The sequence below is a fragment of the Mesorhizobium sp. M0664 genome, assembly GCF_040320565.1.
Classification (GTDB): Bacteria; Pseudomonadota; Alphaproteobacteria; order Rhizobiales; family Rhizobiaceae; genus Mesorhizobium.
The window spans coordinates 55,899-111,374 of sequence record NZ_JAMYPW010000013.1 but is presented as its reverse complement, the minus strand read 5'-3'; the positions used below and the strand labels follow the sequence as shown (position 1 = coordinate 111,374).

Sequence of the window (55,476 nt, the reverse complement as noted above, 5' to 3'; positions counted from 1 at the left end):
AGGCCATGTCCCGCTTGCACATCTCAGACGATAGGCATTTCTGCGGAAAAGCTGCACACGAACTGCTGAATCGAGCCAATCTCCAGAGCTAGATCGCCGACTACGACATGCGGACCGCCATTGCATAAGGTCCGCCATGAAAATCGTCCTGATCAATCCGCCACATACAGCTATCGGCAGCCGCGTGCCGGACGACCATCTGCCGCCGCTCGGTTTGCTGGCACTGGGCGGTCCGCTGATCGACGCGGGACATCAAGTGCGGCTTGTGGACGCCGAATTCGGGCCGATGGCGCTTGCCACGCTGGTCCGGGACGCGTTGAGCGATCATCCCCACTGTATTCTGATCGGCCATTCCGGCTCGACGTCTGCGCATCCGACAGCCCTGCTGATCGCCGGCATGGTCAAGCACATCGATCCGGCGGCAATCCTGATTTATGGCGGCGTGTTTCCGACCTATCACTGGCGCGACATACTGGCTGAAACGAATGTCTTCGACTTCATCGTTCGTGGCGAGGGCGAGGCGACCATCGTCGCGCTGGTCGAAGCGCTTGAAAACCGCAAGCCGCTGTCGGATGTGGCGGGCATCGCCTTTCCTGACGATTTGCGCCAGCCCTTTGCCACCAAGCCGGCAAGAACGATCGCCAACCTGGACGACTACCGCATCGGCTGGGAACTGATCGACCTCAGTCGCTACAGCTATTGGGGAGGCAAGCGCGCGGTGGTCATGCAGTTCTCGCGAGGCTGTCCGCATCTGTGCAACTATTGCGGCCAGCGCGGCTTCTGGACGCGCTGGCGGCACCGCGACCCCGGGAAGTTCGCGCGGGAGATTGCCTGGCTATACCGCGAGCATGGCGTCGAGCTGATCAACCTTGCCGACGAGAACCCGACGTCGTCCAAAAAAGCCTGGCGCGCCTTTCTCGATGCGATGATCGCCGAGAATGTGCCGGTGCTGATCGTCGGCTCCACCCGCGCCGACGACATCGTCCGCGACGCCGACAGCCTGCATCTCTATCGCCGGGCCGGCGTCATCCGCTGGCTGCTTGGCATGGAAAACACCGACGAGCGGACGCTTGCATTGATCCGCAAGGGCGGCAGCACCTCGTCCGACCGCGAGGCGATACGGCTGCTGCGCCTCAACGGCATCTTGTCGATGGCGACCTGGGTGGCCGGTTTCGAGGACGAAAGTTTGCGCGACCTCTGGCGCGGCTTCCGCCAGCTGATCGCTTATGACCCCGACCAGATCCAGGCGCTCTATGTGACGCCGCATCGCTGGACGCCGTTCTTCAGGATTGCCAAGGACCGCAAGGTGATCCAGCTGGACGCCCGCCTGTGGGACTACAAGCATCAGGTCCTGCGGATGACCCGCCTCAAGCCGTGGATGCTGTTCTTCGCCGTCAAGCTGATCGAACTGGCGGTGCAGTCGCGGCCCAAGGCCTTGGCGCGCATCCTGTTCCACAAGGATCCGGAGCAACGGCATTCGATGCGCTGGTACACCAGAATGGGCCGCCGCGTCTGGTTTCGCGAAGTCTGGGGCTTTCTGGTCCGCGACCGCCGCCTCAAAAATGGCCCGACGCTCGCCGAATTCTGGGGCGCGCCGCAAGACGAGGAAGAGGAATCGATGGTTGTCGAACGCCTGCCGCGTAAGTCCGTGACCGCTATTTCGCCAAACGCATGAGCCCCTCAGACACCCGGCCTCACGGCACGATCAGCGTGCCGGCGCCGTGTTCGGTGAACAGCTCGAGCAGCACCGCATGCGGCGTCTTGCCGTTGAGGATGACGACGCCTGCGACGCCGCGCTCGATTGCCTCGATGCAGGTCTCGACTTTGGGGATCATGCCGCCCGAGACCGTGCCGTCCTTGATCAGGGCCTTGGCCTCGGCCACGGTCAGCTCGTCGATCAGCTTCTTGTCCTTGTCGAGCACGCCGGGCACGTCGGTAAGGAACAGCAGGCGCGTCGCCTGGCAGGCGCCGGCGATGGCGCCGGCAAAAGTGTCGGCGTTGATGTTGTAGGTATGGCCGTCGCGGCCGGGCGCCACCGGCGCCAGCACCGGGATCATTTCGGACCGCGCCAGGAGGTCGAGCAATGTGCGGTCGACCTCGACAGGCTCACCAACGAAGCCCAGGTCGAGCACCCGTTCGATGTTGGAATCCGGATCGATCATGGTCTTTCGTGCCTTTTCGGCAAACACCATGTTGCCGTCCTTGCCGCACAGGCCGATCGCCCACTCGCCCTCGGCATTGATCAGCGCGACGATCTCCTTGTTGATCGACCCGGCCAGCACCATCTCGACAATCTCGACGGTTTTCTGGTCGGTGACGCGCAAGCCGCCCTCGAATTTGGATTCGATGCCCATCTTGGCGAGCATGGCGCCGATCTGCGGCCCGCCGCCATGCACGACGATCGGGTTGACGCCGGATTGTTTCAAAAGTGCGATGTCGCGGGCGAAAGCCTTGCCGAGCGCGATGTCGCCCATCGCGTGGCCGCCATATTTCACCACGACCGTCTTGTTCTCGTAGCGCTGCATGTAGGGCAGCGCCCTTGAAAGCAGCGCGGCCTGCATTTCGGCGGTGGCGGCGACATCCGTCATCGGCGTGGATCCCAGCTTGGCATGAACGGCGGCGTCTTAGCGGGAATTAGACGACGGGGCAAACGGCTTTGCTGTCACGATCGATCAAATCACCGCCTATGCCGGCCGCTGCAGCGGCGCCCGTCGGCCCAGCCAGCCCGAGATCCTTTCCATCTGCGCGGCGAACGACAAAAGCGTTTCCTCGTCGCCGGGGCGGCCGGCGGCCTGGACGCCGAGCGGCAGGCCGGCATCGGTGACGTAAACCGGAAGCGTGATCGACGGTTGCCCGCTGACGTTCTGGATCGCCGGCCAGTGGGTGAACCACAGGCTCTTGTCCATCAGCTGGCCGAATAGCGGCTTGAACTTCAGCAGGCCGGCGAGGCGCAGTCTGTCCAGGACATTCTCGATGAATTCGTCGGCGCCTTTCGGGTCCATGGTGCCGCAGGCGAGCGGCGGGTGCGCGATGACAGGCATCAGCACTGCATCATAGTGCGCGGTTTCGGTGATAAGCCGGCGCGAGGTTGCGTGCAGCCGCTGCAGGCCGGCATAGATTTCGCCGGCCGAGAGGATTTCACCGAACCGGCTCATCACGCGCGTGGCGCGTTCGATGTCGCCTGAGATGGAGCGGCCGACGCGCAAGGCCTCGCCACGCATCGTGCCGGCCACCGCCGCGGCGACGGTTCTGGCGAAATCGGCGATGAAATCACGATCGATATAGGGCAGGTCGATCTCCTCGACGCCGTGCCCGCCTTCGCGCGCCAGCGCAATCGCCGCATCCAGAGCTTTCAACGTCTCTTCGGATATCGGCAAGCCGAGCGGCGATTTTCGATAGAAGGCGAGCTTGAGCTTGCCCGGATCGCGCCCGGCGGCCGCAGTGAAACTGCCGTTCGGCGAGGGTGCCGCGTAGGGCGACAGCGGGTCGGGCCCGTGGGTCAGGTCGAGCAGCAGGGCCGTATCGCGCACGGAGCGGGCCAACGCATGGTCGACGACGAAGCCGTACCAGCTTTCGGTGACGAGCGGCGTCAAGGGTACGCGGCCGCGCGAGGTTTTCAGCCCGACCAGCCCGGTGCAAGCGGCAGGCACCCTGATCGAGCCGCCGCCATCCGAGGCATGCGCCACCGGCACGACGCCGGCCGCGACCAGCGCAGCCGCACCGCCCGAGGAACCGCCGGTCGTATGCGCGGTGTTCCATGGATTGCGGGTGACGCCGTAAGCCACCGACTCGGTCACCAGCCTCAGCCCGTGTTCGGGTGCGGTGCTGGTGGCGATCGGGATCAGGCCGGCGGCCAGATAGCGTTCCGTCATCACCGAACTGAAATCGGGGGTGAAAGCTGGGATGCGGCTGCCGCCATGCGTCGGCACGCCTTTCATGGCGATGCCGAGGTCCTTCAGCGCAAAGGGCACTCCGGCAAGCGGCAGCTTGTGGTCGACGGTTTTCGCTCGCGCCCGCGCCGCCTCAAAAAGCGGTTCGGCGATGGCGTTGATCTCCGGCAGGGTGGCCTCGGCCCGGGCGATCGCCGCATCGACGAGATCTTGCGGTGTGATCTCTCCCTTGTGCACGAGTGCGGCCTGGCCGGTTGCGTCATGCTCCCACAGAACCCGCTCGATCGACATGGTCGCCCTCCCGCTCATTGCAAGCTAGCGGGCGGCGATTTCATTGGCAATCGACGCTGGCGCTGCCGGTGCGCAAGACCATTTCAGTCGTTGCAAATACATTACAATCGCCTAATTTGGCGGCGAATGACGCCGCAGGACATCAGCAACCTGATTGTCCGGACTTCGATGAAGGACCGGGCTGCGTTCGATCTGCTCTACCGGCAGACCAGCGCGAAACTTTTCGGCGTCTGCCTTCGTGTATTGAAGGATCGGGGAGATGCTGAAGAAGCGCTTCAAGAGGTCTTCGTCAAGATATGGACGAAGGCGGACCGTTTCGCCGTTTCGGATCTGAGCCCGATCTCCTGGCTGGTGGCCATTGCGCGCAATCATGCGATCGATCGGATCAGGGCGCGGCGAGAGCCTGCCGCCTATATCGATGCCGCGCTCGACGTGGCCGATCCGGCGCCGGGGCCGGAGACCATGGCCGTGGCGGGCGGTGAGTCCGAACGCATCTACCATTGTCTCGAGGAATTGGAGAAGGACCGGGCGGCGGCCGTTCGGGGCGCCTATCTGGATGGCAAAAGCTATGCCGAACTGGCGGAGCGCTATGGCGTACCGCTGAACACGATGCGGACCTGGCTGCGGCGCAGCCTGTTGAAACTGAGAGAATGCCTGGAGAGATGACGCTGGCTGACGACAATGGACCGGAACGTGGGGGCGACGACCTGTTCGCCGCCGAATACGTTCTTGGCGTTCTGGCCGCCGATGAACGCGAGATCGCGTCGCGCCGCATCGATGCGGACGCCGCCTTCGCGCGCCTTGTCGATGCCTGGGAGGCGCATCTTTCGCCGATGGCCGCCGCCTATCCGGAGACAGAGCCTCCGATCAGGGTCAAGGAAGCATTGGACCGCCGGCTTTTCGCTGCAGAGCCGCGCGCCGGCCTGTGGTCGAGCCTTGGCTTCTGGCGCGGTCTTGCCGCCGCCGCCATTGCGGCGCTGGCGATCTACATCGCCGTGCCTTACTTCCGCCCGTCCACCGAGCCGCCGCAGGCGCGGCTTGTCGCCTCGCTGGCGGCCGAAGGCAGCGACGTCAAATATCTCGTCGTCTACGATGCCGCCCGTCACGAGGTCGGTCTTTCCCACGTTTCCGGCGAGCGGGCCGCCGGCAAGGACTTCGAGCTGTGGATGATCGAAGGCAAGAAGGCGCCGGTGTCGATGGGCGTCATCCCGGCCGGTGCGACCGCGCATTTGGCCATCCCGCCCGCCGTCCAGGAGAAATTGGCGCAAGGCGCCGTGCTTGCGGTCAGCGTTGAGCCGGCCGGCGGTTCACCGACCGGCCAGCCGACTGGACCGGTGGTCGCAGCGGGCGATCTGAAGAGCATCTGACCGCTTCTCATCGCGGGAAGCAGACCTGAAATCTATCTCCCGCGATGTAGACGCCTGCAAAGCTTGTTGGCGGCTGTCGATCCGAGCCCGGCAAATTGCAGCGACAAATATTTTTTTGCGGAGAGGGCGAAACTCCAGCATTTCTATCGCGTATCTCCTTGCGTTCCAAAATGAGGGGAACGATAACCCGAGGAGATTGAAATCATGCGTAAATTCGCCACCCTTTTGCTTGCCGGCACGGTCGCCATTTCCGCGCTCGCCACCATTGCCTATGCTCAAAATCCGATGGTCGGCGGCGCCGCCATGTATGCCCAGAAAAACATCGTCGAAAATGCTATCAACTCGAAGGACCACACGACGCTGGTCGCTGCCGTCAAGGCAGGCGGCCTGGTCGATACACTGCAAAGCGCTGGCCCCTTCACTGTGTTCGCGCCGACCAACGAGGCCTTTGCGGCACTTCCAGCCGGCACGGTGGAGACGCTGCTCAGGCCTGAAAACAAGGACAAGCTTGTCAAGATCCTGACTTGCCATGTCATCGGCGCCAAAGCGATGGCCGCCGACGTCGCCAAGATGGTCAAGAACGACGGCGGCACCCACAAGGTCAAGACGGTCGGTGGTTGCGAACTGTCGCTCAAGGCCGACGGCGGCAAGGTCACCGTGACCGACGAGAACGGCAACGTCGCCAATGTGACGATCGCCGATGTCGAGCAGTCCAACGGCGTCATCCACGTCGTCGACAAGGTTCTCCTGCCGAAGATGTAACAAACGCACGCTGCCGGCGAAGATATCGCTAAGGGCCTCCCTGCGCACGCTCCGCGCCGTTCACGCAAGATGTGGATAGGCGCGGAGTCCCGCTTTGAGGACAGCGATCGTCACCGGCTTTTGATTTCCGTGTGGCGGTCGAATTTGGCACAAGCAATGACAGGAGGAATGGCCATGAACCGTCGCGAGCTTCTTTTGAGTGGTGCGGCAGCCATTGGCGTTGTCGCAGGCGCCACCGCGCTGCGCATGGGCGGAGCCCAGGATGCACGCGCGGCTGAGACTTTCGAGGTTACCAAGACCGAAGCCGAGTGGCGCGCCATCCTGTCCGACGCGGCCTTCAATGTGCTGCGCAAGGAGGGCACGGAATACCCGGGCACCAGTCCGCTGCTCAACGAGCACCGCAAAGGCATCTTCGCTTGCGCCGGCTGCGGCCTGCCGGTCTATTCGTCAGAGACCAAGTTCGATTCCGGCACAGGCTGGCCGAGCTTCTGGCAGGAAATCCCGAATTCCGTCGGCAAGACCGTGGACAGGTCTTTGGGCATGACCCGCACGGAGGTCCATTGTCGCCGCTGCGGCGGCCATCTCGGCCACGTATTCGACGACGGTCCGCCGCCGACCGGGTTGCGACACTGCATCAATGGCGTTGCCCTGACCTTCAAGCCGGCGACCGGGTGAGGACGGCTGCGACCCTGACTTTGTCGGAGCGCGAGAGGACTTCGTAATGGTTGATTTTGCGCATGACCCCGAAAATCGCTTTTCGGGGTCATGCGCGAGGGCGCCAGGCGGGGGATCCAGCGCGCCTCAATGGCCCCCGCCACCGCCGCCCTGAGCGGCTGGCTTGCGGATCACCAGGGTGAAGAGCCCAAGCGTCGCGAACAAAACCGTCAGCATGAAGAATACGTCCATGAACGACAGCAGCGACGCCTGCTGCTGGACCATGCCTGACAGTTTGGAGATGGCCGCCTTGGAGGCGTCTAGCCCGGCGGTCTGCTCGAAGTTGAGCGTCATGTTCTGCAGCTTCTGCTGCGCAGCGGCACTTCCCCATTGCACGTGCTCGGAAAGCCTGGCGTAGTGGAAGGCATTGCGGTCGATCAGCACGGTGTTGATGACTGCCAGGCCGACGGCGCCGCCGAGATTGCGGGTCAGGTTGAACAGGCCAGACGCATTCTTCAGCCGCTCCGGCGGCAAGGTTCCGAGCGCAATGTTGTTGATTGGCACCATGCAAAGCATCATCGAGCAGCCGCGCAGGATCTGCGGGATCAGCAGTTCATAGAAATCCCAGTCGGCGGTGAGATGCGTCATCCACCAGGTCCCCGTGGCGAAGCCGAAGAAGCCGATCATCATCATGATGCGCGGGTCCATCTTGTTCGACAGGATGCCGGAGATCGGCGCAGTGAAGAACATGGCTAGGCCGCTGACGAACAGCGCCTCGCCGATCATCATCGAATCGTAGCCGCGGATCCGCCCCAGAAACACCGGATAAAGATAGGTCAGACCGTAGAGGCCGATGCCGACGACGAAGGAGAACAACGAGCCGAAGGCAAAATTGATATTGCTGAAAGCCCTCAGGTCGACAATCGGCTCCTCGGCGGTGAACACGCGCCAGAAGAACAGCACCGCGCCGAAAGTCATGATGACGGCGCAGATGAACACCGCCTGATCCTGCAGCCAGTCGTTGTTGGGACCTTCCTCCAGCACATATTCCATGCAGCCCAGGAAGGCGGCCATGCCGGCAAGCCCCCACCAGTCGAACTTGCTGAACAGCTTGAGATTGGGTTTGTCGAAGTCGATCAGCGACCAGGCGGCCGTCGTCACCAGAATGCCGGGCACGACGTTGACCAGGAACAGCCAGTGCCAGGACATGGCATGGCTGATATAGCCGCCGACGGTCGGGCCGATGGTTGGCGCCAGCGTCGCCACCAGACCGATCATCGGCGAGACGATGGCGCGACGCGACGGCGGGAAGATGGTGAAGGCGGCTGCAAAGACGCTCGGGATCATGCCGCCGCCGATGAAGCCCTGCACGGCGCGGTAGACGATCATCTGGTCGATATTGGTTGCGGTCGCCGCCAGCGCGCTGGCCGCGGTGAAACCTGCCGCCGAGATTGTGAACAGTACCCGCGTCGACAGCATCCGGCTGAGGAAGCCCGACAGCGGGATCATCACCACCTCGGCAATCAGATACGCCGTCTGCACCCACGGAATCTCGTCCGAACTGGCGCTCAGGCCCGCCTGGATCTCGGCCAGCGAGGCCGAGACGATCTGGATGTCCAGGATGGCCATGAACATGCCGAACACCATTGCCAGGAAGGCGATGACGCGGCGCGTCGAGATGTGGTCGACCGGCACCGGCATGGCTGGCGCCGGCGCCGATCCTGCAGTTAGGGTTGCGGTCGCCATGACCCTTGCTCCCGGTTCCGCTTTACTTCGATGCCGAAGGCGCGGTGCGGCTGTCGACGGCGACGACGACGCTCAGGCCGGCGCGCAGCTTGCCCGTCTTCAGCACATCCGCGGGCACGTCTATGCGAACCGGAACGCGCTGCACCACCTTGGTGAAATTGCCTGTGGCGTTTTCCGGCGGCAGCAGCGAGAACACTGCTCCCGAAGCCGGGGCCAGCGACGACACGGTACCCTCGATGTCCTGACCGTCGATCGCGTCGACCGACACTCTGACCTTTTCACCAGGCACCAGCCGGGCAAGCTGGGTCTCCTTGAAGTTGGCGACGATGTAGAGCTTGTCCATTGGCACGATGACGGCGAGCTTCTGTCCGGGGCTGATCAGGTCGCCCTGCTCGACCGAGCGGTTGCCGACCACGCCGTCATAGGGTGCGCGCAGCACGGTGAAGGACAGATCCCGCACCGCCTTGTCGTGGGCAAGCTGCAGCGAGCCCAGCGTACTTGCCGATTCCGCCCGCTGCGCCTGGAGCACGCCGATATTCGCCTGAGCCGCCGCGATCTGCGCGTCGGCGCCGGCTAGTGCGGCATTGGCTTGCTCGACCGCCGTCTGGGCATCGTCCAACTGGGCCTGGGTACCGACGCGGGTCTTGAGCAACTGGGCGGCACGAACCTGAGCTCGCTTCGCATTATCGGCCGCGGCCTGGTCGGCGGTCTTCTGCGCCTGCGCCTGCTTGAGCGAGGCGCGCGCCGCCTCGGTCTGGGCATCGATGCGGTCGAGCGTCTTGCTCAACGTGGCGATCTGCGCCTCGGCCTGAGCAACGGCTATCTTGTAGTCACCGTCATCGACGATCAGCAACGGGTCGCCGGCCTTCACCTGCTGGTTCTCGGTCACTTTGACCTGATCGACATAACCCGAGATTTTTGGCGAGATGAACGCGGTGTCGGCCTGGACATAGGCATCGTCAGTCGTGATCATGAAGCGCCCGTCGGTCCAGTAATCATAGCCATACCAGGCGCCGGCGCCCAGCAGGGCCAGGCCGATGATGGGCAACAACATCGAGCGCGTCGAGCGCTTCTTCTTGGCGGGAGCCAGCGGGGTGACGTCGGCGGGCTTGAGAGGGGTTTCCGGCGCTTCGATCGCAGGCTGGACGACCTTGGCACTGGGGAAGGGGCGGACTTCGGCACTGGTGGGCGCGTTCGAGGACATGATATCTCTCTAAATTAACTGGCGCTGAATTTTGTCAGACTGAACCGTTCGGTTCGATCTCGACGTTGACTTAGCGCTTAAAGAGGACCATATCAAGAGCAATCGAACCGGATGGTTCGAATTATTTTACGAGGTGTGACATTATGGCCGAAGCCCCCAAGGCCGCTCCTTTGCCTGATTCAGGCCCATTGCCCGGCGCTGGCAAGGACCAGTGCGATCTGCTGGACAGCCTGCCGCGCGGCCGCCCGGCCGCGGGTCAAGACCCGGTCAAGCGCAGCCAGATCATCGACGGTGCGCGCCGTGTCTTCATCGAAAAGGGCTTCGAAGCCGCGTCGATGAACGACATTACGCGCGAGGCCGGCGTGTCCAAGGGCACCATCTATGTCTACTTCGCCAACAAGGAAGAGCTCTTCGAAGCGCTGATCGAGGAAGAGCGCGGCACGATTTTCAAGAACATGTATGAGGTGCTCGACCAGATCGGCGACCTTCGCCAGACGCTGGTGAAGTTCGGCATCGTGCTGTCCATGAAGATCACTTCCGCGAGGGTCATCCTGGCGCAGCGGACGGTGATCGGCGCGTCGGAACGCATCCCGGAGCTTGGTGCCCGGTTCTACGAACGCGGCCCGAAGCGTGGCCATGACAGGGTCGTCGTTTTCCTCAACATGGCTATCGAACGCGGCCTGCTGAAGATCGACGACGTCGAGCTTGCCGCCTATCAGTTCACCGAGCTGTGTCTGGCCGGTCTTTTCCGCCAGTGCATTTTCGCCTATCGCACCAAGGCGCCAAGTGTGGCCGAGATCGAACACATCGTCAGGTCGGGCGTCGATGTGTTCCTGAAGGCCTACAGCACCGAACAGCTTGCAGAGCAGGAACGGGCCTCCAGCCCCGCCTGACAGGCTGCCAGGGTCGGTGGCCTATCCGCCATTGGCGGCGAGCACGATCGCCGCACGCAATTCCTCGAGGCCCTCGCTCTTTTCCGACGACGTGGCGAGCACGAAGGGGAAGGCCGCCGGGCGTTTCTTGATCTTCTGGAGCGTTTCCTCGACCAGTCGCGGTACCCCCGCCGCCTTGATCTTGTCGGTCTTGGTCAGCACGATCTGATACGACACCGCCGCCTTGTCGAGCAGCGACAGCACCTCGTCGTCCTTGGCCTTGATGCCATGGCGGGCATCGATCAGCACGTAGACGCGCTTCAGCGTCACCCGGCCCTTCAGATAGTCGAACACGAGCTTCGTCCACTCGTCGACCTTTTCCTTCGGTGCCGTGGCGTAGCCATAGCCTGGCATGTCGACCAGCGCCATCGGCGGCAGATCGGCGCCTTCTCCCGAAAATCCGCCAGGCACGAAATAGTTGAGCTCTTGCGTCCTGCCCGGCGTGTTGGAGGTGCGCGCCAGCCCCTTCTGGTTGACCAGCGCGTTGATCAGCGACGATTTGCCGACATTGGAGCGGCCCGCAAAGGCGATCTCGGGCGGACCCTCCGGCGGCAGGAATTTCATTGCCGGCACGCCGCGGATGAATATCCAGGCTCGCGTGAACAATTCGATGCCGATCGTGGTCTTGTTCAACGCGTTCAAACCGCTGCCTCCAGAAGAAAAATGTTGCTGCCACGAATGGCATTGAGATTGCGGCTGATCTTTTCTACCGGCCAGTGCCACCACGCCAGCGCCAGCAGCCGCCGGATGGTCCTGTCATCGAAGCGCATCTTCACCACCTTCGACGGATTGCCGGCGACGATCGCATAGGCCGGCACATCGTGCGTCACCACCGACTTTGCCGCGACGATGGCACCGTCGCCGATCTTCACGCCGGGCAGCATAACCGCTTCCATGCCGATCCAGACGTCGTTGCCGACGATTGTGTCGCCACGCACCTCCTTCGACCATGTCGCCGGGTCGAAACCTTCCTCCCAGCCGTGACCAAAGATGTTGAACGGATAGGTCGAAAAGCCGGACATGGCGTGATTGGCGCCGTTCATGATGAAGCGCGCGCCTTCGGCAATGGCGCAGAACTTGCCGATGATCAGCCTGTCGCCGATGAACGGATAATGATGCAGCACGCATTTTTCGGCGAATTTGTCGGGTCCGTCAGGGTCGTCATAATAGGTGAAGTCGCCGATCTCGATATTCGGCGCCGTCACCAGCGGCTTCAGAAAGCCGACGCGCGTGTGCAACGGGATCGGATGCTTGATCGATGGATTGGGTCCGGTCATATCGAGCTCCGTCGAGCAACTGCCAGGCAGGTCAAAATAGCGCGATCCGTCCGGCAGTACCAATCGCTTAATCCAGACCGGCAGCCTGTGCAAAAAGCCCCGGACGAACCAGGGCTTTTTGGTCTCGCATCGTCGGAGCGCCGGCTATTCCGCCGGCGACGGTTTCTTGCGGAACAGCGCGACCAGATTGTCCCACAATTCGATCTTGGCGCCCTGCCGCTTCATGATCACGCCCTGCTGCAGGATCGACAGCGTGTTATTCCAGGCCCAGTAGATAACGAGGCCGGCCGGAAAACCCGCCATCATGAAGGTGAAGATCACGGGCATCCACGTGAAGATCGCCGCCTGCGTCGGGTCCGGCGGCGTCGGGTTCATGCGCATCTGCAGGAACATCGTCACGCCCATGATCAGCGGCCAGACGCCGATCATCAGCATGTGCGGCAAGGTAACGGGGATCAGCCCGAACAGGTTGAAAATCGATGTCGGGTCCGGCGCCGCCAGATCCTGGATCCAGCCGAAGAACGGCGCGTGCCGCATCTCGATGGTGATGTAGAGCACCTTGTAGAGCGAGAAGAACACCGGGATCTGCAATGCCACCGGCCAGCAGCCGGCGAGCGGATTGATCTTCTCGGTCTTGTAGAGCTCCATCATCGCCTGCTGCTGCTTCATCTTGTCGTCCGCGTATTTCTCGCGGATCTCGAGCATCTTGGGCTGCACCTTCTTCATGTTCGCCATCGACGCATAGGACTTGTTGGCGAGCGGGAAGAACAGCGCCTTGACGATGACGGTGGTGGCGAGGATCGCCAGACCGAAATTGCCGAAGAATTTGTAAAGCGTGTCGATCAGCCAGAACATCGGCTTGGTGATGAAATAGAACCAGCCCCAGTCGATCAGCAGATCGAACTGGCGGATATGACGGTCCTTTTCATAGGCGTTGATCGTCGAAACTTCCTTGGCGCCGGCGAATATCTCCGACTCCACGGTCGTCGATTGCCCGGGAGCGATTGTGACCGGATCGGACAGGAAATCGGACTGGTAGCTGTGCGGATGGGGCCCGCTTTTGAACTCGAAATAAGAGAATTTGGGCTGAAATTCGCGGCCGCTCGGCGGCACCAGGGTCACCGCCCAGTATTTATCGGTGATGCCGAGCCAGCCGTCGGTCGATTTGCCTGGCTTGAATTCTCTCTCCGATTCGACCTTGGAGTATTTGTACTCTTGCAGGCCTTCGCTGCCGGTAACACCGATCAGGCCTTCGTGCAGCACATAAGTGCTGGCGATAGCCGGCTTGTCGAAACGGGTGACGCGGCCATAGTTCGACAACGTCGCGGGTGCCGAGCCCCCATTCTGGACCGTGTCGGACACGGTGAACATATATTGGCTGTCGACAGAGAAGGTGCGCTTGAAGGTCAGGCCCTTGTCATTGGTGAAGGTCACCGTGACCGGCGTCGCTGGCGTCAGAGTCGCATTGCCGTCGGTCTGCCAGACCGTGTCAGGGCCGGGCAGCCTGCCCAGATCCGGCGTGCCGGAAAAGCCGATCTCGGCGAAATAGCCGTTCGGCAGGGACGCCGGGTTGAGCAACGCGATCTCGGGCGAAGTCTTGTCGACCGTCTCCGTGTAGTGCTTGAGCCGGAGGTCGTCGAGGCGCGCACCGATGAGGTTGATCGAGCCTTCGAGGCTCGGCGTGTCGATCTTGACGCGGCTGGTCGAGGCAATCGCCTGGTCGCGGCCGGCCGCGGTGACGGCTTCGCCGCCAGGCGCGTTCGGAATGGCGCCCGGCTGCACCGGTGTTTCGCTGGCGCCCGGGCTGGTGCCTTGGGCGGCCTTCTTCCGCTCCGCCACGCGCTGCTCTTCGATGCGGGCGGCTTCGCGCTGCATCTCGCTGCGCGGCATCACATAGAAATATTGCCAAAGCGCCAGGATCAGCACCGACAGTGCGATGGTGATGAAGAAGTTGCGGTTGTTTTCCATCGAAGCCCTTGGCCTATCGTGTTCCACGCAATCTGCGGGAGAGTTCGGCCTTCAACTGGCCGAACGGAGTGGTAAGCACGTCTTCGCGCCCGACGATGACATAATCATTGCCGGGCGCCATGTCATCGGCGGCATGCGTGCGCACGGCCTCTCTGAGCCGCCGCCGGATGCGGTTGCGAACGACGGCGTTGCCGACCTTCCTGGTGACGGTGTAGCCGACACGCGGCGCCTCGCTGTCGCCGCGGCCCAGGACCTCGACGAGGAAAAGCCGCCCGCGGCGCTTTTCGCCGCGGCGGACAGCCAGGAATTCCGCGCGCTTCAGAAGCCGCTTGGGATGGGCACCCGTTGGCTTGCCGGTTGCGGGCAACGATCTTGTCTCTCGCTTGGTGCTCAGGCGCTGAGACGCTTGCGGCCGCGGTTGCGGCGGGCTGCGACGACGCCGCGGCCACCTTTGGTGGCCATGCGGGCGCGGAAACCGTGCCTGCGTTTGCGGACGAGTTTGGACGGCTGGTAAGTACGCTTCATTTGTTTAAATACCGCGGGGTGCGGCCCTTCTTGATTCTGTCACTTTGTAACAGGAGCTTTGCCGGGCCGGTTTTGGCGCGATCGAAACCGCGCCGGGACGAATGGCCCGAGCGTGAGCGGGCTTATAGAAAGAAGGGTTTTGGAAGTCAATCCAGGGTGTCGGGCCGGCGTTGTCGGACCGGCAGGGAAGTCCTTGCGGCCCTTTGTCCGGCTTCGACCAAGGATGAATTTGGCAAAAAAGCCGCAATCGCCTAATCTTGCCCGATCAAGCGATCGTGAAGACGAGCAGTCCCTAAGACAAGCAGCCGTGATGACAGGCAGCCGTGACGACGAGCATGAGTGAAGTCCCAGCAACCGACGAAAGCATCGCCCAGGCGAAGGCCGCCACCCGCAGGGTGCCGCTGGCGCGCGGCCTGTCGACCAAGTTGCTGCTGCTCACCATCGTCTTCGTGCTGTTGGCCGAAATCCTCATCTTCGTGCCCTGGATCGCCAGCTACAGGCTGAGCTGGCTGAAGGAGAGGCTGAGCACCGCCGCCGCGGTGTCGATCGTCCTGGTACAGGGCGAACCTGCCTCGCTGTCGCGTGCCGCCCAGAACGACGTACTGATGGCGATCGGCGCCAAGGCGATCGCCGTGCGCGACGGCGGCGTCTCGCGGCTTCTGGTCGTGGCCGAAATGCCGCCGCAGGTCGACGAGCATATCGATATCGCCAATGTCGGCATGATCAAGGGCATGACCGGCGCGCTGGACACGCTGTTTTTCGGCGGCAAGCGGATGCTGCGCGTTTTCGGGCCGGTCGGCGACAGCGACAAAGAATTCGAGCTGATCATGCCCGACCACCGCCTGCGCAATGCCATGCTGATCTATTCGCGCAACGTCGCCTTCGTCTCGCTGCTGATCTCGCTGTTCACCGCCATGCTGGTCTACGCCGCGATAGACCTGATCATGATCGGCCCGATCAGGACAATGACACGCTCGATGCTGTCCTTTTCCGAGGCGCCCGACGATCCCGGCCGCATCATTCACCCCGCCGCCCGGGCCGACGAGATCGGCGTCGCCGAACGCGAGCTGTCGCAGATGCAGGAGCGGCTGCAGAAGATGCTGACCGAGCAGAAGCACCTGGCCGATCTCGGCCTGGCCGTGTCGAAGATCAACCACGACATGCGCAACATCCTCGCCTCGGCGCAACTGATGTCGGACCGCCTGCGCCAGGTCAAGGACCCGACCGTGCAGGCCTTCGCACCAAAACTGCTGCGCGCGCTCGACCGTGCGGTGTCCTACTCGGAGGGCGTGCTGGCCTATGGCCGCACCCAGGAGCCGCCGCCGTCGCGCCGCAGGCTGCGGCTGCGCCAGCTGGTCGAGGACGTCCAGGGCCTGCTCGACATCGAATGCGGCATCGAATTCGTCAACGCCGTCGATCCGGTGCTCGAGGTCGACGCCGATTCCGACCAGCTGTTCCGCGTGCTCACCAATCTTAGCCGCAACGCCGTGCAGGCGATGGCGGCGGACACCGAGAGCGCCGTGGTGCGCCGCCTGACCATATCGGCCGAGCGCATCGGCAGCGTCAGCCGCATCGTCGTCACCGACACCGGCCCCGGCCTGCCGCCAAAGGCGCGCGAAAACCTGTTCGCGGCATTTCGCGGCTCGGCCCGCAGCGGTGGCACCGGCCTTGGCCTGGCGATCGCCCATGAATTGATCCGCGCCCATGGCGGCACGGTGGAGCTGGTCGAATCGATCGGCGGCCGCACCACATTCGCGGTCACCATTCCCGACCAGCCGGTCCGGCTCGACCAGGCCCGCAACGGGCTGCGCCGCCCGGCGTAACGAACCGTTTCGTTACGGATCGTTTCAATCACAAAGGGTTGGTCCGAGACTACGAGCCATCGACTCGGCCGCCGTGCAACGGCTCGTTTCGTTACGGACCGTTCCGATTGGCAAATGACCGATCCAAGACGACGACATATCGGCTCGGCCGCTGCGTGAAGTGATCTTGCCTTCGCCGGCCGGCGCATGACGGCAAAACATGACGGGCAAAACTTTTGGCCAGGATCGGCTTGCTTTTCGTAAATTCAGTCGCTAGGGAACACGTCACATCGCGGCCGGTCGCCAGGATCGGATCGCGGGGCTATGCAAAGCATGGCCTGTTGCGCGCCCGTAGCTCAGCTGGATAGAGCACCAGACTACGAATCTGGGGGTCAGGAGTTCGAATCTCTTCGGGCGCGCCATTAAACTCAATGTACGGCCCGGGGACATAGGTAACAGAATCTGCCGCCACTGGCCGGAAGGTTGCCTTGAGTGAGCGCCGTCCTTGCAAAGAGCGGATGGTCCGCTGATGCTACTCAGTCGGCCTGCTTAATCTCCGGGCCCGGTTCAGTCGGCGGGCCTGGCGTGCAATCCTGGCCGGTGCATTCCTGCACCGGATCTTTCGCCGGCGGCAGACAATTTTGGCCTTCACAATGAACGGGCGGCTGCGCTGTTGCGGCTTTATTGTTCTGCGGCACAGGCCGATCCTCAGCGCGAACGGCCGGTATTCCAAGGTCGATCACGGCCGTGCACAAGAGCGCAATCCGAAGCAAGTTCATTTTCGCCTCCGCAACTGACAGGGAGACGCAAATTATATCTTCGAACTGCGGCCAACATCCTGTCACCCGCGAACGGCGTTAACAGTGCGTTTCATTGCCGGTCGGAAGGGCGTACCGATTGAGATCGAGCGTCATCCTCTTCCTGGCGAAATAGCGCCAGAAACGGAGCTTTCGGCCAGAGGTGACTGAAGCCAACCTTCCGATTTTTCTGTACACCTGTTCGAAGGGTTCGAGGTGCGTTAGGGCCTCGCATATTCGAGGTTTTCAGTTCTTTCACGGGGGAACGTACATGACGGCATTCAACAGCGTCCGTTTCCGGGTCAAGCCGGGTAGTGAAGACGAATTCGTCGAACTGTTCAGCAGCGCTCCGCGCAATTTCGAGGGATTGCGAAAAATGGCTCTCATCAAATCGGGAGATGGCGCCTTCTTCTCGATTGGAGAGTGGGACACGTTTCAGCATATGGTCGATGCCAGGCCCAAAATGCTGGGCAATCTTGATCGGTTCCGGCATACGTTGCAGCAGCTTGAGGGCGGATATACGGATGCTGTTTCCGGCGAGGCTGTCTTCGAAACGGACGGCAGGAGCAGCGGCAGGTCGGTATAGTTTCGCACTTCGAAAAGCTTATGCCGTGCGCCACTTCCCGGCTCTATCACCTAAACCGCACATTCCCCCTGGAAAGCTCTGCCACCGACCTGCATCCCATCAGCCGCATGTCGCGTTCGATCTCGGTTCGCATCAGGCCGAGTGCCCGTTCGACGCCGGCCTGTCCGGCGGCTGCCAGCGGGAAGAGATAGTAGCGCCCGACGCCGACGGCCTTGGCGCCCAACGACAGGGCTTTCAGCACATGCGTGCCGCGCTGGACGCCGCTGTCGATGATGACGTCTATCTTGTCGCCCACCGCGTCAACGATCTCCGACAGCTGGTCGAAGGGGCTGCGCGAGCCGTCCAGCTGCCTGCCGCCATGATTTGACAGAACGATACCGGTGCAGCCGATGTCGACGGCTTTTCTGGCATCGGCGACGCTCATGATCCCCTTCAGGCAGAACTGGCCGTTCCAGAAGCGGACCATGTCTTCGACGTCCTTCCAATCCAGCGATGGATCGAGGATCTCGGTGAAATAGCGGCTGATGGAAAGCGCTCCGCCACCGAGATCGATATGGCCGTCCAACTGCGGCAGGCTGAACTTTTCGTGTGTCAAATAGTCGATAGCCCATCTCGGCTTGATCGCGAACTGCATCATGCCGCCGGGCGTAAGCCGAAAGGGGATGGAAAAGCCGGTCCGCAGGTCACGCTCGCGGTTTCCGCCGGTGACGCTGTCGACCGTCAGCATCATCACCTCGACGCCGGACGCCTTGGCGCGCTCCATCATGGCGCGGTTCAGGCCGCGATCCCTATGGAAATAGAACTGATAGACCTGCGGCGTCCTGTGCTTGCGGACTTCCTCCAGGCTGACCGTGCCGAGCGACGAGACGCCGAACATCGTGCCGAACTTCTCCGCCGCCGCGGCGACGGCGCGCTCGCCGCTATGGTGAAACAGTCGCTGGAGAGCCGTCGGCGAACAATAGACCGGCATCGCCAGCTTCTGGCCCATGACGGTGACCGACATGTCGACCTGTCCGACGCCGGCAAGGACGTTGGGGACGAGATCGCAGTCCTCGAACGCCGCCGTGTTGCGCCGCAGCGTCGTCTCGTCGTCCGCGCCGCCATCGATATAATTGAAGATCGGACCTGGCAGGCGCTGTTTTGCCAGCCGGCGGAAGTCCTGAAAATTGTAGCAGCTTTGCAATCTCATGAAATCAATCGGGTATATGCCGGGCCCGATGTCAAGCCTGTGCCATTGTCGATCGCCGGCGCTCTCGCCTCAGCCCGCCAGAGCGCCAACCGACTCCCGCTCCACCAGCGGGCATTCGAGCTTGGTGATGGGATAGCGGCCACGACCGGGAGCAGCGGGGACTTCGAGCTGCTCGATCGCCCATTGTCCCATCGCCATATGCGGCAGGATCGACGTCGTCAGCGGCGGGAACAGATGCCGCGCGATCTCCTCGTCGTCATAACCGATCACCGAAATATCCCGGGGGATGTGCAGGCCGGCCTCCTTCAGCGCCTCGTAGCAGCCGATCGCGGTGCGGTCGTTCTGGCAGAAGATGGCGGTCGGCCGGTCCTTCAGCGCCAAGAGCTCGACGGTCGCGGCATAGCCGGCGCTCGCCGACCAGTCGCCTTCGACGACCAGCGCCGGGTCGAACGGAATGTCGGCCGTCGCCAGCGCCCGGCGGTAGCCCTTCAGCCTGTCCTGCGCCGCCTGCATCCAGGGCTCGCCGGTAATGGTGGCGATACGCCGGTGGCCATGGCCGATCAAGTGGCGGGTGGAGCTCTGGCCGCCGGCGATCTCGCTCGGCACCACGGCGGGGAAGGCATAGTCGGCGGTGTAGCAGTTGAGCAGGATGACCGGAATGTCGAGGCCGTAGAGATAGTCCGGCGCGACGATCTCGCGGGTGAAAATGGTCATGTAGATCAGCGCCGAAATGCCCCGCTTGGTCAGAGCCGCGATGGCACGGGGCTCCATCACCTCGTCGCCCATGGTCTGCGCCACCAAAAGCACATTGCCGGCGTTCCACGAGGCTTGCCGCGCCCCTTCAATGGCGACGACCGCCTCCGGGCTGGTCGCCAACTGGTCGACGACGAAGCCGATCACGCCATCCAGCCCGTCGAATGCGGCAACCGGGGCTCGCAAGGCAGAAAACACGGGCGGCGAATAGCCCAGCGTTCGCGCCGTCTCGATCACCCGCTCGCGGGTTTGCTGCGACAGCCTGATGCCCGGCGTGTTGTTGAGCACGAACGAAACCGTCGCCTGCGAACAGCCTGCCGCCCTTGCGATGTCGGTCATGGTAACGCGGCCCTTGGGGTTTTTCCCGGACAGCTTGCGCCGCCTGGTACCCTCAAGGACGGGATCACGCAGTGGTTCGTTCATGTCATTGGTCCCGCGAATCTCGCATTTATAGGGCGAAGCGATACTAATAGATATAATCGACTCTCTTAGGCGATTTAATCCCCGATCCAAAACGGTTGCGACTGGGGAGGCCTCACTTGTTTGTGGGCGAGAATCCCGACCAAACTAATACTCTTTACTAATATCTGGCATCCCTATAACGTCAATCCATCATGCCCGGACGACGTCGGACCGCGCATGTTCGGAACGCAAGTCAGCCTGGTATCGGACGGTTCCCGTCAGTCGAAGCTTGCCTGCCGCTCCGGGAAATGTCAGACAAATCGGACTATTTACGAACGGCGAATGAGTCTCTAAAGTCGACGATAGCGGCTGGAATGGCGTCGTTCTTCGCTGCCGGAAACCCTTGAGGAGGAGGGCGTCCAAGCCGCGCCGGCACGTTCATCATCAGCGAAAATTACTGAGTCAAATGGGAGGTTGAATATGAAATCTGCGATACGAAATGCGTCCGTCGCCGCTGCGGCCCTGCTGCTCGGCCTTTCCGCCAGCGCAATTGCGCGGGCCGACGACAAGCCGACTCTGGCCTTCGTCGTCAACGGCGCTTCCGATTTCTGGAAGGCGGCCGAAGCCGGCGTCAAGAAGGCTCAAGGCGAACTGCCCAAATACAATCTGGAGCTCAAATATCCGGAGCAGTCCTCGGTCGCCATCCAGCAGCGCCTGATGGACGATCTGGTGACGGCCGGCGTGAAGGCGATCATGGTCTCGGCCGTTGATCCCAAGACGTCGACCGACGGGCTGAACAAGATCGCCTCGGAAACGGCGTTGTTCACCACCGACAGCGACGCACCGCAGACCAAGCGTGTCGCCTATATCGGCTCTTCCAATGTCGATGCCGGCAAGCAGGCGGCAGAGATCGCCAAGAAGGCAATGCCTGACGGCGGCAAGTGCCTCGGCTTCGTCGGCCTGCTCGGCGCCGACAATGCCAAGGAACGTATCCAGGGCATGAAGGACGGCCTCGCGGGCACCAAGATCGAATTGGTCGACGTGCGTGGCGACGACATCGATCAGGCTCGCGCCAAGAAGAACGTCGAGGACGCGCTGGTCGCCAGCCCCGACGTCACCTGCATGGTCGGCTTCTATTCCTACAACACGCCGCGCATCTATGAAGCGCTGCGCGATGCCGGCAAGCTCGGCCAGATCACCGTCGTCGGCTTCGACGACGATCCGATCACGCTGGGCGGCGTCAAGGAAGGCACCGTCGCCGCTACCGTCGTGCAGCAACCCTTCGAATGGGCCTATCAGGGCATGAAGCTGATGGCTGCCTATCTCGAGGGCGACAAGTCGGGCATTCCCGCCGATGGACTGATCATCATCCCGACCAAGATCATCGGCAAGGACGATGTCGACGCCTACGCCGCCAGCCTCAAGGCGATGTCTGGAAACTGAGCGAATTAGGTTGCGCCGGCTCAAGGTTCGCCTTGAGCCGGCGTTCTATTGACGGGCTTCGCGAGGCCCGTCAGTCTGAGACCAAACGGCTCACCGGCTGCTGTCAGCGTGATGAATTATTCCGACCCATCCATCGTTGCATCCACGGACGCTCCGTTCCTGAGCCTCGACGGTGTGCGCAAGACCTATCCCGGCGTTGTCGCGCTGGACGGGTTCTCGATCGAGGTCAGGCCCGGCGAGGTCATCGGCCTGGTCGGCGAAAACGGCGCCGGCAAATCGACGCTGATGAAGATCCTCGGCGGCGTGACCCGGCCGGACACCGGCACCATCACCGTCGATGGCGTCGCCCATGACGGGCTGACCGTCGAGGCAAGCATCGGCTCGGGCATCGCTTTCGTCCACCAGGAACTCAACCTGTTCGAAAACCTCGACGTGGCCGCCAATATCTTCTTTGGCCGCGAACCGCTGCGCGCCGGGCCGCTCAAGCTCGTCGACCGCGCCAGGCTGCGAGCGCAGGCGGCGCCGCTGCTCAAACGCGTGGGCGCCAATTTCTCGGCCGATACGCCGGTGTCGGCGCTGTCGCTGGCGCAGCAGCAAATGGTCGAGATCGCCAAGGCGCTGTCGATCGAGGCAAGGCTGGTTATCCTCGACGAACCGACCTCGAGCCTGCCGATCGCCGAAACCGACAAGCTGCTCGGTGTCATCAAGGCGCTGAAGGCAGACGGCATCAGCGTCATTTTCATCTCGCACCGCCTGCACGAGGTCGAGCGCGTCGCCGACCGCGTCGTCGTGCTCAGGGACGGCATGCTCGCCGGAACCTTGCCGAAGAGCGCCATCAATCACGACCAGATGGTCAAGCTGATGATCGGCCGCATGCTGAAGGAGCGCGAGAAGGCCGCGGAATCGGCGCGCCCACCGGGCTCTGTCGCGCTGTCGGTCAAGGCCATTCGCACCGCTGCCTATCCCGACCGGCCCGTCGACCTCGATGTCAGGCATGGCGAGATCCTCGGCCTCGCCGGTCTCGTCGGCTCCGGCCGGACGGAGCTGGCGCGCGTCCTGTTCGGCATCGACAGAAGCTTTGGCGGCTCGTTCCAGCTTGACGGAAAAGATCTGGTTCTTGGTTCGGCCGCGGACGCAGTGGCCAACGGTATTTTCCTCGTCCCCGAGGATCGCAAGCTGACCGGCATCCTGCTCGACCTGTCGATTGCCCAGAACATTTCGCTGCCCAATCTGCCGGCGCATTCGCGGCGCTCGCTGGTCTCGGCCGGCGCGGAATCCGCCACCGCCGAGAAGCAGAAGACCGATCTCGGCATCAGGGCGCCCTCCGTCCAGACGCGCACCGGTACGCTGTCGGGCGGCAACCAGCAAAAGGTCGTGCTGGCCAAATGGCTGGCGATGAAGCCGAAGGTGATGATTCTCGACGAACCGACCCGCGGTATCGACATCGGCGCCAAGGCCGAGATCTACGGGCTGATGCGGGCGCTGGCCGATGCCGGCGTCGCCGTGCTGATGATCTCCAGCGACATGGAGGAGGTGATCGGCGTTTCCGACCGCATTGCCGTCATGCATGAAGGCCAGATCTCGGGCATTCTCGACAAGGACCGGTTCAGCCAGGAGAACGTGCTGCTGCTGGCGGTCGGCAAGCAGCCGAAGTAGTTCGCAGGCACTGGGAGAAGACGATGAGCAAGAAAGATCTCGGCCTGCTGATCCTGATCCTGGTGGTCGGCGCGGTGGTGGCAATCATCAACCCACGCTTCCTGCTGCCGATCAATCTCGCCAACACCTCGAACCTGATCGGGTTGTTCGGCATCCTGTCGATTGGCCAAGCCTTCGTCATCATCACCGGTGGCATCGAATTGTCGGTCGGCTCGGTGGTTGCGCTGCTCGGCGTGCTGTTCATCGACTTCATCGCCACGCGCGGCATGGCCTGGCCGGTCGCCCTGCCGCTGATCCTGGTGCTCGGCGGCATCATCGGGCTGGCGCATGGCTGGCTGATCACCCGGCTCAAATTGCAGCCTTTCGTGGTGACTTTGTGCGGCCTGTTGATCTATCGCGGCGTGGCGCGCTTCTACACCGCTGACGGCACCGCCGGCTTTGCCTTCGGACAGAACTTCCCGGAACTCGAGTTCCTGACGGCGGGGCGGTCCTGGGGCGTGCCGAACAGCTTCATCGCGCTGATCGTCATCGCCGTCGTCATGTGGGTGGTGCTGCACCGGTCGGTGTTCGGGCGCTATCTCTATGCCATCGGCAAGAACGAGGAAGCGGCAAAATATTCCGGCATCCGCACCGGCCGCATCGTCATGGCCGCCTATGTCATCTGCGGCGTGCTGACGGCGCTGTCAGCTATCTATTTCGCCATGTACACACGCTCGATCTCGCCGGCGAGCCACGGCCAGTTCTACGAGCTCTATGCCATCGCGGCCGCGGTGCTCGGCGGCTTCTCGCTGCGTGGCGGCGAAGGCTCGCTGATCGGCGTCCTGCTCGGCACGGTGCTGCTGCAGGAGCTGCAGAACCTCGTCAACCTGCTCGGCATCCCGTCCTCGCTCAACTTCGCCGTCATGGGCGGGGTGATCCTCATCGGCGTGCTGGTCGACCAGCAATGGGGCGTGTTCAGCGCGCGGCGGCGGATGCTGGAAGCCACACGCAAGGGCGTGGCGGGTGCTGCCGCTGAGTGACGCAAAAATAGCTGGATGAAATTCGCCGACTGCCATGGCAGGTGGCGTGAAAGAGTCAGCCGGAACTTCGCGACAGCAGTTCAGGTCGGTCTCTATTTGGAACGAAACGCGTATCTGAGCGTTTGTTTAAGCTTTGCTACGCGGAGGCGTTCCATGCCCACGAATCCAGTTAGTACCGCCAAAGTAGGAACTCACCCCCTCCACCCGATGCTGATACCTTTTCCTGTCGCGTTTCTTGTCGGTGCGTTTGTCACCGACCTGGTTTTCTGGGGGACTGCCGATGCCTTCTGGGCACGGGCATCGATGTGGCTGATCGGGGCAGCCATCGTAATGGCCCTTCTCGCTGCGACAGCCGGTTTTATCGACTTCCTCAACGAGCCGCGCATTCGCGCCTTGTCCGACGCCTGGTACCACATGCTGGGCAACTTGACCGCGGTCGTTGTGGCACTGATCAATTTCTACCTGCGCTATGCGCAAGGCGCCGAAGCCGCGGTCCGCCCATGGGGTGCGCTCTTGTCGTTCATAGTGGTCTGCATACTGCTGTTCACCGGCTGGAAGGGCTGGGAGATGGTGTATCGGCACCACGTTGCAGTTCTGGATACACCAGCGGATGCGCCAGCGAAGCCGTCGACAACCACTGCCACGGACACTCGTCACGCTGGTCGGGACCGGCACGCCGCATGAGGCCATAATCCCGAGAAGTGGATACCGGTTTCTAAAAAAGATATCGGTTAGACAAGTAGCGCGCATTCCGAATGCATCGGGATGGGCGCGCCTTAGATAAGGCCCGACATGTCGGAGAAGGCCATGGCCTTGCGCAGCACTTCGGCGAAGCGCTCGCCGGCGGCTTCACGAAGACCGCTATTGTCGATCGAGGTGACACCCGGTCCGGACAGCGCCACATTGGCACTGCGCGCCAGCCGTGCCAGCACTTCCCCGCGCGACTCGCGACCGCGCAATGCCAGCCGCTCGGCCAGGATCTCCGGTGTAGCCGTGATCTCGACGATAGCCAGATTGGCGTAGCGCTCCCGCAGCGCCGGGATGATCGCGCGCGAGACGTTGGCGATCGCGACACGGCCGTTGGAGACTGACCAGTCGACTTCGGCCGGGATGCCGTAGCGCAGGCCATGCGCCTCCCAGGAAATGGCGAAGGCACCATCCGCTTCGGCCTCGACGAAGGCAGCATCGGCGAGCGTATCGTGATCCTCGGTGGCCGCATCGCTCGGCCGGGTGATCACCCGGCGCACGAACTCCAGCCGGCTCTCGTCGGCAAACACGGCGCGCGCATAGCCGATCACCGTGTCCTTGCCGGCACCGCTCGGCCCGACGACGGCGACGAAGACACCGTCGCGGATCGGAAATCCGATAGCGGACAATTCACGCTCGACCGATGCCGACACCATCATGCGACCCGGCGTCCCTGCCGCCAGACCGTGCGGACGACCGGGACATGGTCGTCGACGCGCACGCGAACCAGATCGGCGCGCCGGCCGGGCTCGATGACACCGCGATCGGTGAGGCCGACCGCCTCGGCCGGGTTCTTCGAGACCATCGCCACCGCCTGTGGCAAGGAAATGCCCTCGACCACGTCGCCAAGGAAGAAGGCTGACTGGATCAGACTGAAGGGAATGTAGTCCGACGACAGGATATCGAGCAGGCCATCGCCGGCCAGCGTGCGGGCCGAGACATTGCCCGAATGCGACGCGCCGCGCATGACGTTCGGCGCGCCCATCAATACGCCGAGCCCTGCCTTTTTCGAAGCCCGTGCTGCCTCCTCGGTGGTCGGGAACTCGGCGACGCGCACACCTTGCTCGATCGCTTCGTCGACATGGCCGACGGTCGCGTCGTCATGGCTGGCGAGCACGATGCTGCACTCATGACAAGCCGCGGCGATGAAGCTGCGGTTCGGGCTCGAATTCCTCGCCGATTCAGCCATCCGCTTTTCGCAGAATTTCTGGAAATCGCGATCGGTCAGCTTCAGCTTGCGCTGGTAGTAATAGGCGTAGGTTTCCAAATTGACGAACTGGCGCTGTCCGGGCGCATGGTCCATCAGCGACGCCAGCCTGACCCGCTCGTCGCCGTCGAAATTGGCGAAGGCCGTGAGGCAGTCCGGCGCCGAAACCTCGCAACGCAGATGGAGGAAATGGTCGGCCCTGAGCCGGTCCTGCTGCACGCTGTCCTCGATCGCGTCGGCCAGCTTGCGTATGTCGGCGGCCGTCAGGTCGGCATCCTCGTCCATGCCGACACGCAAGGCGTCGAGCACGGTGGTGATGCCGGCGGTCGCCACCTGGGCGTCATGCGCGAGCACGGCTGCGATCGGGTTCCAGCGCACTTTCGGCCGCGGCGCGTAATGGCCTTCGAGATGGTCGGTATGGAGCTCGACCAGGCCAGGGATGATGAAGTCGCCGCCCATGTCCTCGCCGCTGCGGCCAGCGCCGGGATCGATGGCGGCGATCACCCCGTCGCGCAGCACGATCGACCCTTCGACGATCTGGTCGGCCAGCACGATACGGGCATTGTCAAGAACGGTCTCGGCAGTCATTTCAGGCAGTCCTTGCAGCATTTTGCAGCCAATTGAAAATGAATTGGCGTCGCACTATCCGGTTAAAGCAAATAGCCATTTAGGCAGTTCTTCTGGCCGGGCGGCGCCCGAGCGCGTGATGCGACAGCACCATGAACGGCGCACCCGGTTCAGTTTCCACAAACAGCGTCAGCGCGTCCACCGCCACCGGCCGTTGCAGCACGTCCGTAAACAGGCTGTCGATTGCTAGGCGAAGACGAGGGCTTTCCTGTGACGACACCCGGCCGGACAGCGTCATATGGAAGCGAAACGTCTCGAAGACATAGGGATAGCCCCACTGGCAGAGATTGCGGAACTCGTCGGGCTTCAGCGAATCGGGGCTGCGCCGTTCGATCTCGGCTTCCGTCAACGGCGCGCGGAAGCGGTCGAAGTCGCGCACAACGTCGTCGGCGAAGCGGTTGAGCGCCGGCAGCGGTGCTTCCGGCACCAGCGCGAAGAAGCCGTCGATCTGGCTGACGACGAGGCGCGGGATCGTAACCAGCGGCGTCGCCTCGGCAAAATCGTCGAGTGCTGCACGAAGCGACGCTTCCGTCTCGTTGGAGGCCAGTCTGAAGGGCGCCTTCAGTGTCGCATGAAAGCCATAGCGGCGCGCCGAGGCGGTATGGAAGGCAACTTCTGCCGCCGACAACTCGCCCGCAGCCTCGACCGGCTTTGTGGCGGCACCGAATGGGTCGCGGGCGAGCCAGTCGGCAGCGATCCGTGCCAGCGGTTCGTCCTGTCGGGGGGTGAAATAGATCGCGTAGCGCATCGAAAGTCCTCGTCAGCCCCGCTGCCATAGGTGATTTCCATGACGAATTGACGAAGCTTTGCGGCGTTTTCGGTAACAAAACCACACAGCCGGGTCGTTAGCCGACGATTTTTCGCTTGGACCAGCGGTTGGGGCGAAGGGGAAGTGGTTAGGCCTTCATCAGCCATTCGTGCTCGGGCGCGTTGTGGAATTTCCACGTCCGCTTCGGTCCGGCCATGACGTTGAGATAATAGAGATCATAGCCGTGGCAGGCGGCGCAGGGGTGATAACCCTTGGGGACCAGCACGACGTCGCCGTCCTCGATCGCCATCGCCTCGTCGAGCGAACGAGCACCGTTCTCGTCGGCATCGGTGTAGACGCGCTGGAAAGCAAAGCCCTGTGGCGGGTTGAGACGGTGGTAATAGGTCTCCTCGAGATAGGATTCAGCCGGCAGATTGTCCTGGTCGTGCTTGTGCGGCGGATAGCTCGATGTGTGGCCGCCGGGTGTGATGACCTCGACCACCAGCAAGGAATCGGCCGGCTTGCCCTCCGGCAGGATGTTGGTGACATAGCGCGTGTTGGTGCCTTTGCCGCGAACCTCCTGGCCGAGATCGTCGGGCGCGATGACACGGACCTGCAGACCGCCGCCCAGTCCTGGCGCCGAACAGACGGCAAGTTCGAGATCGGTATCGGCGCTCACCGACCACTCCGACCCCTGCGGCACATAGACCGACCAAGGCTTGCCTTCGAACGGCGACATGCGTTCGCCCAGCAAGCCGAGATCCTTGCCGCCGGCCTTGGCCTTGCCCTTGCCGGTGACGAACACCAGGCAGACCTCACGATCCGCGGTTTGCCCGGAAGCGCTCTCGCCGGGCCTGAGCCGATGCAGATCGAAGCCGACATAGGTCCAGCCGGCGTTTTGCGGCGTCACATGAGCGACGCGGCCGTGGCCCTTATTGGCTTTGACGAGCAGCTTAGACATGGTCATTCCTTCGGTTTGGCGTCTGCCGATGGCTCGTCCTCGTCAGCCGGCTTGTAGAGGTAGAAAAACTGCCAGACGGCATAGCCGGCGAAGCCGAGCGCGATCACGCCCCAGAACGGCGTGCCGGTGGCGAATTCGATTACCGACCAGACCAGGCAGACCGCGACAACGGCGACGCGCCGCCACAGCGGCCGGAAAAACGGGTGCTCGGAGTCTTTCATCGGATCAACACCTTTCCTCGCGAACTCTCAAGCATTGGGAAAGCCCTGTGTCTCCACCGTATAGCCGGCCGCCGTCATAGCCCGCATCAATTCCTTGTAGCCGACCTGCGCCATCTTGAGCGGCGGGTTCTTCTTCGGATCCTGCTCGGCCTCGACCACGAACCAGCCTTCATAGCCATGGTCGGCGAGCCTCTGGACGATCGCGCCAAAATCCAGCGAGCCATCTCCCGGCACGGTGAAGGCGCCAAGTGCCACCGCGTCGAGGAAGGATTGCGTGTTGCGATCCAGCTTTTGGATCACCTCGATGCGCACATCTTTCACATGCACATGGTTGATGCGCGGGTGGTGGTTATCAATAGCGCGCAGCACATCGCCGCCGGCAAAGGCCAGGTGACCCGCGTCGAGCAGCAATGGAATGCCTTCTCCCGAATAGCGCATGAAGGCATCCAGCTCTGGCTCGGTCTCAACTACTGCCGCCATATGATGATGGTAGGAGAGCGGCATGCCTTGCTCTGCACACCATTCGCCGAACTGCGTGAGCCGCCGGGCGTAGGCTTTCATTTCCTCGTCCGAAAGCCTGGGCTTGCTGGCGAGCGGCTTCGAGCGGTCGCCCTGGATGGAGCGGCCGACTTCACCATAGACGATGCATGGCGCGTTCACCGCCTTGAACAGGTCGATCATCGGCTGGATACGATCCTTGTTCTTCGCCATGTCTTCGTCGACCAGCGTCCCCGAGAACCAGCCGCCGCAAAGCGTCACGTCGGCCTCTTTCAGGATCGGCAGCATGATTTGCGGATCGTTGGGAAAGCGGCGGCCCATTTCCATTCCGGTAAAGCCAGCCGAGCGCGACTGGCGCAGGCACTCCTCCAGCGACACATCATCGCTGAGTTCGGCAAGATCGTCGTTCCACCATGCAATGGGGGACATGCCCAGTTTGGCTTTCAAGTCGTCACTCCAGTTTCAGACATTCGAGGCGCGTTCGCGGATGGCTAAAGAACCCGCCCGCTCAGCGCTTCCTCATATTTCTTGCGCGCCGCATTCACTTGCGGCCGTGCCGAGACTTCCGGCACTGCGACATCCCACCAGCTTCCACCAGCCTCGGTCGAAACCAGCGGGTCGGTGTCGATGACCAGCACCGTCGTTCGCGTGTTCTTCTTCGCTTGCACCAACGCCGTTTCCAGCCCGGCGATCGATGGCACTTTTTCGGCAATCGCACCCATGCTCGCAGCATGCGCGGCGAAGTCGATCTCGGGCAAGGCTTCGTGACGGGCGTCCTTCAGCAGATTGTTGAAGTTGGCGCCGCCGGTCGCCATCTGCAACCGGTTGATACAGCCATAGCCGCGGTTGTCGAGCAGCACGATGGTCAGCTTGAGGCCGAGCATCACCGAGGTCGCGATCTCGGAATTGAGCATCAGGTAAGAGCCGTCGCCGATCATCACCACGACCTCTTCGTCCGGCTTGGCCATCTTGACGCCAAGCCCGCCGGCGATTTCATAGCCCATTGTCGAGAAGCCGTATTCTGCGTGGTAGGAGCCGGGCGCGCCCGCCTGCCATAGCTTGTGCAATTCGCCGGGCAAGCCGCCGGCCGCATGAAGCAGTACCACGCCGGAGCCCATGGCGCGCTGTACTGCGCCGATCACTTGCGCGTCGGACGGATAGGCGGCATTGGTCGACGCCGTCACCTTGTCGGCATCCGCTTGCCAGCTCTTCTTGCCCGTGATCGCATTGTCGGTCCAGCCTGAAGGGGCTTTCCAGCCTTTCAGCGCCGCAGCGAGTTCGGCGAGCCCTTCCGCCGCATCGGCGACCAGCGGCAGCGCCTGGTGCTTTCCGGCGTCAAAAGGCTGCACGTTGAGCCCGATGATGGTCCTGCCGGCATGCTTGAACAATGCCCAGGAGCCGGTGGTGAAATCCTGCAGTCTGGTGCCGACGGCAAGCACGACGTCGGCCTCTTCGGCCAGCCTGTTGGCCGCCGAAGTGCCGGTAACGCCGACCGCGCCCATGTTCAACGGATGATCGTCCGGGAGCGAGGATTTGCCGCCTTGCGTCTCACAAACTGGAATGCCGGCGCCTTGCACCAGTTTTGCCAGCTCCTCGGACGCCTGCGAATAGAGTGCGCCGCCGCCCGCGATCACCAGCGGCTTTTTCGCTGCTTTGAGTACCGCGACTGCGGCCGCCAGTTCGTTGCGGTCCGGGCGCTGCCGTCGCGGCGTCCAGAGTCGCTCGGCAAAGAAACTCTCGGGGTAGTCATAGGCCTCGGCCTGCACGTCCTGGCACAGCGCCAGCGTCACCGGGCCGCATTCGGCGGGATCGGTCAGCACCTGCATGGCGCGGTTGAGCGCCGGCATGATCTGCTCCGGCCGCGTGATGCGGTCGAAATAGCGCGACACCGGGCGGAGGCAGTCATTGACCGTCGCCGTGCCATCGGAAAAATCCTCGGCCTGCTGCAGGACGGGATCGGGAATGCGATTGGCGAAGACGTCGCCAGGCAGAAACAGGACAGGCAACCTGTTTACATGCGCAAGTGCCGCAGCGGTCACCATGTTGAGCGCGCCGGGGCCGATCGAACTGGTCGCGGCCATGAAGCGGCGGCGGAAATTGGCCTTGGCGTAGGCGATCGCCGCATGCGCCATTGCCTGCTCGTTATGGGCACGGAAGGTCGGCAGTTCGTCGCGAACCTGGTAGAGCGCCTCGCCGACGCCGGCGACATTGCCGTGGCCGAAGATCGCCCAGACTCCGCCGAAGATCGGCACTTTCTTGCCGTGCATCTCGGTCATCTGTCGGGCAAGAAAGCGGGTCAGCGCCTGCGCCATCGTCAGGCGGATTGTCTTGGTCATGTCGGTTCCTCCGCAGTGCTTATGTCGCGCCTTCTTATGCTGCTTTGCGACCGCGCGCGGCAAGCCATGCCTCGGTCAGTTTTTCGAAACGCGATGCCATGTCGGCCACCGCCTCCTCGTCCGACATCTTGCCGGCAAGCCATTGTTCGGCCGCGTTAATGAAGATGGTGCGGCCGACAGCGAAGCCTTTGACGATAGGCGCCTTGGCGGTGGCGGCGAAGGCCGCTTCCAGCTCGTCCTGCGGCGCTTCCAGGCCAAGCAGCACAATTCCACGGCACCACGGATCGTGCTTCAGGATCACCGCTTCGATCTTTGCCCATGCGCCGGCCGATGCCTGCGGTTCGAGCTTCCACCAATCGGGCTTGATGCCGAGTGCGTAGAGTTCCTCGAGCGCGCGCGGGATGGTCATGTCGTCGAGCCTGCCGTGCTTGCCGGCGATGATCTCGACCAGAAGTTCTCTGCCCATTTTCCGCGCGGCCTCGAACAAAGCGCGCAGTTTCTGCTGCTGTTCGCTCTTCAGCGCCGCGGGATCGTCGGGATGATAGAAGCACAGGCACTTGATGCAGTGGTCGACCGGCCATTCGGTCAGTTGCGAACCTATGTCTTGCGAGAACTCGAAGCGAAGCGGCCGCGAACCCGGCAACTCGACCGGCCGGCCGAGCCAGGCGAAGGAATGGTGGGCGAATTCGAACATCGCCTCGCGTCCGTATTTTTCGTCGAGCAGCATGCCGTAGCCGGCGCGGCCAGCCGCGACCTTGGCCGCAGCCTTGACCGTCAGCACCTTGAAAGCCGGGATTCGCGACGGATCGGCGCCGGCTTTTGCCGCGACATCCTCCAGCTGGACGCGGTGGTCGCAGGCGAACGCCATCAGCGAGGGGATGTCGCGCCGGCGCGTGGTCGCCCAATGGATGTGATTGATCGCCTCGTCCTTGCGCAGCGCCAGATGCTTGCTGCCGTTTTTCAGGAAGAACTGCAATTCCTCGAAAGTCGGGTATTCCGGTGCGCAGAGGAGCCGCGACACGGCAAAGGCGCCGCAGGCATTGGCCCAGGTCGCCGCCGTCGCCAAGCCTTCCTCGCCGAGCCAGCCGCGCAGGAAGCCCGACATGAAGGCGTCGCCGGCGCCGAGCACATTGTAGACCTCGATTGGAAATCCCTTGCCGACGATACCGTCCTCGAGGTCGTCGCTGATCGGCCCGTCATAGACGATGCAGCCCATGGCGCCGCGTTTCAGCACGATGGTTGCCGCCGACAGCGAGCGGATGGTTTTCAGCGCGCTCAGGCAATCGTCTGCGCCCGAGGCGATCATGATTTCCTCTTCGGTGCCGACGATGAGATCGCAATCGGGCAGCACCGTCTTCAACTGCGCCGAGACGCGGTCGGATTTCACATAGCGCTCGAAGCCTTCGGCGTGGCCGGCGAGACCCCAGAGGTTCGGGCGGTAGTCGATGTCGAACACCACCTTGCCGCCCTTGGCTTTCATGATACGGATCGCCTTGCGTTGGGCGGCGTCGCTGTTGGGCCGTGAAAAATGCGTGCCGGTGACGACGACCGCGCGTGCCGAAGCGATAAACGCCTCATCGATATCGTCTTTCGAAAGCGCCATGTCGGCGCAATCGCTGCGATAGAAGATCATCGGCGAGACGCCTTCATCCTCGACCGACAGCAGCACCAGGGCGGTCAGCCGCTCTGGATCGGTCTTGAGACCTTGGACCGAAACGCCCTCGCGGGTCAGCTGCTCGCGGATGAAGCGGCCCATCTGCTCATTGCCGACGCGGGTGAGCAGCGCCGAGCGCAGGCCGAGCCTGGCAGTACCGACCGCGATATTGGCCGGACAGCCGCCGACCGACTTGGCAAAGGAAGTAATGTCCTCGAGGCGCGAGCCGATCTGCTGGCCGTAGAGATCGACGGAAGCGCGGCCGATGGTGATGATGTCGAGCGGCGCATGTCTCGCTTCCACGGCTTCGCCCATTCGAACCTCCCATCGGCTTGTTGTATTGGGTAACACGCGCGAGCGGCAGCGTGGCGCCGGCAATATGAAATAATAATTCCAATCCATAGTCAATATGGAACGAGCATTCCCAAGGCTGAAAAGTGCTGTGCAAGGCTCGCGCGTTCAGAAACTTTGAAGTCAGACGAACGTCAAGTGTCTACCACTGAAACCAGCTGATTTACCAAGGAAGCGGGCCATCATCGTTGAAGTACCCGGCGGTCGGGCCATCGGCGTCCAAGGTCGCCAGGTGAATGACGATCTCGGCCGCCTGCTGCACCGTGCGGTGACCTTTATACCCGTTGAGATCGGTGGCAGTGTAGCCGGGCGCCGCGGCGTTGACCTTGATGCCTTGCGGCGCGAGCTCCCTGGCGAATGCCACCGTGATGGCGTTCAAGGCTGTCTTGGAGCTGCCGTAGCCCATCATGTTAACGGCGTGGTTCGCAGTGGCGGTATCGAGCGCCCGGCCGATGGACCCGGTGGAGCTGCTCACCATCACGATCCGGGCAGCAGGTGCTGCCAGCAGCAGCGACAGGAATGCCTGGGTCACGCGGATCGGGCCGAAGACATTGACGTCGTAGGTGGCCTGGATGTCGGCGATCCGCTGCTGGCTCGGCGGCAGGTCGTAATTGATGGCGACGCCGGCGTTGTTCACCAGCACGTCGAGGCAGGGGCTGGCCTGCCTGAATGCCTCGGCTGCCGCCTTCACACTGTCATCCCGCGTGACGTCCAGCTCAAGCCACTCCACGTCGAGGCCTTCGGCGCGCAATGCCTGCGCCGCCGCCATGCCGCGTTCGGCGCTCCTGGCGCCGAGCCAGACCTTGAAGCCCTTGGTCGCCAGTTGCCGGGCGATTTCACGGCCTATACCCTTGTTGGCGCCGGTCACCAGCGCGCTTTTCGATGTCGTCATATCGGTGTCTCCATGTTTGCTGTGGAAGACCCACAAATGGCGCGAGACAGCGGGCGCCGCGCGCCGGAAATTCTCCGGTTCTTGCCTAATCCTCTCACGCTGTTGCGCAGCTGGTGCGAATGCGCGATGCTGGCGCAATGAGCGAAGCGCTGCAGGAGTTGATCGAGATCGCCGGCCGCCATGCGCGCGGGCGAAGAACAAGAACGGCGATTCCCCGCGTTTCGATCGGCCGCAGCGAAGTCGCCACGGCGCCAATACCAGGGGTGTGGGGGTCGGGGATCTTATTCGTACTGCAGGGCGCGAAGACGGTTCTGATCGGCGACCGGGCTCTTCGTTACAATCCGGCCAGCTATTTCATCTATACTGTCGAGACGCCCACCATCAGCCAGATAATCGAAGCGAGCGCGGCGCGTCCTTACCTGGCCATTGGCTTGACCCTTGACCTGCAGGCCGTCGCCGCGCTCCTCGTCGAGCACGCGCCGGCCCTCAGTGGCGACAGTTTCTCCACCTCTCCCGCTGATGACGACCTGCTCGACGCGTTGCGTCGAATGATGCGGCTGCTTGACCGGCCAGCGGAGATTCCCGTGCTCGCGACCATGATCGAGCGAGAGATGCTGTTTCGGCTCCTGCAAGGCCCCCAAGGCGGAAAGCTTCGTGAACTTGCGCGCGCCGATGGCCATCTGTCCCGGATTGGCCGGGCGATCGCCTGGATCCGTTCGCATCCCCATCAGCCGGTCCGGGTCGGCGATCTGGCCGAGATTGCCCGTATGAGCAGTGCTGCGTTTTATCGTCACTTCAAGGCGGCAACGGCCATGAGCCCAATCCAGTATCAAAAGCAAATCCGCTTGCTGGAAGCCCGCCATCTGCTGATTGCCCAGCCGGGCAACGTCGCACGTGTCGCCTTCGCCGTCGGCTATGTGAGTGCTTCCCAGTTCAGCCGGGAGTATGCCCGCCAGTTCGGGTCGCCGCCTGCACGCGACGCAGCGCGGCTTTCGGCAGAAGGCGAAACGGCAATAGAGGTGATCTAAGGCTTGCGCTTGCGGCCGCTATCGCGCCGCTTCTCGCCGACCGCGACGGTCAGCGCCATAGCCAAAGCCATCGTCGCCGACAGCGAGCGGAAGCCGGCGAAATCGGCCTCGGCGACCTCGAACCAGACCCTGGCGAATTGAGCGAGTGGCGAAAAGGAGCTGTCGGTAATCGCCACGATCGGCACGCCTTGCTCCGAAATGACGCGCGCCTCCTCGATGGTGGCCGGGGCATAGGGCGAAAAGCTGATGGCGATCACGGCGTCCCTTGGAGAGGCAAAGCCGATCATCTCTGCATTGAGGCCGGCGGCCGATTCGATCAGCTGGTTGCGGATCTTGAGCTTGCCCAATGCATAGGCGATATAGGAGGCGACCGGGTAGGAGCGCCGCCTGGCCAGCACGTAAATGGTTTCGGCCTTGGCCAGCACGGTGATCGCATCTTCGAAATGGTCTTCATTCAGCGTGCGCGAAATGTCGTTGAGCGAGGTACTGGCTGCGGCAACAAAACCGTCGAAAATCGCGCGGTGGCCGGCGCCTTCCTCGGCCTTGGCGCGCAATGCCGCCAGCCTTTCATCATAGGATGAGTTGCGCTCGCGCAGGCGCTCGCGAAACACCAACTGCAGGCTGGTGAAACCATCAAAACCAAGCTGCTGGGCAAAGCGGATCAGGGTCGAAGGCTGGACACCGGCGGAAGCGGCGATGCTGGCAGCGGTGCCGAAGGCGATATCGTCTGGGTTGTCGAGCGCATAGGCGGCGATCTGGGCGATACGTTTCGGCAGGCTCTGACGCCGCTCCAGTATCGTCGCCCGCAGCGTCTCGAAATCGCGCGGCACCCGTTCGTCCATCGTCGCTCCGCCCAGGCTCATCGTCTGGTTCCCTCTGTGGCCCATCATAGCGGGCCTGTGCAAGAACACCATAAAAAATGAGACAAGCGTTCCATCTGCAGACAAAATGGACTAATTCATCCACACAAATTTTGCGCACAGGGAGGCAAGCGGATGGTCGGGGTAGGTCTTATCGGCACGGGTTTCATGGGCAAGTGCCACGCCATTGCCTGGAACGCGGTCGGCACCGTCTTTCCCGATGTGGCCAAGCCAAGGCTGGTCCATCTGGGCGAGGTCAACGAGGATCTTGCCAAACGCCGTGCCAGCGAATTCGGCTTCGCCAAGGCGTCCGGTGACTGGCGCGCTGTCGTCGACGACCCGGATGTCGATGTCATCTCGCTGACCACGCCGAACCAGTTCCACCCGGAAATGGCCATCGCCATCCTCGAAGCCGGCAAGCATCTGTGGTGTGAAAAACCGATGGCGCCGAATTTTGCGGAGGCGCAAGCAATGGCTGCGGCGGCCCAAAAGTCCGGCAAGGTCGCCGCGCTGGGCTATAACTACATCCAGAACCCAGCGATCCGCCATATCGGGGCGCTGCTCGACGAGAAGATCATCGGCGAGGTCAACCATCTGCGTATCGAGATGGACGAGGACTTCATGGCCGATCCGGAGGCGCTGTTCTTCTGGAAGCACGAGGCGGCGTCCGGCTACGGCGCGCTCGACGATTTCGCCGTGCACCCGCTGTCGCTCATCGCCATACTGTTCGGCCGCGTTGCCCGCGTCATGTGCGACATGGCCAAACCCTATGCCGACCGCCGCGTCGCCTCGGGCGGGCGCCGCGCGGTCGAGACCTACGACATCGCCAGCATCCTGATGCATCTCGAAAACGGCATCGCCGGCACGCTGCTGGTCAACCGTTCGGCCTGGGGCCGCAAAGGCCGGATCGCCATCCAGATTTTTGGCTCGAAGGGCTCGATCCTGTACGACCAGGAGCGGATGAATGAGTTCCAACTCTATCTGACGGCCGACCGGCCGACCGAGCAAGGCTACCGCACCATCCTGGTGGCGCCGCATCATAAGCCTTATGACGCCTTCCTGCCGGCGCCCGGTCACGGCCTTGGCTTTAATGACCTCAAGATTATCGAATGCCGGGAACTGTTGACGCGACTTGCCGGCAAGCCGGCGCGGATCATCGATTTCGACGAAGGCCTGGAGATCGAGCGCACGGTGCACGCGATGGCGCGCTCGTTCGCGGAACAGCGCTGGGTGGAGGTGCGGTAATAAGCCCCTTCTCCCCTTGTGGGAGAAGGTGGCCGAGCGAAGCTCGGTCGGATGAGGGGTTTTGGACGGATCGCTACAGCAAAGAATAAGCGCTTCAAATCCCTCAATATTTTTGCGCCGAGTTTCTTCCAGCACCCCTCATCCGGCTCGGCGCTGCGCGCCGATCCACCTTCTCCCACAAGGGGAGAAGGAGAAGTGCTCAGGCGGCTCCCGGACGGCCAGCGATCATGGCGCGTCGCGCCGACCGGCGCCGCTCGACGGCGTCGGCAAGGCCGTGCAGCACCGTTTCGGTGGTTTCCCAGTCGATACAGCCGTCGGTGATGCTCTGGCCATAGACGAGCGGCTTGCCGGGCACGACGTCCTGCCGGCCGGCGACGAGGTTGCTCTCGATCATGATGCCGATGATGCGCTCGTCGCCCGCCGCGATCTGGCCCGCCACGTCAGCCGCCACCAGCGGCTGGTTTTCCGGTTTCTTGTTGCTGTTGGCATGACTGACATCGATCATCAGCCGAGGCGCCACGCCGATCCGGCCGAGCTCAGCGGAGGCAGCAGCTATGCTTGCCGCGTCGTAGTTGGGCACAATGCCGCCGCGCAGGATGACGTGGCAGTCCTCGTTGCCGGTGGTCGTCGCGATGGCGCTGCGCCCACCTTTCGTCACCGCCATGAAATGGTGCGGCTGGGCGGCGGATTTCACCGCCTCGGCCGCGATCCGCAAATTGCCGTCGGTGCCGTTCTTGAAGCCGACCGGGCAGGACAGGCCTGATGCGAGTTCGCGGTGGATCTGGCTCTCGGTCGTGCGCGCGCCGATCGCGCCCCAGGCGACGAGGTCGGCAATGTATTGCGGAGTTGTCATGTCGAGGAACTCGGTCGCTGAGGGAAGGCCGAGATTGTTGACCGCCGAGAGCACGTTGCGGGCCATCCGCAGACCCTTGTCGATGTTGAATCTGCCGTCGAGGTCGGGATCGTTGATCAGGCCCTTCCAGCCGATCGTCGTGCGCGGCTTCTCGAAATAAACCCGCATCACGATCTCCAGCCGGTCCGACAGGTTTTCACGCAGCGATGCCAAACGGCTGGCATAGTCTACGGCGGCGGCCGGGTCGTGGATTGAACAGGGGCCGACGACGACCACCAGCCGATCGTCGGTGCCGGTCAGCACCGCGTGGATCGCATTGCGTGACGCGGCAACGGTGCGCGTCGCCGTCAGCGTGCGCGGTATCTCCCGCATCACCTCGTCCGGCGTGCTCAATTCCCTTATTTCTTTGACCCGAAGATCGTCTGTGGTCGTCAACACGGCTTATGCTCCTGATTGGGAGACCTGCCGGCTGAAACAAAAAAGCCGCCAGGTCTGGCGGCTGTTCGGATATTGTTGCTGCAATCTTCAGATCGAGCGCAATCCTCCCGCCGCCAGCGAGCTCATAAAGTACCAATATGTGGCGGTCAGGTTGATCATGAGGGCTGATATAGTCGATGCGGATGCGCTTGTCACGTGCCTGGTGAGGAGGAGGTTTACTCCAGCCCATTCGCGATTGGCTGAAGCCCCCCGAACTTCGTCATCCTCGGGTCTGCGCCGCGTCGCTGCGCTCCTTGCTCCGCCCGTGGATGACGAAGCGTTCCGCTAGACTTGCCGGCGTTATTCCGGCGACGACCCGGCGACGCTCTGGTCGTAATCGACCAGCGACCCGGTCATGACGCCGGACTGCGGGCTGATCATATAGCTGATCAACCGGGCAAGCTGCGCCGGCTTCACCAATTGGCCCATCGGCTGCGCGGCTTCGGCCTTCTCCAACCAGTCCTCCGGGGCGTCGTGCCATTTCTTCTGCACGATCGCCTCGCCCTCGGTGTCCATCCAGCCGGGCAGCACCGCATTGCAGCGGATGCGATTGCCGCGATAGGCATTGGCGACATTCTTGGTGAGTGTCGCCAGCGCTCCCTTGCTTGACGAATAAGGCGCCAGGAACGACTGGCCGCAATGCGCCGACATCGACAGCACGTTGACGATCGAGCCCGGTGCCTGGCGCGCCAGCAAATGCGCCACCACGCCCTGCATCAGGAAAAACGGGCCGCGCACATTGGTCTGGAATATCTGGTCGAACAGATCCTCGGAGGTCTCGACCAGCGAGCCGCGAGCCGAGGTGGCAGCGGCGTTGACCAGCGCGTTGACGGAACCAAAATGGCCAATCGCCGTTTCGACCGCACGCTTGCAGTCGGCCACTTTTGAGACGTCGGCGCTGATGAAGATGGCATCGACGCCTGCCCCCTTGAGGATGGCGACAGCCTTGTCGCCCTTCTCCTGCGAGCGGCCGATCAGCGCCAGCGCCCGGCAACCCTCATCGGCCAGCGCTTCGGCGACGGCAAAGCCGATGCCTTGTGCGCCGCCGGTGACGATGGCGCGTGTTTCGGAATTGCGACCGGCGGAACCGTTCATCGCCTTGCTCCTGTGCTTGATAGTCAGATTGTTTTGTCGAGGCGGACGGTCTTGCCTTCCTTGGCCGATTTCAGCGCCGCATCCGCCAGCCTGAGCGCCACCAGCCCGTCCTTGCCGCTCGGCGCCGCCTTCTTGCCTGACGTCGCTGCCGCGATGAAGGCAGCGATCTCGTTGGCATAAGCGTCGAGATAACGGGTCATGAAGAAATCGTGCAGCGGCGGCCGCGTATAGCCTTTCTCATTGGCCAGTTCGATCGACACCGGCCGCTGGTTCTCGGCCGCAATCATGCCTTTCGAGCCATGCACCTCGATGCGCTGGTCGTAGCCGTAGGTGGCGCGGCGCGAGTTGGAGATAACGCATTGCTTGCCGGAGGCAGTTTCGAGGATGACGCTGACGCTGTCGAAGTCGCCGGCCTCGCCGATCTTCTTGTCGACCAGCACCGAAGCGTGAGCGCTGACCGCCACCGGCTCCTCGCCGAGCAGGAAGCGCGCCATGTCGAAATCATGAATGGTCATGTCGCGGAAGATGCCGCCCGAGCGGCCGATATAGTCGAGCGGCGGCGGGCCGGGATCGCGCGAGGTGATTGTCACCATTTCGACAGTGCCGATGGCGCCGTCGTCGATCGCCTTGCGCACGGCGGCAAAATGCGGATCGAAGCGGCGGTTGAAGCCGACCATCAGGGTGGCGCCGGCCTTGTCGACGACGGCCAGGCATTCTTCCACTCTGGCGGCGTCGAGGTCGATCGGCTTTTCGCAGAAAATCGCTTTACCCGCTTTGGCGAAGCGTTCGATCAGATCGGCATGAGTGTCGGTCGGCGTGCAGATGACGACCGCGTCGATATCGCCGGCCTTCTCGATGGCATCGATGCTGCGCACTTCGGCGTCATAGGCAGAGGCCAGATCGGTCGCCGCCTTCTCGAAGGCGTCGGCAACCGCAACCAGCCTGGCCTGCGGATTGGAACCAACGGCGCGAGCATGGACCTTGCCGATACGGCCGGCACCGAGAAGAGCAAAGCGAAGAGGCATGAAGAATTTTCCTTTGAGGATGGTTCGGAAGGGAGGGCGTGTCAGCGCCTGTGGCTCGGCGTTGGCCGTTACGCCGCAAGTTCTGCCTGCCCGGTCTTGGCACCGGTGATGTAGGAGACGATATCGTTGCCGTCGGTGTCTTGCTTGCGCAAATTGGCGACGATGCGGCCGCGCCGGAAAACGACGATGCGGTCGACCAGGTCGAACACCTGGCGCATGTTGTGAGAGATCAGGATCAGCGGTTCGCCATTCTCCTTCAGCGTGCGGATGATGTTTTCGACCTGCATCGTCTCCTGCACGCCGAGTGCCGCCGTCGGCTCATCCATGATGATGAGCTTGGAAGCAAAGGTCGCGGTTCTGGCAATCGCCACGCACTGGCGCTGGCCGCCCGACATGTGGCGGATAGTATTGGAAAGATTGGGGATCTTGACCGCTGTCCGGACCAAGGCTGCCTCGGTCGCCTTGCGCATGAACTTGCGATCGAGGATCGAGAAGGGCCCGAGATTGAAAAGCACCCGCTCGCGGCCGAGGAACAGGTTCGACGGCACGTCGAGGTCGTCGGCGAGCGCCAGGTTCTGGAACACCGTCTCGATGCCCGCCTCGCGGGCTTCGATGGGGCCGGCAAAATTCACTTCCTTGCCGTCGAACCACATCCTGCCGCTGGTGCGCTGCTCGACGCCGGTGATCTGGCGTACGAAGGTCGATTTGCCAGCGCCGTTGTCGCCCATGATGGCGACATGCTCGCCCTTGCGCAGCTCGAAGTCGGCACCCTCCAGCGCATGGACGCCGCCATAATACTTGGTCAGGTTTTCGGTCTTCAGGACGATGTCCGACATGATCAAGCCCTCATCGCCCGCAGGCGTTGGCGCCACTGGTCGAGTACGACTGCGCCGACGATGATCACGCCTTTGACCATCTCCTGATAATAGGCGTCGAGGCGCAGAAAGGTGAAGCCGGAGATGATGACGCCGAAGATCAGCGAGCCGATCACCGTCCCGATAATCGAACCGCGGCCGCCCGACAGCGAGACGCCGCCGATAACCGCCATGGCGATCGCGTCGAGCTCGTACATTACACCCATGCCGGCCTGGGCGGTGAGATTCTTGGAGCTCAGCACCACGGCGGCGAGCGCGGCGAGGACGCCGGCAATGACGTAGACGAGGATCTTGTGGTTGGCGATGTTGATGCCGGACATGCGCGCGGCGTCCTCATTGGAGCCGATTGCATAGCAGTGCTTGCCATATTTGGTGTAACTCAGGATCAGCTGGAACAGCACTGCGAGCGATATGAAAATGATGACCGGCATCAGCCCCTTGCCGATGGCGGCGAAACTCTCGGTCGGAAACGAGATCGGCTGCCCCTTTGACCACCATTTGGCGATGCCGCGTGCGGTGACCATCATGCCGAGCGTGGCGATGAACGGCGGGATGCGCGTGTAGGCGATCAAAGCGCCGTTGACCAGGCCGGCCAGCAGGCCGCAGCCGATCGCGACCAGCACGGGCACGATCACCGGCAGGTCGGTCCAGCCCTGGGCGATGAACATCGCCTTGGGGTTCGGGTTGCCATTGACGGTCGCCACCTGGGCGAAGCTCATGGCTATCATCGCCGTGGCGCCGACGATCGAACCTGAGGACAGGTCGATGCCGCCGGTAATGATCACCTGCGTCACGCCGATGGCAATAATGCCGACGATCGACACCTGCAGGATGATGATCTGCAGCCGCGCTTCGTTGAAGATCGCATCGATATTGTCGCGGGTATTGAAAAGGAAGCTGTCGCCCAGGAAGACCCGGCCGATCAGCTCGAAAGCGCCGACCAGGATGACGAGCGCCAGGAAGACGTTGAATTCGGCCGGCCATGCGCGCCGCTTCGCATCATAGCTGAGCCCGCCGACGCCGTGAGATGTCTGTGCCAATCGTGCTTCCTCCGTCAGCCACAGTCTCCACTCGGCGCTGTTCAGGCCGAGAGGGAAAAAGCGGAGCGGCGCTGTCTTACTTTGGCGCGCCGCTCCGTATCGGACAGGTCCGCCTCAGTTCTTCTTCAGGAACTTGTCGATATTTGCCGGCGTGACCAGCTGGAACGGGATGTAGACCTTGTGCTCGACCTTCTCGCCCTTCGCCAGCTTGAGCGCTGCGTCAAGCGCGCCGGCACCCTGGCCGGCCGCGTCCTGGAACACCGTCGCATCGAGGTCGCCCGCCTGCATCGCGGCAAGCGCATCCTGGGTAGCGTCGACCCCGCCGACGACAACCGACTTCATGTCGATGTTGGCGGCCTTCATCGCCTGGATGGCGCCGATGGCGCTTTCGTCATTATTGGCGATGACGCCGTCGAACGGCTTGCCGGTCGACAGCCAGTTGGTCATCAGGTTCTGCGCTTCTTCGCGCTTCCAGTTCGACGTCTGCTTGTCGATGATCTTGATGAAGCTGCACTCCGGTGTGGCGATCACGTCATCAATGTCCTTGGTGCGCTGCACCGCTGCCTGGTTCGACAGCTCGCCCATGATCACATAGACATTGGCTTCAGTCTTGCCGGCCTCCTTGAAGAGGCGGCAGACCTCCTTGGTCTCGAGCGTGCCGGAATCGGCTTCGTTCGAGGCGACGAAGGCCTGGTTTTCGGGCAGCGTGTCGACGTTGACCGGCTCGCGATTGACATAGACCAGTGGAATCTTGGCAGCGGCGGCTGCGTCCGACATCGCCTGGGTCGCCGAGGTGTCGACCGGGTTGACGATGATGGCGTCGACGCCTGAGGCGGCGAAGTTCTTGATCTGGTCGAGTTGCTTGGCGACGTCGTTCTGCGCATCCTCCACCTGCAGCTCGACGCCGTCCATGCCCTTGGCCTGTTCAATCATGCCGTTGCGCAGCACGGTGAGAAAATTGTCGTCGAACAACGCCATCGACACGCCGATCTTGGCGGCAAAGGCGGACGAACTCATTAGCGCCGCGAACGCGACGCCCAAAAGCAGTTTTTTCATTTTATTTCTCCTCCACATTGGTGTCCGGCTGCACCGATCTACCCGGAATCCCCGATCTCGCAGGGAATTCTCTCCCGATTGCCATTTTTGGTTCCAGAGGCATTTGCCTGAAACAGATCTTCCGGAACGAAAGAACCAAAATGCTCAGATGGTGAAATATTTATTCCATTTCGCGTGGGCGTCAAGCGAGATTTCGCCATGAGGAATGGATTTTCGGCATTTCGAGCGCTTTTGGACGGACGCTCAGGCAAGCGAGGCCTGAAAGCATTCTGATAGATTACATCATGTCTGCCGCCGATGACCGCGACGTCAGATGTTTTCTGGCAGATAAATGTCGAAGGGCAGAAAGGTCTGGCCCGGCGCATTCGCAGCGCCGGTCTCGATGGCATGCGCCATCAGCCCGACAAGCTCGCGGCAAAGCGCCGCCAGTGGCGTCGAGATCACCATGGTCAGGAAATTATCTGCCAGCGCCGCGCGGGAGTCGGGCGTGATCTCGTTGCAGACGACCGCCGGCATCTCAGCCGGCTTTGCCTCCCTCAGCGCCGAGATCGCGCCTTCCATGCCGCCACCGGCGACATAGCAACCGGCGAGATCAGGGTGCCGGGCCAGAAGCTCGATCATTGCATCATGCGTGATCTGGTTCGCTTCCAGATTGACCAACGTCTCGAGGAGAGTGAATTCCGGCGCCTGCTCGCGAAAGAAGGAGCGAAAACCGATCTCGCGAAGCTCATGGCCATGGAAGCGATGGCTGCCGACGAAGAGGGCAACCTTGCCAGGTCTCTTCGCGGCCTTCGAGATCATCCAGGCAGCGGTGCGGCCGACCTTGCGATTGTCCAGGCCAACATAGCCCTCGCGAATACCGGACGCAAAGTCGGAAAGCAGGGAGAACACCGGTACGCTATTGGCTTTGAGAGCCTCGACGGCGACCGTCAGCGTCGGGTGATCAGGCCCGACCAGGGCGACGGCCCTGGATTTGGCGGCCAGCTTGCGCATCCGCTCGACGATCTCGTCCGGCGCCAGCGAAGCGGCGAAGTCGATGGTGGCCACGCCGCGAAAGCGCGGCGACTGCGATACCGCCAGTTCAAGCTCGCGGGCAAATTCGCTGTAGAAGACGTCCTCCCGCCTCAACAGCAGGAACCCGAGCCGGTATTCGGGCAATTCATGGCGCATCCGCTGCTTGATCAATCCGGCTGCGTGATAGCCGATGCTGGTCGCGGCCTCATAGACGCGGCGCGCGGTTTCCTCGCGCACCGGCAAGCGGTTGTTCAGCACTCGATCGACGGTGGCAACGCTGACCCCCGAAATGCGCGCCAGGTCGGTGATCGTCGGGCGTTTCGCCATCGCTGCCTCATTCCACTGTTTGGCCCTTTTACACCATTCTGATGGAAAATGATAGAAACTATCTTTGTGATATTGAGCCTATCAGGGCTCGGCGTTATTTTGAACGCTGACCGAATATGATCGAGGCCTCCGCTATGGTGGATATTGGACTCCGAACCGGGAATACGAGCTCCGCAGCAGCGTCCCGACGCGACTACAGCCTGATCGGCCGCGACGCGAAGCTTGCCGTCGAGAGCGGGCTGGCGGCGGCCGAGTGGTATCACACCGACGTGCCGCGCAAGCAGATGAAGGAGCTGATGCAGCGCTCCGACGGCCCGGCGATCCGCGACACCATCATCTGGCTCGGCACCATGATCCTCAGCGGCGCCGGCGCCGCCTGGTTCTGGGGCAGCTGGTGGTGCGTGCCGTTCTTCTTCGTCTACGGCGTCCTCTACGGTTCCTCCACCGACTCACGCTGGCACGAATGCGGCCACGGCACCGCTTTCAGGACGCAGTGGATGAACCACGTGGTCTATCAGGTCGCCTGCTTCATGATTATGCGCAACCCGGTGACCTGGCGCTGGAGCCACACGCGACATCATACCGATACCATCATAGTCGGCCGCGATCCGGAGATCTCGGTGATGCGTCCGCCCGATCTGCTGCGCGTGGTGCTCAACTTCGTCGGCATTCTCGACGCCTGGCATGCGATGAGCGACATGCTGCGCAATGCAGCCGGTATCGTCAGTCCGGCCGAAAGAACCTTCATTCCCGACCAGGAGCAGCCGAAGGCAATTCGCATTGCCCGCATCTGGACGACAATCTATGCCGCGACCATTGCGCTGGCGCTCTATACCGGCTCGTTCCTGCCGCTGATGCTGGTCGGGCTGCCCAGGCTTTACGGCGCGTGGCACCATGTCATGGTCGGCCTGCTGCAGCATGGCGGCCTGGCTGAAAACGTCACCGATCACCGGCTCAACAGCCGCACCGTCTACATGAACCCGATAAGCCGCTTCATCTACTGGAACATGAACTACCACGTCGAGCATCACATGTTTCCCATGGTGCCCTATCACGCGCTGCCCAGGCTGCACGAACTGATCAAGCACGATCTGCCGGCGCCGACACCATCCATCCTGGCCGGCTACCGCGAGATGATACCGGCTTTCCTGCGCCAGCTGCGCAATGAGGATTATTTCATCAAGCGCGAACTGCCGCCGACGGCGAGGCCCTATCGCGAGGATTTCCACAGCGATAACGCTGCTGTTGCGGTGGCTGCCGAATGACAAGCCCATGCCAAGGCACCAAACATCGAGGGACCCGTAAATGAGCGACTGGGTCGAGGCCTGTGACGCCGAGGACATCGACGAAGAGGACGTGATGCGCTTCGACCATGGCGGCCGCACCTTTGCCATCTATCGCAGCCCCGACGACGAGTATTTCGCCACCGACGGGCTTTGCACGCATGAGAAGGTGCATCTGGCCGACGGGCTGGTCATGGACGACATCATCGAGTGCCCGAAGCACAATGGCCGCTTCAACTACAAGACAGGGGCTGCCAGGGGCGCGCCGGTGTGCGTCGATCTAAGAACTTATCCGGTCAAAGTCGACGCCGGCAAAGTCCTTGTCCGGATCGGTTGATGATGACGAAGGGAATGGTCATCATCGGCGCCGGCGAATGCGGCGGGCGCGCCGCCCTTGCGCTGCGCGAGCTCGGCTATGATGGCCCGGTGACGCTGGTCGGCGACGAGCCGCATCTGCCCTATGAGCGCCCGCCGCTGTCGAAAGACGCGATGGTTGCCGACGCGCCCCTGATCAAGGCGATCGCCAGCGACGCGATCCTGGCCGAGCGCTCTATCCGGCATATCCATTCGGTTTTGGCTGTGGCGATCGACCGCACGGCGCATGTCGTGCGCCTGTCCGACGGTTCCGCCCTGGCCTACGACAAGCTCCTGCTGGCGACCGGTTCGGTGCCGCGCAAGCTGCCTATGCCGGGCCTTGGCGGGCGCTGCGTCTACCTCCGGACCTTCAACGACGCGCTGGCCATTCGCGCCCATCTCAGCGCCGGAAATCGCATCGCCATAGTCGGCGGCGGCTTCATCGGGCTTGAGCTTGCCGCGGCGGCACGCAGACTGGGTGCCGCGGTCACCATCATTGAGGCGCAGCCGCGCATCTTGATGCGCGGCGTGCCAGCCGAGATCGCTGAGGTCATCCATCAGGCGCATGAAGCGGAAGGCGTGAAAATCCTGTGCGGCGAGGGCATCGCCGCCATTGCCGATGATGGCGCCGAAGTGCGCATCGCGCTCGCCGGTGGACGCGACATTGTCGCCGATCTAGCCGTGATCGGCATCGGCGCCGTGCCGGTGACCGGACTTGCCGCGGAGGCGGGGCTGACCGTCGACAATGGCATCGCCGTCGACGCCGAGCTTCGCACCAGCGACCGGGATGTCTTTGCCGCCGGCGATTGCTGTTCGTTTCCGCTCGCCATCTATGGCGGCCGGCGCGTGCGGCTCGAAGCCTGGCGCAACGCACAGGAGCAGGGCGCGCTCGCCGCAAGGAATATGCTTGGCGCCGGCGAGTTCCATGCGGCGGTGCCGTGGTTCTGGTCGGATCAGTACGGCCTGACCTTGCAGATCGCCGGCCTGTCGGACGAAGGCCGCAGCATCGTGCGCCGCGACCTCGGCGACGGCGCCTTCATCCTGTTCCACCTCGCCGAAGACGGCAGGCTGGTTGCGGCAAGCGGCATCGGCGCCGGCAACGCGGTCGCCCGCGACATAAGGCTGGCCGAGATGCTGATTGCGAAGCAGGCAAGGCCGGCGCCGGAAGCGCTGGGCTCGCAGGCGATCAAGCTGAAGTCGCTGCTGGCGGCATGAACGCCGCGTGGATAATTGGCCGAGCGCGTTCGGCTAAAACAGCGCCTTCAGCTCCGGCAGCTTGTCGTTGACCAGCCAGCCATAGTAATTTTCCTCGGGCAGTTTTTCCGGCTCGCCCGCAGCGCGGCGCTTGTCGTTCTCGGCCTTCAGCGCATAGGCGCGCTGTTCGGGGTTGCCGACATTGTAGAGCGTCGACGTGATGCCGGGATTGCCTGAGATGTCAAAGCCGGCAATGCTTCTATAGGCGTCGATCGACTTCCTTATCGTCGCCGCGACATAAGGCAGTGTCAGGTCAGGATCCATGATGGTCTTGTAGACCGCGTTGGGATCGCCGACGTCGAGTTCCGGCAGGCCGGAAACCTTGTGCACGAGGTCGCTCATTTGCAGCGCCGTCAGCGGATTGAGCTGGCCAAGGCCAAAAGTCTGCCCGGCATAATAAGGCTGGAAGAAAGTGGCGCCTAAGCGGTCGTTGGGAAAGCTCTCGCCGTCGACGGTCTTGCCACGGAACGACCGGTTCCACACCTGTTCGCGGCACTCCCACAGATCGTAGCTGTCGGACTTCCCTGCGCATTTCGTAAATTGCGGCCGCTGCACGAAATCGGAGATGTCCTCGCCATCATAGGCAAAGGAGAGCTTGCTCGACAGATACGAAATCGCCTTGACGTAGTAGGTCTGCAGCCGGTCGTAGGCATCGACATTGTAGGTGTGCTCGCCGACGATGGCGCCGACGATATGCATTGGGTCGATTCCATAGGCCGCGGCTGCCTGCTTGATCTTGCCGCGCAACTCGGCATCGTTCTGGAGCAGCGCAAAGACTTTGCGGTATTTCGCCTGGAAGGTGGTGTTGGTCGCCTGGGTGCGCCGGCTCGAAGCGCCCGGTATGTCGGGCTGCTCGGTGTTGCGGTTGCCCGGCGGCACCATCGTTGCCGCTTGCGCGGCGAACATGGCTGCCGCCAGCGTCAGCCCCAAAATGACGAGGATCAGTTTTTTCATGCGCCGCCGCCCAAATAGTCGCCGGCAAACTAGGTAATGCTCCACCGGGAGTCGAGAGACGCCTGCACCCGACGGGACGAAAGCTTGCCGGATGCTTCCATTTGGCCACACATCGGGAATGCTGGGCCAAATTGGGGAGGCCGGGAGCAATTCCCCGACCCTCTTCGAGAATGAAGCGTCTCCTACAGGATGAAACGCGACAAGTCCGTGTTTCTGGAGAGGTCGCCGACATGCTTCTCGACATAGGCGGCATCGATGGTCACCGAGGTGCCGTTGCGGTCCGGCGCGTCATAGGAGATATCGTCCAGCACCCGTTCCATCACCGTCTGCAGCCGCCTGGCGCCGATATTCTCGACGCTGGCGTTAAGGTCCACGGCGATGCCGGCCAACGAATCGATCGCGTCATCGGTGAAGACCAGGTCGACGCCTTCGGTCTTCATCAGCGCGATATACTGCTTGATCAGGCTGGCTTCGGTCTCGGTGAGGATGCGGACGAAATCGTCCTTCTCCAGCGCCCGCAGCTCGACACGGATCGGCAGGCGGCCCTGCAATTCCGGCAGCAGATCGGATGGCTTGGCGACGTGGAACGCACCTGAAGCGATGAACAGGATGTGGTCGGTCTTCACCGGTCCGTATTTGGTCGCAACCGTGGTGCCTTCGACCAGTGGCAACAGGTCGCGCTGGACGCCCTCGCGCGAAACACCGGCACCGATGCCGCCTTCACGCGAGGCGATCTTGTCGATCTCGTCAAGGAAGACAATGCCGTCATTCTCGGTCGATTCGAGTGCCCTGCGCACCACTTCGTCCTGATCGAGCAGCTTGTCGGACTCGTCGCTGATCAACAGCCCGTAGGACTCCTTGACGGTCGTCTTGCGCAACTTGGTCTTCTTGCCGCCCATCGCCTTCGACAGCATGTCGTTGATGTTGAGCACGCCGATATTGGCGCCCGGCATGCCGGGGATCTCGAAGCCAGGCATGCCGCCATTGCCGGTATCGGCCACTTCGATCTCGATCTCCTTGTCGTCGAGCTCGCCGTCGCGCAGCTTCTTGCGGAAACTGTCGCGGGTGGCCGGGCTCGCCGTCTTGCCGACGAGCGCTTCGAGCACCCGTTCCTCGGCGTTGATGTGGGCACGCGCCTTGACGTCCTCGCGCATCTTCTCGCGCACCAGCCCGATGGCGATCTCGACCAGATCGCGGATGATCTGCTCGACATCGCGGCCGACATAACCGACCTCGGTGAACTTGGTGGCTTCGACCTTGACGAAAGGCGCACCGGCAAGGCGTGCCAGGCGGCGTGAAATCTCGGTCTTGCCGACACCGGTCGGGCCGATCATCAGGATGTTCTTCGGCATCACCTCTTCGCGCATCTGGCCCTCGAGCTGCTGGCGGCGCCAACGGTTGCGCAAGGCAATCGCCACGGCACGCTTGGCGTCTTTCTGGCCGATGATGAAGCGGTCGAGTTCCGAAACGATTTCGCGGGGAGAGAAGGTGCTCATGTCACTAAATTCCACTTTGCCACTGCCGAATGGACTCGAACGGATGCAGCAGCATGATCACGTTGAGTGTCAGATTGTCCCGGATGAGATAGCCGACACCGAATTCGAAGATGAGGGCGAGGGTCACGATCACCCATATAGGAAACCTTCGCGCCATGACAAACCCCAGCACCATGGCCAGCGTGTCGGACACCGAATTGATGATGCTATCGCCATAATAGTCGAGCGAGATTGTGCCGGCGCGGTAGCGGTCGATGATGAAAGGGCTGTTCTCGAGCAACTCCCAGCCGCCCTCTATAACCACCGCAAAGGCCAGCCTGAGCCCGATCGGCGAGCGCGGGAAAAGGAACCACGCCAGCGCATAGAACAAGAAGCCGTGAATGATGTGCGAGAAGCTGTACCAGTCGGAAATATGCTGGGAATTCTCGGAGCTCTGCACAATGCCGTGCCACAGCTTGACATAGCCGCAGGTACAGATCGGCGTCCGCCCCATGCCGTAGAGGACCCCGGCCTGGAAGATGACCAGGCCGAGAACCAACAGAAGCCCCATTCGCCAGCTGTCTTCGTAGGCCGAGACGGTTTTGTCGCTGGATACGCTCATGCTGCTATTGCCCCTCTTTTGCCTCACCCTGTCCGGCGTCGCCCTCTGGGGCATCAATCGCCATCAGCACGGCATCGCCATATTCCGACTTCCTGCGATCGATAGCCCTGAAACCGGCCTTTTCATAGGCACGGATAGCCCGTGCATTGGCGGGGTCCGGGTCGATGATGACGCGCGGCGTACCTTCCTCGAAAAGCTGCTCGACGAACTGCCGGACGATCGCCGAGCCGTGGCCGACCCCGACAAGCCCCGGCACGCCGATCGACAGATCGATGCCGAGCGTGCCGAACGGCTGGTCGCTATAGGGATGGCCGTCCTCCAGATGCGGATCGTAGCTCTGCAAATAGCCGATGGGCTTTCCGTCGAGCTCGATAATCAGCGGCTCGACCGAAATGCTGTCGATATGCTCGCGGATCTCCGCAATCTCGGTCTCTGGGTCGTTCCACCATTCGGCGACATGCGGCTCGGCAAGCCAGCCGGCGATCATCGGCAGGTCCCTCTGGATCACCGGCCGAAAACCATAGCGGAGGCTCCGCTCAGGCGGCATCGAGGGTTTCGACGACGAAGTTGTTGTTTGTGTAGACGCAAATGTCTGACGCGATCTGCATCGCCTTGCGGGCGATCTCCTCTGCGCCCTTGTCGCTGTCCATCAAAGCGCGTGCCGCCGCCAGCGCGTAATTGCCGCCGGAGCCGATGGCCATGACGCCAAATTCGGGCTCCAGCACGTCGCCGGTGCCGGTCAGCGCCAGCGACACCGACTTGTCGGCCACCAGCATCATTGCTTCCAGCCGGCGCAAATAACGGTCGGTGCGCCAGTCCTTGGCGAGCTCGACGCAGGCACGTGTTAGCTGGTCGGGATATTGTTCGAGCTTGGCTTCGAGCCGCTCAAGCAGCGTGAAAGCATCGGCGGTGGCGCCGGCAAAACCGGCGATGACGTTGCCGCTTTTGCCGATGCGGCGCACCTTCTTGGCGTTGCCCTTCATGATGGTCTGGCCGAGGCTGACCTGGCCGTCGCCGGCGATCACCACCTTGCCGCCCTTGCGCACGGTCAGGATGGTCGTGGCATGCATGGTCAGTTCATTCGACATTTTCTGCTCCGATCAGCACCGATCCCATCGAGGCGATCGGCGCGTTACGAGTGACTTGATCGGCCATATGTATGCATAGGCCGGATGATTGCAAACCGGCCATCCGCCGGGCCGGACTGTGCTCCGCAGCGGTAACTGGCAATCGCCGGATCATGCTGCTAGAAGGCTTTCGTTTTCAGGCATGTGAACGCCTGAACCGTGCAAATCTGAGACAAGGATGAGGTCATGGCGCCCCGTTCCGCCGAGATAAGCCGCAAGACCAGGGAAACCGACATCGCCGTGTCGGTTCAGGTCGACGGCTCGGGCAAATCCGACATTTCGACGGGCGTCGGCTTCTTCGACCATATGCTGGACCAGTTGTCGCGCCATTCGCTGATCGACATGACCGTGAAGGCCAAGGGCGACCTGCACATAGACGACCACCACTCGGTCGAGGATACGGGCATCGCGCTCGGCCAGGCGCTGGCCAAGGCGTTGGGCGAGCGGCGCGGCATCATGCGCTACGCCTCGATCGATCTCACCATGGACGAGACACTGACGCGGGCGGCAATCGATGTCTCCGGCCGGCCTTTTCTGGTCTGGAATGTTTCGTTCTCGTCGCCGAAGATCGGTACGTTCGATACCGAGCTGGTGCGCGAATTCTTCCACGCGCTGGCGCAGAATGCCGGCATCACGCTTCATGTCACCAATCATTACGGCGCCAACAACCACCACATCGCCGAGACCTGCTTCAAGGCCGTGGCGCGTGTGTTGCGTTCGGCGCTTGAGCGCGACCCGCGCCAGCCGGACGCGGTTCCCTCCACCAAGGGATCCCTGAAAGGATAGCGTCATGGCCATCTATGTCGTGATGAAGCCGCCAGGCCGCAGCGAAAGCGTGGACACTACCTTTATCCGTGACGGCTTTGCCTGGCTCGGCTTCCTGGTGCCGCCGCTGTGGCTGGCCTGGCACCGGCTGTGGGTCGAGGCGGCATTGGCGTTTGTCGCCATGGGCCTGCTCTCGATGCTAGGCGAAAGGCTGGACCTGGAAACAGCCGGCTCGCTTTTATCCCTGCTTGTCATGCTCTTTGTCGGACTGGAAGGGCAGGGCTTGCGGATCGCAGCCCTGCGCCGTCGCGGCTGGCATGAATGGGGCGTGGTCGAGGCCGACAGGCTCGACGACGCAGACCTCCGCTATGCATTGGAAGCCGATGCTCAGTCGGATGAACAACCGACGGTGCAACGCATCGTCCCAGACGCAGCACATGCCCGGTCGGCGCAGATGGGCCTGGCGCTGGGGCTGAACCATATTCCGGGAAAGCCCTGAGATGAGGGTAGCGATCATCGATTACGGGTCGGGCAATCTGCGCTCGGCCACCAAGGCCTTCGAGCGTGCCGCGCATGAAGCCGGTATTGCCGCCGCGATCGAACTCACCGCCGATGCCGAGCGGGTCAGGACCGCCGACCGCATCGTCCTGCCCGGCGTCGGTGCCTATGCCGATTGCGCCGCTGGACTGCGTGCGGTAGCCGGCATGTGGGAAGCGGTCGAGGAGGTGGCGATCGCCAAGGCTCGGCCGTTCCTCGGCATCTGCGTCGGCATGCAGCTGATGTCGGAGCGAGGCCTGGAAAAGACCGTCACAAAGGGCTTTGGCTGGGTCGCCGGCGACGTCAAGGAGATCACGCCGGCCGATCCGACACTGAAGATCCCGCAGATCGGCTGGAACACGATTGACCTGAAGCGCAAGCATCCGCTGTTTTCCGGCATTGCGACGGGTGGCAAGGGACTGCATGCCTATTTCGTCCACTCCTACCATCTCGATGCACGGAAGGAGGATGAGGTGCTGGCGGTTGCCGACTATGGCGGCCCGGTAACGGCCGCTGTCGCTCGCGACAACCTCGCCGGAACGCAATTCCACCCCGAGAAGAGCCAGGCGCTGGGCCTGGCGCTGATCACCAATTTCCTAGGCTGGAGGCCCTGAACCATGAGCAAGAAGGGCTATTGGATGGCAATGGTCGATGTCCGCGATCCCGAGATCTACAAGCGATATATCGAGGCCAATGCCGCGGCTTTCGCGAAATACGGCGCGAAGTTCCCGGTGCGCGCCGGGCGGTACACCAGCCCGGAAGGACCGGCAGGCAATCGCCACGTGCTGGTGGAGTTCGAATCCTATGAAAAGGCGCTGGAATGCTACGGCTCGCCTGAATACCAGGAGGCGTTGAAGTACAGGCTCGCCGGCTCGACCGGCCACTTTGTCATCGTCGAAGGCGCCTGAAGGTGTTTCTGTTTCCGGCGATAGACCTCAAGGACGGCAAATGCGTGCGCCTCAGGCATGGCGACATGGCGACCGCCACCATCTACAATGACGATCCCGCCGCTCAGGCGCGCGTCTTCGAAGAGCAGGGCTTCGAATGGTTGCACGTCGTCGACCTCAACGGCGCCTTCAAGGGCCAGAGCGTCAACAGCGCCGCGGTCGGCGCCATCCTGAAGGCGACGAGCAATCCGGTGCAGCTCGGCGGCGGCATCCGCACCCTGGCGCAGATCGAGGACTGGCTCGACCGTGGGCTGGCCCGCGTCATTCTTGGCACCGTGGCGGTCCGCGATCCGGATCTGGTCAGGCAGGCCTGCAAGGCATTCCCGGGCAAGATCGCTGTCGGCATCGACGCCAAGGGCGGTAAGGTCGCGGTCGAAGGCTGGGCTGAGGCCTCGAGCCTCGGCGTCATTGAACTGGCGAGGAAATTCGAGGGTGCCGGCGTCGCCGCCATCATCTACACCGATATCGACCGCGACGGTGTGCTGACTGGCATCAACTGGGACGCCACCATCGATCTCGCCGACGCGGTGTCGATCCCGGTTATCGCCTCGGGCGGGCTCGCCTCGATCGCCGACATCGTGCGCATGACCATGCCCGATGCCCGCAAGCTCGAAGGCGCGATCTCCGGCCGCGCCCTCTACGACGGCCGCATCGACCCGGCCGAGGCATTGGCGATCCTGCGTGGCAAACCGATGGCAGGGTGTGAAACGTGAAGGTCTCGATTATCGTTGCTCCCTACGACAGCGGGCACTATCACG

General features: G+C 62.6%; 57 protein-coding genes and 1 tRNA gene (2 of these 58 running past the window's edge). 25 read left to right on the top strand and 33 right to left on the bottom strand.

Going from position 1 to position 55,476, the window contains the following annotated elements:
* Positions 1–34 carry the 3' end of an Lrp/AsnC family transcriptional regulator gene (locus NKI39_RS15280; RefSeq protein ID WP_352455982.1) on the top strand. The gene continues 443 nt to the left of window position 1, outside the view, so 34 of the gene's 477 nt are visible here — the last part of the coding sequence; its start codon lies beyond the left edge, outside the window; its stop codon occupies positions 32–34.
* A gap of 102 nt (positions 35–136) precedes the next feature.
* Positions 137–1,675, top strand: a complete 1,539-nt coding sequence (gene bchE, locus NKI39_RS15275) for a magnesium-protoporphyrin IX monomethyl ester anaerobic oxidative cyclase (RefSeq protein WP_352832655.1) — start codon at positions 137–139, stop codon at positions 1,673–1,675.
* Between the two features lie 19 nt (positions 1,676–1,694).
* Here bchE and argB read toward each other — a convergent pair whose 3' ends face one another.
* Together argB and NKI39_RS15265 are read right to left on the bottom strand one after the other, a co-directional pair.
* A complete protein-coding gene (argB, locus tag NKI39_RS15270; RefSeq protein ID WP_352472350.1) occupies positions 1,695–2,588 on the bottom strand; it encodes an acetylglutamate kinase in 894 nt (297 codons plus the stop codon).
* Between the two features lie 96 nt (positions 2,589–2,684).
* Complete coding sequence (locus tag NKI39_RS15265; protein ID WP_352472349.1) at positions 2,685–4,181, bottom strand: amidase; 1,497 nt, start codon at positions 4,179–4,181, stop codon at positions 2,685–2,687.
* A gap of 126 nt (positions 4,182–4,307) precedes the next feature.
* Between NKI39_RS15265 and NKI39_RS15260 the strand changes: the two genes are divergently transcribed.
* The 4 genes from NKI39_RS15260 (at position 4,308) to msrB (ending at position 6,985) form a co-directional block, all read left to right on the top strand.
* Complete coding sequence (locus NKI39_RS15260; RefSeq protein WP_352540035.1) at positions 4,308–4,847, top strand: sigma-70 family RNA polymerase sigma factor; 540 nt, start codon at positions 4,308–4,310, stop codon at positions 4,845–4,847.
* The gene (locus NKI39_RS15255) at positions 4,844–5,548 is read left to right on the top strand and encodes an anti-sigma factor (protein WP_352472348.1); all 705 of its coding nucleotides are present in this window, start codon (positions 4,844–4,846) and stop codon (positions 5,546–5,548) included. Before NKI39_RS15260 ends, NKI39_RS15255 begins: the two co-directional genes overlap by 4 nt.
* Before the next feature lie 204 nt (positions 5,549–5,752).
* Entirely contained in the window at positions 5,753–6,310 is a 558-nt protein-coding gene (locus tag NKI39_RS15250; RefSeq protein WP_352539955.1) for a fasciclin domain-containing protein, read from the top strand.
* Between the two features lie 174 nt (positions 6,311–6,484).
* The gene (gene msrB, locus NKI39_RS15245; RefSeq protein ID WP_352615007.1) at positions 6,485–6,985 is read left to right on the top strand and encodes a peptide-methionine (R)-S-oxide reductase MsrB; all 501 of its coding nucleotides are present in this window, start codon (positions 6,485–6,487) and stop codon (positions 6,983–6,985) included.
* Between the two features lie 126 nt (positions 6,986–7,111).
* Here msrB and NKI39_RS15240 read toward each other — a convergent pair whose 3' ends face one another.
* Together NKI39_RS15240 and NKI39_RS15235 are read right to left on the bottom strand one after the other, a co-directional pair.
* Positions 7,112–8,665 (bottom strand): DHA2 family efflux MFS transporter permease subunit, encoded by a 1,554-nt coding sequence (locus NKI39_RS15240; protein ID WP_245274730.1) that lies wholly within the window; start codon positions 8,663–8,665, stop codon positions 7,112–7,114.
* Positions 8,666–8,732: 67 nt separating this feature from the next.
* Entirely contained in the window at positions 8,733–9,914 is a 1,182-nt protein-coding gene (locus tag NKI39_RS15235) for an HlyD family secretion protein (RefSeq protein WP_352832652.1), read from the bottom strand.
* 143 nt (positions 9,915–10,057) lie between these two features.
* On the opposite strand from NKI39_RS15235, the gene NKI39_RS15230 reads away from it, so the two are divergent.
* Entirely contained in the window at positions 10,058–10,807 is a 750-nt protein-coding gene (locus NKI39_RS15230) for a TetR/AcrR family transcriptional regulator (protein WP_352832650.1), read from the top strand.
* A gap of 21 nt (positions 10,808–10,828) precedes the next feature.
* On the opposite strand, the gene yihA is transcribed toward NKI39_RS15230, so the two are convergent.
* From yihA to rpmH, 5 genes are all read right to left on the bottom strand, one after another.
* Complete coding sequence (yihA, locus tag NKI39_RS15225) at positions 10,829–11,488, bottom strand: ribosome biogenesis GTP-binding protein YihA/YsxC (protein WP_352472343.1); 660 nt, start codon at positions 11,486–11,488, stop codon at positions 10,829–10,831.
* A complete protein-coding gene (locus NKI39_RS15220; RefSeq protein WP_352682273.1) occupies positions 11,485–12,123 on the bottom strand; it encodes a CatB-related O-acetyltransferase in 639 nt (212 codons plus the stop codon). Before NKI39_RS15220 ends, yihA begins: the two co-directional genes overlap by 4 nt.
* 144 nt (positions 12,124–12,267) lie before the next feature.
* On the bottom strand, positions 12,268–14,091 hold the full coding sequence (gene yidC / locus NKI39_RS15215) for a membrane protein insertase YidC (RefSeq protein WP_352832647.1): 1,824 nt from the start codon (positions 14,089–14,091) through the stop codon (positions 12,268–12,270).
* A 13-nt stretch (positions 14,092–14,104) separates the two neighbouring features.
* Positions 14,105–14,458: a ribonuclease P protein component gene (gene rnpA, locus NKI39_RS15210; protein WP_352539960.1), complete on the bottom strand. Its 354-nt coding sequence runs from the start codon at positions 14,456–14,458 to the stop codon at positions 14,105–14,107.
* A gap of 23 nt (positions 14,459–14,481) precedes the next feature.
* On the bottom strand, positions 14,482–14,616 hold the full coding sequence (gene rpmH / locus NKI39_RS15205; protein ID WP_008833937.1) for a 50S ribosomal protein L34: 135 nt from the start codon (positions 14,614–14,616) through the stop codon (positions 14,482–14,484).
* A 335-nt stretch (positions 14,617–14,951) separates the two neighbouring features.
* Between rpmH and NKI39_RS15200 the strand changes: the two genes are divergently transcribed.
* The 3 genes from NKI39_RS15200 to NKI39_RS15190 all read left to right on the top strand — a co-directional run bounded on the left by NKI39_RS15200 (position 14,952) and on the right by NKI39_RS15190 (position 17,801).
* Positions 14,952–16,439: an ATP-binding protein gene (locus NKI39_RS15200; RefSeq protein ID WP_023677495.1), complete on the top strand. Its 1,488-nt coding sequence runs from the start codon at positions 14,952–14,954 to the stop codon at positions 16,437–16,439.
* A gap of 324 nt (positions 16,440–16,763) precedes the next feature.
* Positions 16,764–16,840, top strand: a tRNA-Arg gene (locus NKI39_RS15195).
* Between the two features lie 646 nt (positions 16,841–17,486).
* Positions 17,487–17,801 carry an antibiotic biosynthesis monooxygenase family protein gene (locus tag NKI39_RS15190; RefSeq protein ID WP_352619465.1) on the top strand — a complete coding sequence of 105 codons (315 nt, stop codon included), beginning with the start codon at positions 17,487–17,489 and terminating at the stop codon, positions 17,799–17,801.
* 46 nt (positions 17,802–17,847) lie between these two features.
* Here NKI39_RS15190 and NKI39_RS15185 read toward each other — a convergent pair whose 3' ends face one another.
* Both NKI39_RS15185 and NKI39_RS15180 read right to left on the bottom strand, forming a co-directional pair.
* The gene (locus NKI39_RS15185) at positions 17,848–18,990 is read right to left on the bottom strand and encodes an alpha-hydroxy acid oxidase (protein ID WP_352832644.1); all 1,143 of its coding nucleotides are present in this window, start codon (positions 18,988–18,990) and stop codon (positions 17,848–17,850) included.
* 69 nt (positions 18,991–19,059) lie between these two features.
* Positions 19,060–20,082 (bottom strand): LacI family DNA-binding transcriptional regulator, encoded by a 1,023-nt coding sequence (locus tag NKI39_RS15180; protein ID WP_502898572.1) that lies wholly within the window; start codon positions 20,080–20,082, stop codon positions 19,060–19,062.
* Positions 20,083–20,625: 543 nt separating this feature from the next.
* On the opposite strand from NKI39_RS15180, the gene NKI39_RS15175 reads away from it, so the two are divergent.
* The 4 genes from NKI39_RS15175 (at position 20,626) to NKI39_RS15160 (ending at position 24,947) form a co-directional block, all read left to right on the top strand.
* Positions 20,626–21,588 carry a sugar-binding protein gene (locus NKI39_RS15175; protein WP_352453003.1) on the top strand — a complete coding sequence of 321 codons (963 nt, stop codon included), beginning with the start codon at positions 20,626–20,628 and terminating at the stop codon, positions 21,586–21,588.
* A 111-nt stretch (positions 21,589–21,699) separates the two neighbouring features.
* Positions 21,700–23,244 carry a sugar ABC transporter ATP-binding protein gene (locus tag NKI39_RS15170; protein WP_352832673.1) on the top strand — a complete coding sequence of 515 codons (1,545 nt, stop codon included), beginning with the start codon at positions 21,700–21,702 and terminating at the stop codon, positions 23,242–23,244.
* Positions 23,245–23,267: 23 nt separating this feature from the next.
* Positions 23,268–24,263 (top strand): ABC transporter permease, encoded by a 996-nt coding sequence (locus NKI39_RS15165; RefSeq protein ID WP_352832638.1) that lies wholly within the window; start codon positions 23,268–23,270, stop codon positions 24,261–24,263.
* Positions 24,264–24,416: 153 nt separating this feature from the next.
* Positions 24,417–24,947 carry a DUF2231 domain-containing protein gene (locus NKI39_RS15160; protein ID WP_352472336.1) on the top strand — a complete coding sequence of 177 codons (531 nt, stop codon included), beginning with the start codon at positions 24,417–24,419 and terminating at the stop codon, positions 24,945–24,947.
* A gap of 92 nt (positions 24,948–25,039) precedes the next feature.
* On the opposite strand, the gene phnN is transcribed toward NKI39_RS15160, so the two are convergent.
* The 9 genes from phnN to NKI39_RS15115 form a co-directional block, all read right to left on the bottom strand.
* Positions 25,040–25,669, bottom strand: coding sequence for a phosphonate metabolism protein/1,5-bisphosphokinase (PRPP-forming) PhnN (gene phnN, locus NKI39_RS15155; protein WP_352769659.1), 630 nt, complete (start codon positions 25,667–25,669; stop codon positions 25,040–25,042).
* Positions 25,666–26,805: an alpha-D-ribose 1-methylphosphonate 5-triphosphate diphosphatase gene (locus NKI39_RS15150; protein ID WP_352832635.1), complete on the bottom strand. Its 1,140-nt coding sequence runs from the start codon at positions 26,803–26,805 to the stop codon at positions 25,666–25,668. Before NKI39_RS15150 ends, phnN begins: the two co-directional genes overlap by 4 nt.
* A gap of 79 nt (positions 26,806–26,884) precedes the next feature.
* The gene (locus NKI39_RS15145; RefSeq protein WP_352832632.1) at positions 26,885–27,592 is read right to left on the bottom strand and encodes a DUF1045 domain-containing protein; all 708 of its coding nucleotides are present in this window, start codon (positions 27,590–27,592) and stop codon (positions 26,885–26,887) included.
* A 148-nt stretch (positions 27,593–27,740) separates the two neighbouring features.
* Positions 27,741–28,553, bottom strand: coding sequence for a 5-deoxy-glucuronate isomerase (gene iolB / locus NKI39_RS15140; protein ID WP_352832629.1), 813 nt, complete (start codon positions 28,551–28,553; stop codon positions 27,741–27,743).
* A gap of 2 nt (positions 28,554–28,555) precedes the next feature.
* Positions 28,556–28,774, bottom strand: coding sequence for a hypothetical protein (locus NKI39_RS15135; protein WP_023677508.1), 219 nt, complete (start codon positions 28,772–28,774; stop codon positions 28,556–28,558).
* A 27-nt stretch (positions 28,775–28,801) separates the two neighbouring features.
* Positions 28,802–29,719: a myo-inosose-2 dehydratase gene (gene iolE / locus NKI39_RS15130; protein WP_352832626.1), complete on the bottom strand. Its 918-nt coding sequence runs from the start codon at positions 29,717–29,719 to the stop codon at positions 28,802–28,804.
* 44 nt (positions 29,720–29,763) lie between these two features.
* Positions 29,764–31,608, bottom strand: coding sequence for a 3D-(3,5/4)-trihydroxycyclohexane-1,2-dione acylhydrolase (decyclizing) (gene iolD / locus NKI39_RS15125; RefSeq protein ID WP_352832623.1), 1,845 nt, complete (start codon positions 31,606–31,608; stop codon positions 29,764–29,766).
* Positions 31,609–31,642: 34 nt separating this feature from the next.
* On the bottom strand, positions 31,643–33,577 hold the full coding sequence (locus NKI39_RS15120; RefSeq protein WP_352832620.1) for a bifunctional 5-dehydro-2-deoxygluconokinase/5-dehydro-2-deoxyphosphogluconate aldolase: 1,935 nt from the start codon (positions 33,575–33,577) through the stop codon (positions 31,643–31,645).
* A gap of 199 nt (positions 33,578–33,776) precedes the next feature.
* The gene (locus NKI39_RS15115) at positions 33,777–34,505 is read right to left on the bottom strand and encodes an SDR family NAD(P)-dependent oxidoreductase (protein WP_352832617.1); all 729 of its coding nucleotides are present in this window, start codon (positions 34,503–34,505) and stop codon (positions 33,777–33,779) included.
* A 137-nt stretch (positions 34,506–34,642) separates the two neighbouring features.
* Between NKI39_RS15115 and NKI39_RS15110 the strand changes: the two genes are divergently transcribed.
* Complete coding sequence (locus NKI39_RS15110; RefSeq protein ID WP_352832614.1) at positions 34,643–35,533, top strand: AraC family transcriptional regulator; 891 nt, start codon at positions 34,643–34,645, stop codon at positions 35,531–35,533.
* On the opposite strand, the gene NKI39_RS15105 is transcribed toward NKI39_RS15110, so the two are convergent.
* Complete coding sequence (locus NKI39_RS15105; RefSeq protein ID WP_352832670.1) at positions 35,530–36,375, bottom strand: MurR/RpiR family transcriptional regulator; 846 nt, start codon at positions 36,373–36,375, stop codon at positions 35,530–35,532. The genes NKI39_RS15110 and NKI39_RS15105 overlap by 4 nt on opposite strands.
* A 153-nt stretch (positions 36,376–36,528) precedes the next feature.
* Here NKI39_RS15105 and NKI39_RS15100 point away from each other — a divergent pair, with 153 nt between their 5' ends.
* A complete protein-coding gene (locus tag NKI39_RS15100; RefSeq protein WP_352769550.1) occupies positions 36,529–37,638 on the top strand; it encodes a Gfo/Idh/MocA family protein in 1,110 nt (369 codons plus the stop codon).
* 199 nt (positions 37,639–37,837) lie between these two features.
* On the opposite strand, the gene NKI39_RS15095 is transcribed toward NKI39_RS15100, so the two are convergent.
* From NKI39_RS15095 to NKI39_RS15065, 7 genes are all read right to left on the bottom strand, one after another.
* Entirely contained in the window at positions 37,838–38,929 is a 1,092-nt protein-coding gene (locus NKI39_RS15095; protein ID WP_352832612.1) for a 3-deoxy-7-phosphoheptulonate synthase, read from the bottom strand.
* Between the two features lie 339 nt (positions 38,930–39,268).
* On the bottom strand, positions 39,269–40,063 hold the full coding sequence (locus NKI39_RS15090; RefSeq protein WP_352832609.1) for an SDR family oxidoreductase: 795 nt from the start codon (positions 40,061–40,063) through the stop codon (positions 39,269–39,271).
* A 23-nt stretch (positions 40,064–40,086) separates the two neighbouring features.
* Positions 40,087–41,088 carry an inositol 2-dehydrogenase gene (gene iolG, locus NKI39_RS15085; protein WP_352832606.1) on the bottom strand — a complete coding sequence of 334 codons (1,002 nt, stop codon included), beginning with the start codon at positions 41,086–41,088 and terminating at the stop codon, positions 40,087–40,089.
* Between the two features lie 68 nt (positions 41,089–41,156).
* Entirely contained in the window at positions 41,157–41,924 is a 768-nt protein-coding gene (locus NKI39_RS15080) for an ATP-binding cassette domain-containing protein (protein WP_023677519.1), read from the bottom strand.
* A gap of 2 nt (positions 41,925–41,926) precedes the next feature.
* Positions 41,927–43,003: an ABC transporter permease gene (locus tag NKI39_RS15075; RefSeq protein WP_292655972.1), complete on the bottom strand. Its 1,077-nt coding sequence runs from the start codon at positions 43,001–43,003 to the stop codon at positions 41,927–41,929.
* Between the two features lie 114 nt (positions 43,004–43,117).
* Positions 43,118–44,059: a sugar ABC transporter substrate-binding protein gene (locus NKI39_RS15070; RefSeq protein ID WP_352451673.1), complete on the bottom strand. Its 942-nt coding sequence runs from the start codon at positions 44,057–44,059 to the stop codon at positions 43,118–43,120.
* Between the two features lie 309 nt (positions 44,060–44,368).
* Positions 44,369–45,400 carry a LacI family DNA-binding transcriptional regulator gene (locus NKI39_RS15065; protein WP_352832603.1) on the bottom strand — a complete coding sequence of 344 codons (1,032 nt, stop codon included), beginning with the start codon at positions 45,398–45,400 and terminating at the stop codon, positions 44,369–44,371.
* A gap of 137 nt (positions 45,401–45,537) precedes the next feature.
* Between NKI39_RS15065 and NKI39_RS15060 the strand changes: the two genes are divergently transcribed.
* Genes NKI39_RS15060 through NKI39_RS15050 form a run of 3 tightly spaced genes read left to right on the top strand, consistent with a single transcriptional unit; the run spans position 45,538 to position 48,252 of the window.
* The gene (locus NKI39_RS15060; protein WP_352832601.1) at positions 45,538–46,665 is read left to right on the top strand and encodes a fatty acid desaturase family protein; all 1,128 of its coding nucleotides are present in this window, start codon (positions 45,538–45,540) and stop codon (positions 46,663–46,665) included.
* Positions 46,666–46,705: 40 nt separating this feature from the next.
* Positions 46,706–47,020: a MocE family 2Fe-2S type ferredoxin gene (locus NKI39_RS15055; RefSeq protein ID WP_023677524.1), complete on the top strand. Its 315-nt coding sequence runs from the start codon at positions 46,706–46,708 to the stop codon at positions 47,018–47,020.
* A 2-nt stretch (positions 47,021–47,022) separates the two neighbouring features.
* A complete protein-coding gene (locus NKI39_RS15050) occupies positions 47,023–48,252 on the top strand; it encodes an NAD(P)/FAD-dependent oxidoreductase (RefSeq protein WP_352832667.1) in 1,230 nt (409 codons plus the stop codon).
* A 33-nt stretch (positions 48,253–48,285) separates the two neighbouring features.
* Here the strand turns inward: NKI39_RS15050 and NKI39_RS15045 are convergent, their stop codons facing one another.
* The 5 genes from NKI39_RS15045 to hslV form a co-directional block, all read right to left on the bottom strand.
* Positions 48,286–49,245: a DUF1402 family protein gene (locus NKI39_RS15045; protein WP_352832598.1), complete on the bottom strand. Its 960-nt coding sequence runs from the start codon at positions 49,243–49,245 to the stop codon at positions 48,286–48,288.
* A 182-nt stretch (positions 49,246–49,427) separates the two neighbouring features.
* Entirely contained in the window at positions 49,428–50,741 is a 1,314-nt protein-coding gene (hslU, locus tag NKI39_RS15040) for an ATP-dependent protease ATPase subunit HslU (protein WP_254815924.1), read from the bottom strand.
* A 4-nt stretch (positions 50,742–50,745) separates the two neighbouring features.
* On the bottom strand, positions 50,746–51,342 hold the full coding sequence (locus tag NKI39_RS15035; protein WP_352832596.1) for a DUF2585 domain-containing protein: 597 nt from the start codon (positions 51,340–51,342) through the stop codon (positions 50,746–50,748).
* Between the two features lie 4 nt (positions 51,343–51,346).
* Entirely contained in the window at positions 51,347–51,889 is a 543-nt protein-coding gene (locus NKI39_RS15030) for a GNAT family N-acetyltransferase (RefSeq protein ID WP_352472585.1), read from the bottom strand.
* Positions 51,879–52,430 carry an ATP-dependent protease subunit HslV gene (gene hslV, locus NKI39_RS15025; RefSeq protein ID WP_352472584.1) on the bottom strand — a complete coding sequence of 184 codons (552 nt, stop codon included), beginning with the start codon at positions 52,428–52,430 and terminating at the stop codon, positions 51,879–51,881. The genes NKI39_RS15030 and hslV overlap by 11 nt, the downstream gene beginning before the upstream one ends.
* A 225-nt stretch (positions 52,431–52,655) precedes the next feature.
* Here hslV and hisB point away from each other — a divergent pair, with 225 nt between their 5' ends.
* The 6 genes in view from hisB to NKI39_RS14995 are tightly spaced (at most 4 nt apart) and all read left to right on the top strand, a layout consistent with a single transcriptional unit that may run on beyond the window.
* Positions 52,656–53,255 (top strand): imidazoleglycerol-phosphate dehydratase HisB, encoded by a 600-nt coding sequence (hisB, locus tag NKI39_RS15020; protein ID WP_352832594.1) that lies wholly within the window; start codon positions 52,656–52,658, stop codon positions 53,253–53,255.
* 4 nt (positions 53,256–53,259) lie between these two features.
* Entirely contained in the window at positions 53,260–53,733 is a 474-nt protein-coding gene (locus NKI39_RS15015; RefSeq protein ID WP_352813974.1) for a DUF2628 domain-containing protein, read from the top strand.
* A gap of 1 nt (position 53,734) precedes the next feature.
* Positions 53,735–54,385, top strand: a complete 651-nt coding sequence (gene hisH, locus NKI39_RS15010; RefSeq protein ID WP_023677533.1) for an imidazole glycerol phosphate synthase subunit HisH — start codon at positions 53,735–53,737, stop codon at positions 54,383–54,385.
* Positions 54,386–54,388: 3 nt separating this feature from the next.
* Positions 54,389–54,679 carry a DUF1330 domain-containing protein gene (locus tag NKI39_RS15005; protein ID WP_352472581.1) on the top strand — a complete coding sequence of 97 codons (291 nt, stop codon included), beginning with the start codon at positions 54,389–54,391 and terminating at the stop codon, positions 54,677–54,679.
* 2 nt (positions 54,680–54,681) lie between these two features.
* Positions 54,682–55,431: a 1-(5-phosphoribosyl)-5-[(5-phosphoribosylamino)methylideneamino]imidazole-4-carboxamide isomerase gene (gene hisA, locus NKI39_RS15000; protein ID WP_352472580.1), complete on the top strand. Its 750-nt coding sequence runs from the start codon at positions 54,682–54,684 to the stop codon at positions 55,429–55,431.
* Positions 55,428–55,476, top strand: partial view of an arginase family protein gene (locus NKI39_RS14995; protein WP_352813970.1) — the start only. 788 nt of this gene lie beyond the right edge of the window; only the first 49 of its 837 coding nucleotides appear in the window; the start codon lies at positions 55,428–55,430; its stop codon lies beyond the right edge, outside the window. Before hisA ends, NKI39_RS14995 begins: the two co-directional genes overlap by 4 nt.

Bases quoted from the DNA above. Each gene is read 5' to 3' on its own strand.
- bchE (WP_352832655.1), top strand. From the start codon at position 137: ATGAAAATCGTCCTGATCAATCCGCCACATACAGCTATCGGCAGCCGC.
- argB (WP_352472350.1), bottom strand. From the start codon at position 2,588: ATGACGGATGTCGCCGCCACCGCCGAAATGCAGGCCGCGCTGCTTTCA.
- NKI39_RS15265 (WP_352472349.1), bottom strand. From the start codon at position 4,181: ATGTCGATCGAGCGGGTTCTGTGGGAGCATGACGCAACCGGCCAGGCC.
- NKI39_RS15260 (WP_352540035.1), top strand. From the start codon at position 4,308: ATGACGCCGCAGGACATCAGCAACCTGATTGTCCGGACTTCGATGAAG.
- NKI39_RS15255 (WP_352472348.1), top strand. From the start codon at position 4,844: ATGACGCTGGCTGACGACAATGGACCGGAACGTGGGGGCGACGACCTG.
- NKI39_RS15250 (WP_352539955.1), top strand. From the start codon at position 5,753: ATGCGTAAATTCGCCACCCTTTTGCTTGCCGGCACGGTCGCCATTTCC.
- msrB (WP_352615007.1), top strand. From the start codon at position 6,485: ATGAACCGTCGCGAGCTTCTTTTGAGTGGTGCGGCAGCCATTGGCGTT.
- NKI39_RS15240 (WP_245274730.1), bottom strand. From the start codon at position 8,665: ATGCCGGTGCCGGTCGACCACATCTCGACGCGCCGCGTCATCGCCTTC.
- NKI39_RS15235 (WP_352832652.1), bottom strand. From the start codon at position 9,914: ATGTCCTCGAACGCGCCCACCAGTGCCGAAGTCCGCCCCTTCCCCAGT.
- NKI39_RS15230 (WP_352832650.1), top strand. From the start codon at position 10,058: ATGGCCGAAGCCCCCAAGGCCGCTCCTTTGCCTGATTCAGGCCCATTG.
- NKI39_RS15220 (WP_352682273.1), bottom strand. From the start codon at position 12,123: ATGACCGGACCCAATCCATCGATCAAGCATCCGATCCCGTTGCACACG.
- yidC (WP_352832647.1), bottom strand. From the start codon at position 14,091: ATGGAAAACAACCGCAACTTCTTCATCACCATCGCACTGTCGGTGCTG.
- rpmH (WP_008833937.1), bottom strand. From the start codon at position 14,616: ATGAAGCGTACTTACCAGCCGTCCAAACTCGTCCGCAAACGCAGGCAC.
- NKI39_RS15200 (WP_023677495.1), top strand. From the start codon at position 14,952: ATGAGTGAAGTCCCAGCAACCGACGAAAGCATCGCCCAGGCGAAGGCC.
- NKI39_RS15190 (WP_352619465.1), top strand. From the start codon at position 17,487: ATGACGGCATTCAACAGCGTCCGTTTCCGGGTCAAGCCGGGTAGTGAA.
- NKI39_RS15185 (WP_352832644.1), bottom strand. From the start codon at position 18,990: ATGAGATTGCAAAGCTGCTACAATTTTCAGGACTTCCGCCGGCTGGCA.
- NKI39_RS15180 (WP_502898572.1), bottom strand. From the start codon at position 20,082: ATGACCGACATCGCAAGGGCGGCAGGCTGTTCGCAGGCGACGGTTTCG.
- NKI39_RS15175 (WP_352453003.1), top strand. From the start codon at position 20,626: ATGAAATCTGCGATACGAAATGCGTCCGTCGCCGCTGCGGCCCTGCTG.
- NKI39_RS15170 (WP_352832673.1), top strand. From the start codon at position 21,700: ATGAATTATTCCGACCCATCCATCGTTGCATCCACGGACGCTCCGTTC.
- NKI39_RS15165 (WP_352832638.1), top strand. From the start codon at position 23,268: ATGAGCAAGAAAGATCTCGGCCTGCTGATCCTGATCCTGGTGGTCGGC.
- NKI39_RS15160 (WP_352472336.1), top strand. From the start codon at position 24,417: ATGCCCACGAATCCAGTTAGTACCGCCAAAGTAGGAACTCACCCCCTC.
- phnN (WP_352769659.1), bottom strand. From the start codon at position 25,669: ATGATGGTGTCGGCATCGGTCGAGCGTGAATTGTCCGCTATCGGATTT.
- NKI39_RS15150 (WP_352832635.1), bottom strand. From the start codon at position 26,805: ATGACTGCCGAGACCGTTCTTGACAATGCCCGTATCGTGCTGGCCGAC.
- NKI39_RS15145 (WP_352832632.1), bottom strand. From the start codon at position 27,592: ATGCGCTACGCGATCTATTTCACCCCCCGACAGGACGAACCGCTGGCA.
- iolB (WP_352832629.1), bottom strand. From the start codon at position 28,553: ATGTCTAAGCTGCTCGTCAAAGCCAATAAGGGCCACGGCCGCGTCGCT.
- NKI39_RS15135 (WP_023677508.1), bottom strand. From the start codon at position 28,774: ATGAAAGACTCCGAGCACCCGTTTTTCCGGCCGCTGTGGCGGCGCGTC.
- iolD (WP_352832623.1), bottom strand. From the start codon at position 31,608: ATGACCAAGACAATCCGCCTGACGATGGCGCAGGCGCTGACCCGCTTT.
- NKI39_RS15120 (WP_352832620.1), bottom strand. From the start codon at position 33,577: ATGGGCGAAGCCGTGGAAGCGAGACATGCGCCGCTCGACATCATCACC.
- NKI39_RS15115 (WP_352832617.1), bottom strand. From the start codon at position 34,505: ATGACGACATCGAAAAGCGCGCTGGTGACCGGCGCCAACAAGGGTATA.
- NKI39_RS15110 (WP_352832614.1), top strand. From the start codon at position 34,643: ATGAGCGAAGCGCTGCAGGAGTTGATCGAGATCGCCGGCCGCCATGCG.
- NKI39_RS15105 (WP_352832670.1), bottom strand. From the start codon at position 36,375: ATGGACGAACGGGTGCCGCGCGATTTCGAGACGCTGCGGGCGACGATA.
- NKI39_RS15100 (WP_352769550.1), top strand. From the start codon at position 36,529: ATGGTCGGGGTAGGTCTTATCGGCACGGGTTTCATGGGCAAGTGCCAC.
- NKI39_RS15090 (WP_352832609.1), bottom strand. From the start codon at position 40,063: ATGAACGGTTCCGCCGGTCGCAATTCCGAAACACGCGCCATCGTCACC.
- iolG (WP_352832606.1), bottom strand. From the start codon at position 41,088: ATGCCTCTTCGCTTTGCTCTTCTCGGTGCCGGCCGTATCGGCAAGGTC.
- NKI39_RS15080 (WP_023677519.1), bottom strand. From the start codon at position 41,924: ATGTCGGACATCGTCCTGAAGACCGAAAACCTGACCAAGTATTATGGC.
- NKI39_RS15070 (WP_352451673.1), bottom strand. From the start codon at position 44,059: ATGAAAAAACTGCTTTTGGGCGTCGCGTTCGCGGCGCTAATGAGTTCG.
- NKI39_RS15065 (WP_352832603.1), bottom strand. From the start codon at position 45,400: ATGGCGAAACGCCCGACGATCACCGACCTGGCGCGCATTTCGGGGGTC.
- NKI39_RS15055 (WP_023677524.1), top strand. From the start codon at position 46,706: ATGAGCGACTGGGTCGAGGCCTGTGACGCCGAGGACATCGACGAAGAG.
- NKI39_RS15050 (WP_352832667.1), top strand. From the start codon at position 47,023: ATGACGAAGGGAATGGTCATCATCGGCGCCGGCGAATGCGGCGGGCGC.
- NKI39_RS15045 (WP_352832598.1), bottom strand. From the start codon at position 49,245: ATGAAAAAACTGATCCTCGTCATTTTGGGGCTGACGCTGGCGGCAGCC.
- hslU (WP_254815924.1), bottom strand. From the start codon at position 50,741: ATGAGCACCTTCTCTCCCCGCGAAATCGTTTCGGAACTCGACCGCTTC.
- NKI39_RS15035 (WP_352832596.1), bottom strand. From the start codon at position 51,342: ATGAGCGTATCCAGCGACAAAACCGTCTCGGCCTACGAAGACAGCTGG.
- NKI39_RS15030 (WP_352472585.1), bottom strand. From the start codon at position 51,889: ATGCCGCCTGAGCGGAGCCTCCGCTATGGTTTTCGGCCGGTGATCCAG.
- hslV (WP_352472584.1), bottom strand. From the start codon at position 52,430: ATGTCGAATGAACTGACCATGCATGCCACGACCATCCTGACCGTGCGC.
- hisB (WP_352832594.1), top strand. From the start codon at position 52,656: ATGGCGCCCCGTTCCGCCGAGATAAGCCGCAAGACCAGGGAAACCGAC.
- NKI39_RS15015 (WP_352813974.1), top strand. From the start codon at position 53,260: ATGGCCATCTATGTCGTGATGAAGCCGCCAGGCCGCAGCGAAAGCGTG.
- hisH (WP_023677533.1), top strand. From the start codon at position 53,735: ATGAGGGTAGCGATCATCGATTACGGGTCGGGCAATCTGCGCTCGGCC.
- NKI39_RS15005 (WP_352472581.1), top strand. From the start codon at position 54,389: ATGAGCAAGAAGGGCTATTGGATGGCAATGGTCGATGTCCGCGATCCC.